This window comes from Pseudomonas sp. Irchel s3a12 (genome assembly GCF_900187485.1).
Classification (GTDB): domain Bacteria; phylum Pseudomonadota; class Gammaproteobacteria; order Pseudomonadales; family Pseudomonadaceae; genus Aquipseudomonas; species Aquipseudomonas neuropathica.
Genome location: NZ_FYDN01000003.1, coordinates 342596 through 397531, shown reverse-complemented (window position 1 = coordinate 397531; position 54936 = coordinate 342596). Strand labels below are relative to the sequence as shown.

Annotated in this window: 60 protein-coding genes (2 of these 60 only partly in view); 37 read left to right on the top strand and 23 right to left on the bottom strand. The window is 59.2% G+C overall.

The features are described 5' to 3' along the window. Both CKW14_RS08050 and CKW14_RS08045 read right to left on the bottom strand, forming a co-directional pair. Positions 1–220, bottom strand: the 5' portion of a protein-coding gene (locus tag CKW14_RS08050) for a CaiB/BaiF CoA-transferase family protein (protein ID WP_095049507.1). Its footprint begins 1001 nt before the window's first position; the window shows 220 of its 1221 coding nt (coding positions 1–220); its start codon is at positions 218–220; the stop codon falls past the left edge of the window. 13 nt (positions 221–233) lie between these two features. Next, a complete protein-coding gene (locus tag CKW14_RS08045; protein WP_095049508.1) occupies positions 234–1415 on the bottom strand; it encodes an acyl-CoA dehydrogenase in 1182 nt (393 codons plus the stop codon). A gap of 157 nt (positions 1416–1572) precedes the next feature. Between CKW14_RS08045 and CKW14_RS08040 the strand changes: the two genes are divergently transcribed. The 11 genes from CKW14_RS08040 (at position 1573) to CKW14_RS07990 (ending at position 11710) form a co-directional block, all read left to right on the top strand. Beyond that, positions 1573–2472, top strand: a complete 900-nt coding sequence (locus tag CKW14_RS08040; protein WP_093429466.1) for a LysR family transcriptional regulator — start codon at positions 1573–1575, stop codon at positions 2470–2472. A 433-nt stretch (positions 2473–2905) separates the two neighbouring features. Next, a complete protein-coding gene (locus CKW14_RS08035) occupies positions 2906–4027 on the top strand; it encodes a Re/Si-specific NAD(P)(+) transhydrogenase subunit alpha (protein WP_095125109.1) in 1122 nt (373 codons plus the stop codon). A 15-nt stretch (positions 4028–4042) separates the two neighbouring features. Then, positions 4043–4363, top strand: coding sequence for an NAD(P) transhydrogenase subunit alpha (locus CKW14_RS08030; RefSeq protein WP_003187417.1), 321 nt, complete (start codon positions 4043–4045; stop codon positions 4361–4363). Continuing rightward, positions 4363–5796 carry an NAD(P)(+) transhydrogenase (Re/Si-specific) subunit beta gene (locus tag CKW14_RS08025; protein WP_007911651.1) on the top strand — a complete coding sequence of 478 codons (1434 nt, stop codon included), beginning with the start codon at positions 4363–4365 and terminating at the stop codon, positions 5794–5796. The genes CKW14_RS08030 and CKW14_RS08025 overlap by 1 nt, the downstream gene beginning before the upstream one ends. A 214-nt stretch (positions 5797–6010) precedes the next feature. Next, positions 6011–7504, top strand: a complete 1494-nt coding sequence (locus tag CKW14_RS08020; protein ID WP_095049509.1) for an acetyl-CoA hydrolase/transferase family protein — start codon at positions 6011–6013, stop codon at positions 7502–7504. A 321-nt stretch (positions 7505–7825) separates the two neighbouring features. Next, positions 7826–8041 carry a DUF1127 domain-containing protein gene (locus CKW14_RS08015; RefSeq protein WP_007911656.1) on the top strand — a complete coding sequence of 72 codons (216 nt, stop codon included), beginning with the start codon at positions 7826–7828 and terminating at the stop codon, positions 8039–8041. A gap of 319 nt (positions 8042–8360) precedes the next feature. Next, positions 8361–8510, top strand: coding sequence for a DUF1127 domain-containing protein (locus CKW14_RS08010; RefSeq protein ID WP_095125115.1), 150 nt, complete (start codon positions 8361–8363; stop codon positions 8508–8510). Positions 8511–8645: 135 nt separating this feature from the next. Continuing rightward, positions 8646–8963: a DUF2388 domain-containing protein gene (locus CKW14_RS08005; protein WP_007911658.1), complete on the top strand. Its 318-nt coding sequence runs from the start codon at positions 8646–8648 to the stop codon at positions 8961–8963. A gap of 107 nt (positions 8964–9070) precedes the next feature. Next, complete coding sequence (locus CKW14_RS08000; RefSeq protein ID WP_093429472.1) at positions 9071–9388, top strand: DUF2388 domain-containing protein; 318 nt, start codon at positions 9071–9073, stop codon at positions 9386–9388. Positions 9389–9431: 43 nt separating this feature from the next. Continuing rightward, a complete protein-coding gene (locus CKW14_RS07995) occupies positions 9432–9752 on the top strand; it encodes a DUF2388 domain-containing protein (RefSeq protein ID WP_007911662.1) in 321 nt (106 codons plus the stop codon). Further along, on the top strand, positions 9749–11710 hold the full coding sequence (locus CKW14_RS07990; RefSeq protein ID WP_095125108.1) for a DUF4105 domain-containing protein: 1962 nt from the start codon (positions 9749–9751) through the stop codon (positions 11708–11710). The genes CKW14_RS07995 and CKW14_RS07990 overlap by 4 nt, the downstream gene beginning before the upstream one ends. Positions 11711–11757: 47 nt before the next feature. Here the strand turns inward: CKW14_RS07990 and CKW14_RS07985 are convergent, their stop codons facing one another. The 3 genes from CKW14_RS07985 to trpB form a co-directional block, all read right to left on the bottom strand. Further along, complete coding sequence (locus CKW14_RS07985; protein ID WP_095125107.1) at positions 11758–12213, bottom strand: anti-virulence regulator CigR family protein; 456 nt, start codon at positions 12211–12213, stop codon at positions 11758–11760. 122 nt (positions 12214–12335) lie between these two features. Continuing rightward, positions 12336–13148 carry a tryptophan synthase subunit alpha gene (trpA, locus tag CKW14_RS07980; protein WP_095049513.1) on the bottom strand — a complete coding sequence of 271 codons (813 nt, stop codon included), beginning with the start codon at positions 13146–13148 and terminating at the stop codon, positions 12336–12338. Next, on the bottom strand, positions 13148–14380 hold the full coding sequence (gene trpB, locus CKW14_RS07975; RefSeq protein ID WP_095049514.1) for a tryptophan synthase subunit beta: 1233 nt from the start codon (positions 14378–14380) through the stop codon (positions 13148–13150). Before trpB ends, trpA begins: the two co-directional genes overlap by 1 nt. 114 nt (positions 14381–14494) lie before the next feature. Between trpB and CKW14_RS07970 the strand changes: the two genes are divergently transcribed. Continuing rightward, entirely contained in the window at positions 14495–15412 is a 918-nt protein-coding gene (locus CKW14_RS07970) for a LysR family transcriptional regulator (protein WP_095049515.1), read from the top strand. Here CKW14_RS07970 and CKW14_RS07965 read toward each other — a convergent pair. Further along, positions 15385–15711, bottom strand: a complete 327-nt coding sequence (locus CKW14_RS07965) for a YqjD family protein (RefSeq protein ID WP_007911686.1) — start codon at positions 15709–15711, stop codon at positions 15385–15387. The two genes, CKW14_RS07970 and CKW14_RS07965, sit on opposite strands and share 28 nt — an antisense overlap. A 157-nt stretch (positions 15712–15868) precedes the next feature. Here CKW14_RS07965 and CKW14_RS07960 point away from each other — a divergent pair, with 157 nt between their 5' ends. Both CKW14_RS07960 and CKW14_RS07955 read left to right on the top strand, forming a co-directional pair. After that, on the top strand, positions 15869–16084 hold the full coding sequence (locus CKW14_RS07960) for a dodecin (protein WP_007911688.1): 216 nt from the start codon (positions 15869–15871) through the stop codon (positions 16082–16084). Between the two features lie 127 nt (positions 16085–16211). Then, positions 16212–16436, top strand: a complete 225-nt coding sequence (locus CKW14_RS07955) for a DUF1161 domain-containing protein (protein ID WP_007911690.1) — start codon at positions 16212–16214, stop codon at positions 16434–16436. Between the two features lie 252 nt (positions 16437–16688). Here the strand turns inward: CKW14_RS07955 and CKW14_RS07950 are convergent, their stop codons facing one another. Continuing rightward, positions 16689–17690, bottom strand: a complete 1002-nt coding sequence (locus CKW14_RS07950; RefSeq protein ID WP_034152274.1) for an LLM class flavin-dependent oxidoreductase — start codon at positions 17688–17690, stop codon at positions 16689–16691. 241 nt (positions 17691–17931) lie between these two features. On the opposite strand from CKW14_RS07950, the gene CKW14_RS07945 reads away from it, so the two are divergent. Next, the gene (locus tag CKW14_RS07945) at positions 17932–18363 is read left to right on the top strand and encodes an OsmC family protein (RefSeq protein ID WP_034152273.1); all 432 of its coding nucleotides are present in this window, start codon (positions 17932–17934) and stop codon (positions 18361–18363) included. A 259-nt stretch (positions 18364–18622) separates the two neighbouring features. Further along, positions 18623–18862, top strand: a complete 240-nt coding sequence (locus tag CKW14_RS07940; RefSeq protein ID WP_093429479.1) for a DUF1161 domain-containing protein — start codon at positions 18623–18625, stop codon at positions 18860–18862. Between the two features lie 6 nt (positions 18863–18868). Here CKW14_RS07940 and CKW14_RS07935 read toward each other — a convergent pair whose 3' ends face one another. Together CKW14_RS07935 and CKW14_RS07930 are read right to left on the bottom strand one after the other, a co-directional pair. Further along, on the bottom strand, positions 18869–19288 hold the full coding sequence (locus tag CKW14_RS07935) for a hypothetical protein (RefSeq protein ID WP_095049516.1): 420 nt from the start codon (positions 19286–19288) through the stop codon (positions 18869–18871). Between the two features lie 40 nt (positions 19289–19328). After that, positions 19329–19751, bottom strand: coding sequence for a hypothetical protein (locus CKW14_RS07930; protein WP_034152270.1), 423 nt, complete (start codon positions 19749–19751; stop codon positions 19329–19331). 59 nt (positions 19752–19810) lie between these two features. Between CKW14_RS07930 and CKW14_RS07925 the strand changes: the two genes are divergently transcribed. After that, complete coding sequence (locus tag CKW14_RS07925) at positions 19811–20947, top strand: aminopeptidase (RefSeq protein WP_095125106.1); 1137 nt, start codon at positions 19811–19813, stop codon at positions 20945–20947. A 54-nt stretch (positions 20948–21001) separates the two neighbouring features. On the opposite strand, the gene CKW14_RS07920 is transcribed toward CKW14_RS07925, so the two are convergent. Continuing rightward, positions 21002–21652, bottom strand: coding sequence for an HAD family hydrolase (locus tag CKW14_RS07920; protein ID WP_095125105.1), 651 nt, complete (start codon positions 21650–21652; stop codon positions 21002–21004). Positions 21653–21680: 28 nt separating this feature from the next. Beyond that, positions 21681–22226 (bottom strand): gamma carbonic anhydrase family protein, encoded by a 546-nt coding sequence (locus CKW14_RS07915; protein WP_095125104.1) that lies wholly within the window; start codon positions 22224–22226, stop codon positions 21681–21683. A gap of 88 nt (positions 22227–22314) precedes the next feature. On the opposite strand from CKW14_RS07915, the gene prlC reads away from it, so the two are divergent. The 3 genes from prlC (at position 22315) to CKW14_RS07900 (ending at position 26793) form a co-directional block, all read left to right on the top strand. Further along, positions 22315–24366 (top strand): oligopeptidase A, encoded by a 2052-nt coding sequence (prlC, locus tag CKW14_RS07910; protein ID WP_095125103.1) that lies wholly within the window; start codon positions 22315–22317, stop codon positions 24364–24366. After that, positions 24363–24656 (top strand): YheV family putative zinc ribbon protein, encoded by a 294-nt coding sequence (locus tag CKW14_RS07905; RefSeq protein ID WP_095049521.1) that lies wholly within the window; start codon positions 24363–24365, stop codon positions 24654–24656. The genes prlC and CKW14_RS07905 overlap by 4 nt, the downstream gene beginning before the upstream one ends. 112 nt (positions 24657–24768) lie before the next feature. Continuing rightward, positions 24769–26793 (top strand): M3 family metallopeptidase, encoded by a 2025-nt coding sequence (locus CKW14_RS07900; protein ID WP_095125102.1) that lies wholly within the window; start codon positions 24769–24771, stop codon positions 26791–26793. 8 nt (positions 26794–26801) lie between these two features. Here the strand turns inward: CKW14_RS07900 and CKW14_RS07895 are convergent, their stop codons facing one another. Further along, entirely contained in the window at positions 26802–27443 is a 642-nt protein-coding gene (locus CKW14_RS07895) for a tyrosine-protein phosphatase (protein WP_095125114.1), read from the bottom strand. 305 nt (positions 27444–27748) lie between these two features. Here CKW14_RS07895 and CKW14_RS07890 point away from each other — a divergent pair, with 305 nt between their 5' ends. Genes CKW14_RS07890 through CKW14_RS07880 form a run of 3 tightly spaced genes read left to right on the top strand, consistent with a single transcriptional unit; the run spans position 27749 to position 31596 of the window. Beyond that, positions 27749–28495, top strand: coding sequence for a gluconate 2-dehydrogenase subunit 3 family protein (locus tag CKW14_RS07890; protein WP_095049524.1), 747 nt, complete (start codon positions 27749–27751; stop codon positions 28493–28495). A gap of 2 nt (positions 28496–28497) precedes the next feature. Beyond that, a complete protein-coding gene (locus CKW14_RS07885; RefSeq protein ID WP_095125101.1) occupies positions 28498–30282 on the top strand; it encodes a GMC family oxidoreductase in 1785 nt (594 codons plus the stop codon). A gap of 12 nt (positions 30283–30294) precedes the next feature. Continuing rightward, the gene (locus CKW14_RS07880; protein ID WP_095125100.1) at positions 30295–31596 is read left to right on the top strand and encodes a cytochrome c; all 1302 of its coding nucleotides are present in this window, start codon (positions 30295–30297) and stop codon (positions 31594–31596) included. 59 nt (positions 31597–31655) lie between these two features. Here the strand turns inward: CKW14_RS07880 and CKW14_RS07875 are convergent, their stop codons facing one another. After that, entirely contained in the window at positions 31656–31931 is a 276-nt protein-coding gene (locus CKW14_RS07875; protein WP_095049527.1) for a hypothetical protein, read from the bottom strand. Positions 31932–32138: 207 nt separating this feature from the next. Beyond that, complete coding sequence (locus CKW14_RS07870; protein ID WP_095049528.1) at positions 32139–32441, bottom strand: hypothetical protein; 303 nt, start codon at positions 32439–32441, stop codon at positions 32139–32141. 227 nt (positions 32442–32668) lie between these two features. Here CKW14_RS07870 and CKW14_RS07865 point away from each other — a divergent pair, with 227 nt between their 5' ends. From CKW14_RS07865 to CKW14_RS07855, 3 genes are all read left to right on the top strand, one after another. Further along, entirely contained in the window at positions 32669–33727 is a 1059-nt protein-coding gene (locus CKW14_RS07865; protein WP_093429491.1) for a PA0069 family radical SAM protein, read from the top strand. A 238-nt stretch (positions 33728–33965) separates the two neighbouring features. Beyond that, entirely contained in the window at positions 33966–34694 is a 729-nt protein-coding gene (locus CKW14_RS07860; RefSeq protein ID WP_064116616.1) for a carbonic anhydrase, read from the top strand. A gap of 90 nt (positions 34695–34784) precedes the next feature. Then, complete coding sequence (locus CKW14_RS07855) at positions 34785–36311, top strand: SulP family inorganic anion transporter (protein WP_095049529.1); 1527 nt, start codon at positions 34785–34787, stop codon at positions 36309–36311. A gap of 123 nt (positions 36312–36434) precedes the next feature. Here CKW14_RS07855 and CKW14_RS07850 read toward each other — a convergent pair whose 3' ends face one another. After that, positions 36435–37085, bottom strand: coding sequence for a hypothetical protein (locus CKW14_RS07850; protein WP_095049530.1), 651 nt, complete (start codon positions 37083–37085; stop codon positions 36435–36437). Positions 37086–37454: 369 nt separating this feature from the next. Here CKW14_RS07850 and coxB point away from each other — a divergent pair, with 369 nt between their 5' ends. The 4 genes from coxB (at position 37455) to CKW14_RS07830 (ending at position 41842) form a co-directional block, all read left to right on the top strand. Then, positions 37455–38582: a cytochrome c oxidase subunit II gene (gene coxB, locus CKW14_RS07845; RefSeq protein ID WP_095049531.1), complete on the top strand. Its 1128-nt coding sequence runs from the start codon at positions 37455–37457 to the stop codon at positions 38580–38582. A gap of 82 nt (positions 38583–38664) precedes the next feature. Then, positions 38665–40251: a cytochrome c oxidase subunit I gene (gene ctaD, locus CKW14_RS07840; RefSeq protein ID WP_007911725.1), complete on the top strand. Its 1587-nt coding sequence runs from the start codon at positions 38665–38667 to the stop codon at positions 40249–40251. A 126-nt stretch (positions 40252–40377) separates the two neighbouring features. Beyond that, on the top strand, positions 40378–40929 hold the full coding sequence (locus CKW14_RS07835; RefSeq protein WP_053125438.1) for a cytochrome c oxidase assembly protein: 552 nt from the start codon (positions 40378–40380) through the stop codon (positions 40927–40929). Between the two features lie 25 nt (positions 40930–40954). Then, positions 40955–41842, top strand: coding sequence for a cytochrome c oxidase subunit 3 (locus CKW14_RS07830; protein ID WP_095049532.1), 888 nt, complete (start codon positions 40955–40957; stop codon positions 41840–41842). Positions 41843–41851: 9 nt separating this feature from the next. On the opposite strand, the gene CKW14_RS07825 is transcribed toward CKW14_RS07830, so the two are convergent. Further along, a complete protein-coding gene (locus CKW14_RS07825; protein WP_095125099.1) occupies positions 41852–42055 on the bottom strand; it encodes a twin transmembrane helix small protein in 204 nt (67 codons plus the stop codon). A gap of 71 nt (positions 42056–42126) precedes the next feature. On the opposite strand from CKW14_RS07825, the gene CKW14_RS07820 reads away from it, so the two are divergent. Genes CKW14_RS07820 through CKW14_RS07800 form a run of 5 tightly spaced genes read left to right on the top strand, consistent with a single transcriptional unit; the run spans position 42127 to position 46035 of the window. Then, positions 42127–42867, top strand: coding sequence for an SURF1 family protein (locus tag CKW14_RS07820; protein ID WP_095125098.1), 741 nt, complete (start codon positions 42127–42129; stop codon positions 42865–42867). Continuing rightward, positions 42833–43426 carry a hypothetical protein gene (locus CKW14_RS07815; protein ID WP_095125097.1) on the top strand — a complete coding sequence of 198 codons (594 nt, stop codon included), beginning with the start codon at positions 42833–42835 and terminating at the stop codon, positions 43424–43426. The genes CKW14_RS07820 and CKW14_RS07815 overlap by 35 nt, the downstream gene beginning before the upstream one ends. Positions 43427–43436: 10 nt before the next feature. After that, positions 43437–44516, top strand: coding sequence for a heme A synthase (locus tag CKW14_RS07810; protein WP_095113101.1), 1080 nt, complete (start codon positions 43437–43439; stop codon positions 44514–44516). Continuing rightward, positions 44504–45403 carry a heme o synthase gene (gene cyoE / locus CKW14_RS07805; RefSeq protein WP_077575206.1) on the top strand — a complete coding sequence of 300 codons (900 nt, stop codon included), beginning with the start codon at positions 44504–44506 and terminating at the stop codon, positions 45401–45403. The genes CKW14_RS07810 and cyoE overlap by 13 nt, the downstream gene beginning before the upstream one ends. Continuing rightward, entirely contained in the window at positions 45400–46035 is a 636-nt protein-coding gene (locus tag CKW14_RS07800) for an SCO family protein (protein ID WP_008081211.1), read from the top strand. Before cyoE ends, CKW14_RS07800 begins: the two co-directional genes overlap by 4 nt. A gap of 251 nt (positions 46036–46286) precedes the next feature. Here the strand turns inward: CKW14_RS07800 and CKW14_RS07795 are convergent, their stop codons facing one another. From CKW14_RS07795 to CKW14_RS07785, 3 genes are all read right to left on the bottom strand, one after another. Next, complete coding sequence (locus tag CKW14_RS07795) at positions 46287–47057, bottom strand: MetQ/NlpA family ABC transporter substrate-binding protein (RefSeq protein ID WP_095125096.1); 771 nt, start codon at positions 47055–47057, stop codon at positions 46287–46289. 76 nt (positions 47058–47133) lie between these two features. Further along, positions 47134–47808, bottom strand: a complete 675-nt coding sequence (locus CKW14_RS07790; RefSeq protein WP_016986455.1) for a methionine ABC transporter permease — start codon at positions 47806–47808, stop codon at positions 47134–47136. Then, positions 47808–48815 carry a methionine ABC transporter ATP-binding protein gene (locus CKW14_RS07785; RefSeq protein WP_095049536.1) on the bottom strand — a complete coding sequence of 336 codons (1008 nt, stop codon included), beginning with the start codon at positions 48813–48815 and terminating at the stop codon, positions 47808–47810. The genes CKW14_RS07790 and CKW14_RS07785 overlap by 1 nt, the downstream gene beginning before the upstream one ends. Positions 48816–49075: 260 nt before the next feature. Here CKW14_RS07785 and katE point away from each other — a divergent pair, with 260 nt between their 5' ends. Continuing rightward, the gene (gene katE / locus CKW14_RS07780; protein ID WP_095125113.1) at positions 49076–51217 is read left to right on the top strand and encodes a catalase HPII; all 2142 of its coding nucleotides are present in this window, start codon (positions 49076–49078) and stop codon (positions 51215–51217) included. Positions 51218–51339: 122 nt separating this feature from the next. Here the strand turns inward: katE and CKW14_RS07775 are convergent, their stop codons facing one another. Genes CKW14_RS07775 through CKW14_RS07760 form a run of 4 tightly spaced genes read right to left on the bottom strand, consistent with a single transcriptional unit; the run spans position 51340 to position 54139 of the window. Continuing rightward, a complete protein-coding gene (locus CKW14_RS07775) occupies positions 51340–52053 on the bottom strand; it encodes a PA5502 family lipoprotein (protein WP_095049537.1) in 714 nt (237 codons plus the stop codon). 37 nt (positions 52054–52090) lie between these two features. Then, positions 52091–52879: a zinc ABC transporter permease subunit ZnuB gene (gene znuB / locus CKW14_RS07770; RefSeq protein ID WP_007911758.1), complete on the bottom strand. Its 789-nt coding sequence runs from the start codon at positions 52877–52879 to the stop codon at positions 52091–52093. After that, the gene (gene znuC, locus CKW14_RS07765; protein WP_007911759.1) at positions 52872–53657 is read right to left on the bottom strand and encodes a zinc ABC transporter ATP-binding protein ZnuC; all 786 of its coding nucleotides are present in this window, start codon (positions 53655–53657) and stop codon (positions 52872–52874) included. Before znuC ends, znuB begins: the two co-directional genes overlap by 8 nt. After that, positions 53657–54139, bottom strand: a complete 483-nt coding sequence (locus tag CKW14_RS07760; RefSeq protein WP_007911760.1) for a Fur family transcriptional regulator — start codon at positions 54137–54139, stop codon at positions 53657–53659. The genes znuC and CKW14_RS07760 overlap by 1 nt, the downstream gene beginning before the upstream one ends. A gap of 66 nt (positions 54140–54205) precedes the next feature. Between CKW14_RS07760 and CKW14_RS07755 the strand changes: the two genes are divergently transcribed. Continuing rightward, on the top strand, positions 54206–54936 hold the 5' portion of the coding sequence (locus CKW14_RS07755; protein WP_095049677.1) for a zinc ABC transporter substrate-binding protein ZnuA. Its footprint extends 190 nt past the window's final position; only the first 731 of its 921 coding nucleotides appear in the window; its start codon is at positions 54206–54208; its stop codon lies beyond the right edge, outside the window.

Genomic DNA, 54936 nt, shown 5'->3' with positions numbered 1-54936 from the left:
GCTTGTTGCGGTTGGCCGACAGGTAATAAGCCGCCTCAGACGTATTCTCGCCATAAGCGTCTTTAAGGAAGGGCGGCCCCCAGGCGCGCGTATCATCACCATTGCCCGGGCGCTCGACCTTGATCACTTCGGCGCCAAGGTCGGCAAGGATCTGCCCGGCCCACGGTCCGGCCAATACTCGCGATAAATCCAGTACCCGCAGATGCGACAGCGCGCCCATGGTCGCTCTCCTATTAATAGAACGCCTGCAGACCGGTTTGCGCACGCCCGAGGATCAGCGCGTGAACGTCGTGAGTCCCTTCATAGGTATTCACCACTTCCAGGTTGACCAGATGACGGGCCACGCCGAATTCGTCGGAGATGCCGTTACCACCCAACATGTCGCGAGCCATACGGGCGATATCCAGGGACTTGCCGCACGAGTTGCGCTTCATGATCGAAGTGATCTCGACCGCAGCAGTGCCTTCATCTTTCATACGCCCCAACCGCAGGCAGCCTTGCAGGGCCAAGGTGATTTCGGTCTGCATGTCTGCCAGTTTTTTCTGGATCAACTGAGTGGCAGCCAATGGGCGACCGAACTGCTGACGATCGAGGGTGTATTGGCGAGCGGTGTGCCAGCAGAACTCGGCAGCGCCCAGTGCGCCCCAAGAGATGCCATAACGCGCGGAGTTGAGGCAGGTAAACGGACCTTTCAGGCCACGCACGTCCGGGAAGATGTTCTCTTCCGGTACAAACACGTTATCCATAACGATTTCACCAGTGATCGACGCACGCAGGCCGACCTTGCCGTGAATCGCCGGAGCGCTCAGGCCTTTCCAGCCTTTTTCCAGGACGAAGCCACGAATGTCACCGGCGTCGTCTTTGGCCCAGACCACGAACACATCGGCGATCGGGCTGTTGGTGATCCACATTTTCGCGCCGGTCAGGCTGTAGCCGCCGTCGACCTTACGTGCACGAGTGATCATCGCGCCCGGGTCGGAACCGTGGTTGGGTTCGGTCAGACCGAAGCAGCCGATCCATTCGCCGGAAGCCAGCTTCGGCAGGTACTTCTGCTTTTGCGCTTCGGTGCCGAATTCGTTGATCGGCACCATCACCAGCGACGACTGTACGCTCATCATCGAGCGGTAGCCGGAGTCGACACGCTCGACTTCACGGGCAATCAGACCGTAGCTGACATAGTTCAGGCCGCTGCCGCCGTACTGTTCAGGGATGGTCGCGCCCAACAGACCGACTTCGCCCATCTCGCGGAAGATCGCCGGGTCGGTTTTCTCATGACGGAAGGCTTCAAGAACGCGTGGCGCGAGCTTCTGCTGAGCGAACTGCTCGGCGGTGTCGCGGATCATGCGCTCTTCTTCAGTGAGCTGTTGATCCAGCAGCAGGGGATCGATCCAATTGAAGCTAGCTTTACCGCCCATGAGTCTGTCCTCGCAAATCGGTGAATTAACGTGGCATTGATCCTAGGCGCGGTTCGCCGTCGCGGCAAACGAGGATTTCGCATTCTGTTGTGCTAATTTCTCACTCCGAAACGTCGCGAAATGCCTTTTATGCGGCGCATTAGTGAGGTTGACGTACATGCGCAGGAAGATCCCCAGCACCACCGCCCTGATCAGTTTCGAAGCTGCCGCGCGCCACGAGAGCTTTACCCGCGCTGCCGAAGAACTTTCCCTGACTCAAGGCGCCATTTGCCGACAAATAGCCAGCCTTGAGGAGTTCCTCAGTGTGGAACTGTTCCGACGCTCGCGACGCGGAGTGAAGCTGACCGAGGCGGGGCTTTCCTACAGCCGCCGAGTCGCGACGCAACTGGATGCAGTCGAACGCGACACGCTGTCAGTGATGGGCCAGCAAGGCACCAACGTAATTGAACTGGCGGTGGTGCCGACCTTCGGCACGCAATGGCTGCTGCCACGTCTGAAAGATTTCCAGCTCAAGCATCCGGAAGTCACGGTCAACCTGACCAACCGCACCCGGCCCTTTCTGTTTGCCGATACCGAATTCGATGCAGCGATCTACTTCGGTGATGCCGATTGGTCCGGCACTGAATCCCACAGGCTGATGGGCGAGAATCCGATGCCGGTGTGCAGCCCCGCCCTACTCGGCAACAAGACGCTTCTGACAGCCGCAGCCATCGCCGAACTGCCGCTGCTGCAGCAGACCACCCGACCTTACGCCTGGCGCCAGTGGTTCAACTCGCAACAGCTGAATATCCCCCGCGACATGACAGGCCCGCGCTACGAGCTATTCTCCATGCTCGCCCAAGCGGCCATGCACGACATGGGCATTGCGCTGATTCCACCGTTCCTGATTCAGCGCGAGCTGGCCGAGAAACGCTTGGTGATTGCAAACCCGCAGGCGCTTTCCAGCATCAAGGCCTACTACCTGATGATTCCTGAGCGAAAGGTCGAATCAGCGTCATTAAAGGCATTTCGTGACTGGCTGGTAACTCAGGCACAGAGCTACAGCCTAGAAGGGTAAAGGCTTACAACGTTACCTAACCCCGTAGTCAGGAAAACAAAAGCCCTACAGATATAAGTATTTGTCGCAATTCAACAGACTGTATCCGAAAGTCGTACAGACGTCCCACAAGCGCCTATCGACGTGGCTTTGAGCCTTCATCGGCGACTCATTACTGCCTATTCACGCCACCGATGAGAAATTTTTCCATATTCAGCCAGAATCCTTACAGGGCACGGCCTGCAAGGGGTTGCGCCGGCCACTGCGACATTCGGTCACGGGATGACTTGTAGTTAATTTTCCGTCACCCGTCATAATCCCTTGAAGGGCATAAAGTTCGCCTGCAAAATGCCGCGCCCCGCCCTGATTTGGCGGGATCGTGCTGATCGGCCGCCCCAGTCGCACCATCCGTAGTGCATGGGTTTACTCAATAAGATCACGCAGGAGATTTGACGTGCACATTGGTGTTCCTCTCGAAACCCAGACCGGTGAAACACGGGTTGCTGCAACCCCGGAAACCATAAAAAAGCTGATCAGCCAAGGTCATAAGGTCACTGTGCAAACCGGCGCCGGCGTTAAAGCCAGCGTTGTTGACAGTGCCTATGAAGCGGCAGGCGCAACCATTGGCAGTGCCAATGACGCGTTTGGCGCCGAGCTGATTCTCAAAGTGGTCGCCCCAAGCGATGCCGAACTGACGCTGATCAAGCGCGGTACGGTGCTGGTGGGCATGCTCAACCCGTTCAACAACGAAACCATCGCGAAGATGGCCGAGTGCGGCATTACCGCGTTCGCCCTCGAAGCGGCGCCGCGCACCTCACGCGCGCAGAGTCTCGATGTGTTGTCGTCGCAGGCGAACATTGCCGGCTATAAGGCTGTGTTGTTGGCCGCTCACTACTATCCTCGCTTCATGCCGATGCTGATGACCGCTGCGGGCACCGTGAAAGCGGCGCGCGTGCTGATTCTTGGTGCCGGTGTGGCCGGGTTGCAGGCGATCGCCACGGCGAAACGTCTGGGTGCGGTGATCGAAGCTTCTGACGTGCGTCCGGCGGTAAAAGAGCAAATTGAATCCCTCGGTGCCAAATTCGTCGACGTGCCGTACGAGACCGATGAAGAGCGTGAATGCGCCGTCGGTGTCGGCGGTTACGCGCGACCAATGCCGGCGAGCTGGATGCAGCGTCAGGCCCAGGCTGTGCACGAACGCGCCAAGCAGGCTGACATCGTCATCACCACCGCGCTGATTCCGGGCCGCAAGGCACCGACGCTATTGAGCGCGGAAACCCTGGCGCAGATGAAACCGGGTTCGGTGGTCATCGATCTCGCGGCGGCTCAGGGCGGCAACTGCCCGTTGACCGTGGCCGATCAGGTCGTGGTCGAAAATGGCGTGACCATTTGCGGCCCAACCAATCTGGCCGGTGAAGTCGCAGCAGACGCCTCGGCACTTTACGCGCGCAACCTGCTGGACTTCCTCAAGCTGGTATTCACCAAAGAAGGCCAGTTCGACGTCAACCTCGAAGACGACATCGTCGCCGCGTGCCTGATGTGCCGCGACGGCCAAGTCATCCGCAAAAACGCCTAAGCAGGGATTCAGACGATGGAAGAGCTTATCTCCCCCGGTATCTACAACCTGATCATCTTCGTGCTGGCGATTTATGTCGGTTACCACGTGGTCTGGAACGTTACACCTGCGCTGCACACGCCTTTGATGGCAGTAACCAACGCCATCTCGGCGATCGTGATCGTCGGCGCCATGCTCGCGGCCGCACTAACCGTTACGCCGCTGGGCAAAACCATGGGCACCCTCGCCGTGGCACTGGCTGCGGTCAACGTGTTCGGTGGCTTCCTGGTCACCCGCCGCATGCTTGAGATGTTCAAGAAGAAAGCCCCGAAAGTAAAAGAAGAGGCGCCGAAGTAATGAGCATGAATCTCGTCACGACGCTCTACCTGATCGCGTCGATCTGCTTTATCCAGGCCCTCAAAGGCTTGTCGCACCCGACTACCTCGCGGCGCGGCAACCTGTTCGGCATGCTCGGCATGGCGTTGGCCATCCTGACCACCGTCGGCCTTATCTATAAGTTGGGCGCTGAGCTGGCCACGGCCGGTATCGGTTACGTGATCGTTGGCCTGCTGGTCGGCGGCACCGCCGGTTCGATCATGGCCAAGCGCGTTGAAATGACCAAGATGCCGGAATTGGTCGCCTTCATGCACAGCATGATCGGCCTTGCGGCAGTGTTCATTGCCATCGCCGCTGTGGTGGAGCCGCAATCGCTGGGCATCGTCAAGCAACTGGGCGACTCGATTCCGGCGGGCAACCGTCTGGAGCTGTTCCTCGGCGCTGCGATCGGTGCGATCACCTTCTCCGGTTCGGTGATTGCGTTCGGCAAGCTGTCGGGCAAGTACAAGTTCCGTCTGTTCCAGGGCGCCCCGGTACAGTTCGCTGGTCAGCACAAGCTCAATGCCGTGCTGGGTCTGGCGACGCTGGCACTGGGTCTGACCTTCATGTTCACCGGCAACCTCACCGCATTCGCGCTGATGTTGGCGCTGGCGTTCGTGATGGGCGTGTTGATCATCATCCCGATTGGCGGCGCCGACATGCCGGTCGTGGTGTCGATGCTCAACAGCTACTCGGGCTGGGCGGCGGCGGGAATTGGCTTCTCGCTGAACAACTCGATGCTGATCATCGCCGGTTCGCTGGTGGGTTCGAGCGGCGCGATCCTCTCGTACATCATGTGCAAAGCGATGAACCGTTCCTTCTTTAATGTACTGCTCGGCGGTTTCGGCAACACGGCAGACGCAGGTCCTGCCGGTGCGAAAGAAGCACGTCCGGTGAAATCCGGTTCGGCTGACGACGCGACCTTCCTGCTGACCAACGCCGACACCGTGATCATCGTCCCGGGCTACGGTCTGGCAGTGGCACGTGCGCAACATGCGCTGAAAGAGCTGACCGAGAAGCTGACCCACCGTGGCGTGACTGTGAAGTACGCGATCCACCCCGTGGCGGGCCGTATGCCGGGGCACATGAACGTTCTGCTCGCCGAGGCCGAAGTGCCTTACGACCAGGTGTTTGAGATGGAGGACATCAACTCCGAGTTCGGTCAGGCCGACGTGGTGCTGGTGCTCGGCGCGAACGATGTGGTCAACCCGGCCGCAAAGAACGATCCCAAATCGCCGATTGCCGGCATGCCGATTCTCGAAGCGTTCAAAGCCAAGACCATCATCGTCAACAAGCGCTCGATGGCCAGCGGCTATGCCGGTCTGGACAACGAATTGTTCTACCTGGACAAAACCATGATGGTGTTCGGCGACGCGAAGAAAGTCATCGAAGACATGGTCAAAGCGGTCGAATAATTCCCCGCTGCAATAGCGAACGCCCCGACTTGTCGGGGCGTTTTTGTTTGCGCAAACAGTCGGACAATTTGCCGCGTTGTTGCAGATCCGGTAACGGTGTTTTACTTCAAACCCGCTAAATAGACGCCTCGTTTGCGACCTTGGTAGCGGGACAGGCGCTCGTCAAATTCACTAGACTGCGCATCCTGCTACTCGCTTCCCGAGATAATAATCCATGTACCGTGACCGTATTCGCCTGCCTTCGTTGTTGGATAAAGTGATGAGCGCCGCCGACGCAGCCGCTTTGATTGAGGACGGCATGACCGTCGGCATGAGCGGTTTCACCCGCGCCGGCGAAGCCAAAGCAGTCCCTCACGCACTGGCCGAGCGGGCCAAGGTCACGCCGCTGAAGATCAGCCTGATGACCGGCGCCAGCCTGGGCAACGACCTCGACAAGCAACTGACCGAAGCCGGCGTGCTGTCGCGTCGCATGCCGTTCCAGGTCGACAGCACCCTGCGCAAGGCGATCAATGCCGGCCAGGTTATGTTTATCGACCAGCATCTGTCAGAAACCGTCGAGCAACTGCGCAACCAACAACTGAAGCTGCCGGACATCGCGGTCATCGAAGCCGTGGCCATCACCGAGCAAGGCCACATCGTGCCGACCACCTCGGTGGGCAACTCGGCGAGCTTCGCGATTTTCGCCAAACAGGTAATCGTCGAAATCAATATGGCGCACAACGCCAACCTCGAAGGCCTGCATGACATCTATATCCCGACTTACCGCCCGACGCGCACGCCGATCCCGCTGGTAAAAGTCGATGATCGCATCGGCAGCACCGCGATTCCGATTCCGCCGGAGAAGATTGTCGCCATCGTCATCACTCAGCAGGCCGATTCGCCGTCTACCGTGTCGTCGCCGGACGTCGACACCAACGCCATTGCCGATCACCTGATCACCTTCTTCAAGCAGGAAGTCGACGCCGGGCGCATGACCAACAAGCTCGGCCCGTTGCAGGCGGGGATCGGCAACATTGCCAACGCGGTGATGTGCGGTCTGATCGATTCGCCGTTTGAAGACCTGACGATGTACTCCGAAGTGCTGCAGGATTCGACCTTCGATCTGATCGACGCCGGCAAGCTGAGCTTTGCGTCGGGCAGCTCGATCACCCTGTCGGAACGCCGCAACAGCGACGTGTTCGGCAATCTGGAGAAGTACAAGGAAAAACTGGTGCTGCGTCCGCAGGAAATCTCCAACCACCCGGAAGTGGTGCGCCGCCTAGGCATCATCGGGATCAACACGGCGCTGGAGTTCGACATCTACGGCAACGTCAACTCCACCCACGTTTGCGGCACGCGGATGATGAACGGCATCGGCGGTTCCGGCGACTTCGCGCGTAACGCGCATCTGGCGGTGTTCGTGACCAAGTCGATCGCCAAGGGCGGCGCGATTTCCAGCGTGGTGCCGATGGTCAGCCACGTTGACCACACCGAGCACGATGTCGACATTCTGGTGACCGAAGTTGGGCTGGCTGACTTGCGCGGCCTGGCGCCACGGGAACGGGCGCGGGTGATCATCGATAACTGTGTGCACCCGGACTTCCGTCAAGCGCTGGATGATTACTTCACGAAGGCCTGTGCAATTGGTGGCCATACCCCACACATTCTGCGTGAAGCGTTGAGCTGGCATGTGAACCTGGAAGAAACCGGGCGCATGCTTGCGGTGTAATTCACACAGATAAACCGTTGGCGCAAACACAGTTTGCGTCAGCGGATTGTTGTAATCTTCAAAGCTGACAAAAACTGTACTGCTGTACTGGTCTTTTCCTACAGCTTTTGCCTACCTTTTTCCTCGAATCGAGCAATAACGCACCACTTAAGTGCGGACAGGTACAGTTTGCTCGTTTTTGACCCGTACACCCCCTATAAACAGTTAACTGGTCACTCACAATACAGTTGAACTGTATCTAGAGAGACTTGGCAAACGAGAGGATCATGGGCACCAGTCAAACCACTACCTGATCCCGCCACAAGCGGAAGGATGTCAACCATGGAACGTACACTCAGTTCCGAACTGTTCTTCGAAGACAAAGCTGTAAACACCCAGGCTTCCCTGCCTCTGCGCGTTATCGCCAACCTGATGTTGTGGCAGCGCCGCATCTCCAGCCGCCATCAACTGGCTCGCCTGGATTCGCGTTTGCTGGCTGACGCCGGTATCAGCGAAGCACAACGCTACGAAGAGCTGAGCAAGCCGTTCTGGCGCTAAGTAGCGTCGCTGGCTCTGGTCGTTAGACCCACCGCCAGCAACCCGAATTGAACAAACGAAACCCGTCGTGGGAAACCACGACGGGTTTCGTCGTTTTGGGGGGGGTTTAAGTCTCTATACAGCTGGCTTTATCACCGACAGGTACAGTTTATTTGAATCGCTACCTGAACCAGTACAATTTGCCTCTTCTGTATCTGCCTATTCCTCTGTCGCAGGCTCAACATGACCTTCCGCCTTCACCGGCAATAAGGAATACGTCATGAATGACTTACAGGATGTTTCAGAAAGCTTCAGCTAACCCTACCCTCGCCCAAACGCTCTGCGTCGCCTGTTTCTCGGACTTCGGGACAGCCTGGCACGCGCCAAAACGCGGCAACTGCTGGCTCAACTGGATGGCCGTGACCTCGCCGATCTTGGCCTCAGCCACGCCGATCGCCTGCATGAACTGGATAAACCCTTCTGGCGCTAGCATTCTGCCCACTGTGCGAATCCCGCAAAGCAGGCCTAATATCCACACAGAACGTGGCGAATGTTGTGTCACTGGCGTCTGACTCCTCAGATACCGAGCCACCTCTCAATACGGTTTATCCATAGGAGTTACACCATGTCCCGTCTTCGTCTGCTCAGCGCTGCCGCCCTGTTGGCCGTGGCTGCCAACGCCAGCGCCACCAGTTTCATCGTCACCACCGACGCCGTTGTCGGTGCACTGAAGTCCTCGTCCGACGCGACTTCCGACGTCACCTCCTCCTTCCGTGACGACAAGATCGTGCTCGCCGCCCGTGACGATGCCGCCAGCTTCGTCGCCAGCGAAGGTGAAATCCGTGGGGTGAAACTGGAAAGCGCGCTGGATCACATCCGTCACCAGGCGCCACAGCTGCAAGCCACTGACGCACAACTGGCTCAAGCTATTCTGACGATCTAAACGATCGCAGCCATGCGGGACACGCCAGGCGTGTCCCGATGTTTCGGCGCTGGCTCTGGCCCGGGCATTGCGCTAGCCTTTGGGCTCACCAAAAATTACCGAGTCCGATGCGCTTTCTTCCAAATCTACTGATTCCCTCCGTATTGTTCACCGCCTGCTGGGCGACATCGGTCGATGCCTTTGATGCTTTCAATGCGTCGACGCAAGGCACCGTCGTCAGTGGTTACGCCACCAGCATGGTGTCTTCCGCACCGTTCGACCGTAAACTGCTGCTCGCGGCCCACGATGATGCCGCAGCTTTTGTTGCCAGTGACGGTGAATGGCGAGGTGCTCGACTGGAATCCGCGCTGCATTACCTGCGCAAAACCCGGCCGAAACTTCATGTCAGCGACCTTGAACTGGCAGAGGCAATTCTCGTCCAATAGTTATCCTGTACCCCTGTTATCCTTGCCCTTCCGGAGTCGTTCCATGCGTAGCCCGCTGATTGCTGCCGCCCTTGGCCTGTTTTTGTTGGCCGACGTGGCCCAGGCGCACACCCTGGTAGCCACCAGTAACATCATCGTTCGTGCCTCCCAGCGCACTATCGATTTCACTTCCGACACCACCACGTCGATCCGCGATTCGAAAATCATCCGCGAAGCACACGATGATGCCGCCAGTTTCGTCGCCACTAACGGTGATATCCGTGGCGCGCATCTGGAAGCCGCGCTCAACACCCTGCGCACCCGTGTGCCGGAAGCGCGCGACGCCAGCGATCAGGTTCTCGCCGAAGCCATCCTCGCACTGTGAAGTCACTCGGCACCTGGCTGCTGGTCGGGGCGTTGTTGCTGCTTGGCAACAGCGCCCACGCCGGCCTGCAATTGCGGCTCAAGACCGACGGTCTGAGCCCTGCCCAACAACAGGCCAGCCAGGCGCTGATCGATGAGGCGATGCAAAAGCTGCCGCCGAGCTTTATCGAGCGGCTGGATCGGCGCATCGATGTCGGCTGGACCGACGACATGCCCGCCAACGCCTACGGCCAGGCAACGCTCGTTGCCGAACTCGATTTGAATCGCAAACTGCTGGCCAGCCTCACTGACGGCAGTGCAGCCAAAGAAAAAACCAATCGCCCCCACGGCACTGTGCGCCAGGAATTGCTCGCCACGGTGTTGCACGAAATTACCCACATTTACGATCGCGCGCGCTTGTGGCCGGACGCCGAGCGCACGCGAATCCAGCGCTGCACCCGCCGCTTCAACAGCGCCGGGCTGATCGGCATTCCCGATGAGTGTCGCGGGCAGAACGGCCGGCGTTTCACCCTCAGTGATGACCCGCGCCTGCTCGATCTCGCCGGTTGGCAGCAATACGTCGGTCGTCGGGGTGAGCGTGAACAGCACAACCGCCAGATCGCCCGCAGCCCGGACCTGTACGAAATCTCCAGCCCGAAGGAGTTTGTCGCGGTCAACATGGAGTATTTCCTCCTCGACCCGAGCTATGCCTGCCGTCGCCCGGCGCTGTATCGCTATTACCAGGAGCACTTCGGCTGGGCACCGCCGGCCAAGGACACCTGCAGCAAGACCTTCTCCTTTTTGAATGCCGGTAACGACTTCGCCAAGCAACCCTTGGGGCAAGTTGATCCGGAACGGGTTTACGCCGTCGATTACCTGTTGGCCGAAGCCAATCAGAACTGGGTCAGCCGCTGGGGCCACAGCATGTTGCGTCTGGTGATTTGCGCGCCGGGCCGCCCGCGTGGGCCGGATTGCCGGCTCGATCTGGATCAGCATCTGGTGCTGTCCTACCGCGCCTTTGTCGGCGATGTGCAGCTGTCGAGCTGGGACGGACTGGTCGGCAAATACCCATCGCGATTGTTCGTGCTGCCGCTCGCGCAGGTCATCGACGAATACACCAAGACCGAATTGCGCAGCCTTGCTTCCGTGCCGCTGAACCTGTCACGGGACGAGATCGAAGGCGTGGTCGAGCACGCGGCCGAAATGCATTGGAGCTACGACGGCAACTACTTCTTCCTCTCCAACAACTGCGCGGTGGAAGGTCTGAAGCTGTTGCGCAGCGGCAGTAACAACAACCAGTTCGTGGGTCTGGACAGCATCATGCCCAACGGTTTGCTGGAAGTGATGAAGGGCCGTGGTCTGGCGGACACCAGTGTGCTGGATGATCCGAAAGAAGCCCTGCGCCTGGGTTACCGCTTCGACTCGTTCCGCGATCGCTATCAGGCGATGTTCGATGTGCTGAAGAAGCAATTGCCGATCAAGCAGAATACCGTTGAGGAATGGCTTTCACTGACAGCCGAAGAACGCCGCGAGTGGTTCGAACGCGCCGACTTGCGTACCAGCGCCGCGCTGCTGTTGCTGGAGCAAGCCAGCTATCGCCGCCAATTGCTGCTGGCGCAGGATGAGGTGAAGCAGCGTTACCTCGGCGCGCGGGAACTGGAAAACGGCGGGATGGATAAAGCCAACGCGACCTTGCAGGAAATTCTCGCCAACAGCGGGTTCCTCAGTCGTCCGGCGGAATTGCTCGATTCCAAGGGTTACGGACTGCCCCAGCCGACCGAGTTCAGTCGACTCGAAGCGGAGAGCAGTCAGCGGCAGAAGAAGCTGCTGGCACTGTCCGGAGATCTGGATGCAGAAGTGCGTAAGTTACTGGAGCCCAAGCGGGCTGCGGAAATTGCGGCCAGTGAGGAGAACGTGAAGCAGATCGGCGCGCATTTACGAAAATTGCACAAGGCCTCGGGCGGACTGGAATTGCCCTGAAAAAAAGATCGCAGCCCTTGGCTGCGATCTTTTTTATTGCCTGCAGATCAATACAAAACGCCATCGAGAATTTCGTAGACGATCCCGGTGCCCACCGCGATCAGCACGATATCACCCCCCGCCCGGCGCCATTCGTAACCCGGGTACACCGGCAGACGACCTAACGCCCGATTATCCAGACGCTCGCCATAATAGCCGTGCGGCAACGGCCGGCCACGCTCCAGATGGATCCCCGGAGGCGGCGGCGCACCGCGTACAAAGTAGCCATGATTGTCACGAATGGTCTGGCGCACCGGGCCAAAATCGCGCGGGGGCGGGCCACCACGGTGGTCGTTCTGTGGGCCACGGTGGTCGTCACCGTGATTATCGCCGCGGTTATCGTGCTGGCCCTGTTGCGGGCCGCCGTGATCATGATCGTCGCGCGGATCGGCGCTGGCCAGCAGCGGTGTCGCGCTGATCATCAGCACGCCCAGTCCGGCCATCAGACGTTTCGGCATTTTCATCGGGTCTTTCCTCACGGCACAAACAGCAAAAAGGGACTCAGAACCTGGTTCTGAATCCCTCGGTCTTGCTGGATTAGTCTGTGCCGCGAGGTGCTAATTCCTCTGTATCAGGAACTTTACCTTTAGCTGACGCGGGCCTTACGCACGCCTTCGGAGAGAGCCGAGCACAGGCTCAGCACGCCGTCGATGGCCTGGTCGGGTGTGGTCGCGTTGGCGATGTGATCGATCAATGCCGAACCCACCACCACACCGTCGGCCAAACGCGCGATGGACGCCGCCTGCTCCGGCGTACGGATGCCGAAACCGATGCTGATCGGCAGATCGGTATGACGACGCAGACGGGTCAGCGCCTCTTCAACGTGTTCCAGCGTTGCGGCGCCAGCACCGGTCACACCGGCGACCGACACGTAGTAAACGAAACCGGAACTGCCGTTGAGCACCTTCGGCAGACGCGCGTCGTCAGTGGTCGGCGTGGTCAGGCGGATGAAGTCCAGACCCGCAGCCTGCGCCGGGTCGCACAGCTCGGCGTTATGCTCAGGCGGCATGTCGACCACGATCAGACCATCGACGCCGGCCTCTTTCGCATCGGCGATGAAGCGCTCAACGCCATACATATGGATCGGGTTGAAGTAGCCCATCAGCACCAGCGGCGTATCGCTGTTGCCTTCACGGAACTCGCGAACCATTTGCAGGGTTTTCGCCAGGTTCTGTTTGGCGCCCAAGGCACGGATGTTCGCCAGTTGAATCGCCGGGCCGTCGGCCATCGGGTCGGTGAACGGCATGCCCAACTCGATCACGTCGGCGCCGGCGCCCGGCAAGCCTTTGAGGATCGCCAGCGAGGTGTCGTAGTCCGGATCGCCGGCGGTGACGAAGGTCACCAGCGCGGCGCGGTTCTGTTCTTTGAGATCGGCAAAACGGGTTTGCAGGCGGCTCATCAGTGTTTCTCCTGCTTCGACTGTTCCATATGGTGCATGACGGTCTGCATGTCTTTGTCGCCACGGCCCGACAGGTTGACCACCATCAGGTGATCCTTCGGTAGCTTCGGTGCACGTTTGAACACTTCAGCCAGGGCGTGGGCGCTTTCCAGGGCAGGAATGATCCCCTCCAGGCGGCAGCATTTGTGGAACGCATCCAGCGCTTCGTCGTCAGTCACCGAGGTGTATTGAACGCGGCCGATGTCATGCAACCAGGCGTGCTCCGGACCGATGCCCGGATAGTCGAGGCCAGCGGAAATCGAGTGGGCGTCGATGATCTGGCCGTCGTCGTCCTGCAGCAGGAAGGTACGGTTGCCGTGCAGCACACCCGGAACACCGCCATTCAAGCTCGCCGCATGCTTGCCGGTTTCAATGCCGTAACCGGCGGCTTCAACACCGATGATTTCAACGCTCTTGTCGTCGAGGAACGGGTGGAACAGGCCCATGGCGTTTGAACCGCCGCCGATGCACGCCACCAGGCTGTCCGGCAGGCGACCTTCCTGAGCCTGCAACTGATCGCGGGTTTCCTTGCCGATCACGGCCTGGAAGTCGCGAACCATCGCTGGGTATGGATGTGGGCCGGCCACGGTGCCGATCAGGTAAAAGGTGTTGTCGACGTTGGTCACCCAGTCACGCAGGGCTTCATTCATCGCATCTTTCAGGGTGCCGGTGCCAGCCACCACCGGGATCACTTCAGCGCCCAGCAACTTCATGCGGAACACGTTGGCCTGCTGACGTTCGATGTCAGTGGTGCCCATGTAGATCACGCAATCCAGACCGAAACGTGCGGCGACGGTGGCAGTGGCCACGCCGTGCATGCCGGCGCCGGTCTCCGCGATGATGCGTTTCTTGCCCATGCGCCGTGCCAGCAGGATCTGGCCGATGCAGTTGTTAATCTTGTGCGCGCCGGTGTGGTTCAGCTCTTCGCGCTTGAGATAAATCTTTGCGCCGCCGCAGAACTCGGTCAGGCGTTCAGCGAAATACAGCGGACTCGGACGGCCGACGTAATCACGCTGGAAGTAGGCCAATTCTTCTTTGAACGCCGGATCTTCCTTGGCCGCTTCGTATTCGCGGGCCAGATCGAGGATCAACGGCATCAGGGTTTCCGCCACGTAGCGGCCACCGAACGAGCCGAACAGGCCGTTGGCGTCAGGGCCGTTACGCAGATCAGAGGTGTTCGAAGTCTGGGTCATGAGTCGCTCCAGGTGAATTCGGGTCAAAAGACAATGACGACCACTCTACCCCTGACCTTCTACGCTGAAAACCGATAAGATCGCCACAACCTGTCAGGAAAACTCACAGATACCATGAGCCACGACCTTCCCCCGCTGAACGCCTTGCGTGCGTTCGAAGCCACCGCCCGGCTGAACAGCGTCAGTCAGGCTGCCGAACAGCTGCACGTCACCCATGGCGCGGTCAGTCGTCAGCTCAAGGTGTTGGAAGAACACCTTGGCGTCAGTCTGTTCGTCAAAGATGGGCGCGGCTTGAAACTCACAGATGCCGGCATGCGGTTACGCGATGCAAGTGGCGAGGCGTTTGACCGCTTGCGCAGTGTTTGCGCCGAGCTGACGCAGAGCACCGCCGATGCACCGTTCGTCTTGGGTTGCTCTGGAAGTCTGTTAGCGCGCTGGTTTATTCCGCGTTTGGGGCGATTGAATGCCGATCTGCCGGATTTGCGGCTGCACCTGTCGGCGGGCGAAGGCGATCTCGATCCACGACGCCCGGGGCTGGATGCTTTGCTGCTGTTCGCCGAACCACCGTGGCCGGCGGACATGCAAGTCTATGAACTGGCCGCAGAACGTATCGGCCCGGTGATAAGTCCGCTGTTCAGCGGCTATCAACGTCTGCAAACCGCGCCAGCCTCGGCACTGCTAAACGAACCGTTGCTGCACACCACTTCGCGCCCGCAAGCCTGGCCGAGTTGGGCGCAGCAGAACGCACTCGACGCAAAAGCATTGAAGCTGGGGCAAGGTTTCGAGCATTTGTATTATTTGCTGGAGGCAGCAGTTGCTGGGCTTGGCGTGGCCATCGCGCCGGAGCCGCTAGTGACGGAAGATTTGAAGGCCGGTCGCCTGGTTGCGCCATGGGGCTTTTGTGAAACCCCGGCGCAACTGGCGTTGTGGCTACCCAAGCGCGCCGCAGACGGGCGCGCTCGGCAACTGGCGCAGTGGCTCAAGAACGAACTGCGCCAGACGGATCACTCGCCGCGCTTGAACAGCAAGTAAGCCGCCAGCAGACCGATCGCACCGACGGCCACACCGGCCGTCGTCCATGGATGTTCCTGGGCGTAATCACGGGTGGCGATCCCGGTTTCGCGGGTTTTCACTTTGACTTCTTCATAGGCATCGCTGAGCAGATGGCGCGAGTGCTTCAGCGCACTTTCGGCATTGCTTTTCAGCGCCTTGAGGGTCTTGCGCGACTCGTCCGAAGCGTCGTCTTTCAAGCTTTCCAACGATTTGAGCAGACTCTCGATCTCGGCTTCCATGCTTTGCAACGAGGCTTTACGTAAAGAGGTGTTGGCCATGGTGGCTCTCCTGCATTGGTGATGAGTGGCGTGTGTTGGTTGGGACTTCAGCGGTTTGAGAAAGTGCAGAAAATCTGAACTTCGCCTGCGCGATGCCGCCGAAATCAACAGCGCAGATTCACTGCTAGTCTCAATTCCACACGCCAAGGAGATCGCCATGAGTGACCATCACACGTACAAGAAAGTCGAGCTGGTCGGTTCGTCCGCCAGCAGCATCGAAGACGCCATCAACAACGCGCTGGCCGAAGCCAACAAGAGCATCAAGCATCTTGAGTGGTTTGAAGTGGTCGACACCCGTGGCCACATCAAGGACGGCAAGGCGGCGCACTTTCAGGTGACGCTGAAAGTCGGCTTCCGCATTGCCAGCAGCTGAGTTTGGTCTAGTCTTCTGAACTTGCGCGCTGGCCGAGTGCCATAGGAATGGCAAAGCGCTACAGGGTGAGTGCATCGGGTCAACGCTCGATGCCCGCCTCTTTTAATCCGACCAGGGAGTGCGACCGATGAAGAAGTTCATGTTGGCAGTAGGTTTGTTGAGCCTTGCGGGTGGTGCGTTTGCTGCCGGCAAGCCATGTGAAGAGCTGAAAAGCGAGATTGCGGCGAAGCTGGATGCCAAGGGCGTTTCCGGGTATTCGCTGGAGATTGTCGATAAGGGCGCAGCGGCTGGCGGCGACGTCGTCGGTACCTGCGAAGGTGGCACCAAGGAAATCGTCTACAAGCGCGGTTGAGTGCGCCTGAAATGCAAAAGCCGACGTGAAGGCGTCGGCTTTTTTGTGTTCAGGATTTGGGATTTTTAGTGGATTTGAAATCGAACCCCCTCACCCCAGCCCTCTCCCCCAAAGGGGGCGAGGGGGAAAGGGAGCAGATCGGGGGGCTGTTCAAAACCTGAGTTCGACTCGATTTTTCAGGTCGATGTCGAGCGCGAGAACACCTCAATCAGTCCCCTCTCCCTCCGGGAGAGGGTTAGGGTGAGGGGCTTTTCAGCCCTTCATCACCTGCGCCAACAACTCGTACGAATGCACGCGATCGGCGTGTTCGTAGAGATCACTGGTAAAAATCAGCTCATCCGCCTGGGTCTGCTCAACCAGCACCTCCAGCTTCGCGCGAATCTTCTGCGGGCTACCAACCATCGCCAGACCGAGGAAATCACCCACCGCCTCACGCTCATGGGGCAACCACAAGCCATCCATGGTTTTCACCGGCGGACGCTGCACCAGGCTCTGCCCACGCATCAACGCGAGAATGCGCTGGTACACCGAAGTCGCCAGGTAATCGGCTTGCTCATCAGTATCGGCGGCCACCAGCGGCACGCCGAGCATCACGTACGGCTTGTCGAGCACCGCCGAGGGTTTGAAGTGATTGCGATAAACGCGAATCGCCTCGTGCATGAAACGCGGGGCGAAGTGCGAGGCGAAGGCGTAAGGCAAGCCGCGCTCACCGGCCAGTTGCGCACTGAACAGGCTGGAACCGAGCAGCCAGATCGGCACATTGGTGCCGGTGCCCGGCATCGCGATCACGCGCTGATCCGGCGTGCGCGGGCCGAGGTAGCGCACCAGTTCGGCGACGTCTTCGGGGAAATCATCAGCGCTGCCGGAGCGTTCACGGCGCAACGCCCGAGCAGTCATTTGATCGGAGCCGGGCGCGCGGCCCAGGCCGAGATCGATCCGTCCCGGATAGAGACTTTCGAGGGTGCCGAACTGCTCGGCGATCACCAGCGGCGCATGGTTGGGCAGCATCACGCCGCCGGAGCCAACGCGGATGGTCGACGTTCCGCCCGCCAGATAACCCAGCAGCACCGACGTTGCCGAACTGGCAATGCCGTCCATGTTGTGGTGTTCGGCCACCCAGAACCGCGTGTAGCCAAATTTCTCGACGTGCTGCGCCAAATCCAGCGAGTTGCGCAGCGATTGCGCCGGGCTGCCGTTCTCGCGCACCGGCACCAGATCGAGGGTGGAAAATTTTACGTCGGACAGTTGCTTCATAAACCTGCGTCTCCGAGTGAGGAGGCAGGTTCTTCTTGCAAACGAAAACCTGCCGAATCCATAAGCGTGTTTTGTGCAATGAGGGCATATACCCGAGTTTCAATAGCAGTGATGAAATTTCCTACTAAAAAAGTCAACGATTCAGCCGGGCTGAACTTTGCTGCGGCGTCTATCCTCAGAGCCTTGCAAGCAAAAACCACGACGACGCGGCGTTTCCGCGTCAGATCTTGAGGAGGCAGACATGGCTATCGTGAAGAAAGCATCCGCACATTGGGCAGGCGATCTGAAAACCGGCATCGGCTCGATCTCCACTGAAACCGGTGTCCTCAGAGAAGCGCCCTACGGTTTCAAGGCGCGCTTTGAGGGCGGCAAAGGTACCAACCCGGAGGAGCTGATCGGCGCGGCGCATGCCGGCTGCTTCTCCATGGCGTTTTCGATGATTCTGGGCGATGCGGGCCTGAAGGCCGACAGCATTGATACCCAGGCTGAAGTGACTCTCGATCAGGTGGATGGCGGGTTCGCGATCACCGCGGTGAAGCTGATCCTCAAGGCGAAAATCCCTGGGGCGACGCAGGCGCAGTTTGAAGAGCTGAGCAACAAGGCCAAGGAAGGGTGCCCGGTCTCGAAAGTGCTGAATGCGAAGATTACGCTTGAGGCTTCGCTGGTCAGTTGATTCGACTCTGACTGGTCTGTCGCTATCGCGAGCAGGCTCACTCCTACAGTTGATCTCCAGCGAACACAATTATTGTGGGCGTCGAAGATCCCCTGTAGGAGTGAGCCTGCTCGCGATAGCCATCTGCAGATCACCCAAGGTTTGAAACCTTCAGCACAAGTTGTGAGCGAAGTCAGAACCCTCGCTGTAAAAGTATGGTCGAATAAATGACAGCAGCTTCAGCGCACGCCCGTGCGCGCTGCCTCAGGGAGCTTCACTCATGAAACGTATTGGCTTGGCGATTCTCTGCAGTGCACTGGCCACTTCTGTCATTGCGGCACCCAAAGACTGTGAAGAACTGAAAAAAGAAATCGAAGTAAAGATTCAGGCCAAAGCCGTGCCCTCCTACACGCTGGAAATCGTCAGCAAGAAAGAGGCTGCAAAACACGATATCGCCATGGTTGTCGGCACTTGCGATTATGGCCGCAAGAAAATCATCTATCAGAAGAACGACAGCTGAGTCACCTCAGATAATGCAGTTGTAGTCGTAATCCTCGGCGACGATTTCACGCTTGGCGTTATACAGCCGGGCGCTCGGTGTGAACCCCAGCGAACGCCCTTCCAGCACATAACGCTGCCCGGCCTCGAAATGGTCGTAGCGGATGTACAGGTAGCACAGCCGCTCTACGGGGCCAGTCATCAGGGCGCCACCACCGCCAAACACTTCGAAATCAAACCGCACGCGCAATTCGTGGCTGCCCGGGGTGACCTGAAAGTAGCGCCCGTCATTCAGTCGCTGTTTGTCGAGGCGCTCGGCCATCAGCACTTTACCGCCGGGTGTCGGCGTCGAAAAATCGACCCAGGCCATCTGCGGATCGACCGGGGGCAATGGCGTCTGACAACCGGCCACAAGAGTAGCAACGAGCAACAACAGCAACTGGCGCATGACGAATATCCACTGATCTGAATACTCAGCATAGCGCCGTTCAGGTGCGCTGACAGCCTGCCGGCGTGCCCTGGCCTACCACTTTGCGCTGCTCGTCATAGAGCTTGGCCCAAGGCCGGAAACCAATACTGCCGGCCTGCAACTGATAACGCTGGCCGGCGTTGAAGTCCTTGAATTTCACGCTCAACTGGCAATCGCGCCACAGCGGCTCAGCGTCAGGACCGATGTTGGTCGCCTCGACCGGGAATTGATAACGCACCTTCAACTCATGGCTGCCGGGCTGTACTTCGAAGTAGCGTTTGTCGGCAGTCGCTTGGGTATCGACCTGCAGCGCTTGCAGCGCCGTGTCCTGCTGCCGGGCATCAAGATCGATCCAGGCTTGCGAAGGGTCAGGATCGGGCATTCCGAATCCGGCACAACCGGCCAGCGTCAGCAGGCCTCCTGACAGCATCAACATGCGCATAGCGGTGCTCCTTAAGGCGGGATAGTCTTGCGGGCAGACTCTCCGGGGGATTTCTTATTTTGAGCAGGCCGTTTCCAAGCCTTGGGTTACTTGATCGCGTTTTTCGGATTTTGTTTCCGGGTGTGATGTTTTTGTTGCTCAACGGTTGCGCCAGCGTCAGCTATTACACGCAGTTGGCCAGCGGCCAACTGCAATTGCTGCGGGCGCGCGAGCCTGTGGAAAAGGTGATCAACGATCCGAGCCGCGACGCCACTCTGCGCACCCACTTGGCGCAGTCGCAAAAGGCCCGTACCTTTGCCAGCGAGCATCTGCATTTGCCGGATAACCAGAGCTATCGCCTGTACGCCGACATCCATCGCCCGTACGTGGTGTGGAATGTGTTCGCCACTCAAGAGTTCTCCCTGACACCGCAGAACCATTGCTTCCCGATTGCCGGCTGCGTGGCCTATCGCGGTTATTACAGCCAGAGCGCGGCGCGCGGTGAAGCGGCGATCCAGCGATTGCAGGGCATGGACGTATCGATTGGCGGCGTCGAGGCCTATTCGACGCTCGGCTGGTTCAATGACCCGATTCTTAATTCGATGATGGGCTGGGGCGACGAGCGCCTGGCCACGCTGATCTTTCATGAGCTGGCGCATCAGCGCTTTTATGTGAAAGACGACACCGAATTCAACGAATCCTTCGCCACGTTTGTCGAGCAGGAAGGCACGCGGCAGTGGCGAGCATTTCGCGGGTTGCCGGTGGATACCGATTCGCGGCTCAAACAACGCGATCAGTTTATTGAGTTGGTGCTCGAAACCCGCTCACGGCTGGAGAAGTTGTATGCGCAGCCATTACCGGCGGAGCAGATGCGCGAACGCAAAGCGGCAGAGTTCGAACGGTTTCGCCGGGATTATCGGCTGATGAAAGACAGCCAGTGGGCCGGGGACAAGCGTTATGACGCTTGGGTGAATGCGCCGTTGAACAATGCGCGGTTGTTGCCGTTTGGGCTGTATGACCAGTGGGTGCCGGCGTTTTCGGCGGTGTTCAGTCAGGTCGGGGGAGATTGGCTGAGATTTTATGCTGAGGTAGAGCGGTTGGGTGGGTTACCGGTGACTGAGCGTAAAGCGGCACTGAAAGCATTGGCAGATGATGAGATATCAGTGGCTGATCTGGCCTCATCGCTGGCAAGCCAGCTCCCACAGGGACAGCGGTGAGCCTGAGCACATCGCTCACCTGTGGGAGCTGGCTTGCCAGCGAAGGCGTACTGATCAGCGCTGCAGAAACGCCTGATGCAACTCGTCCAGCGTTTCAAAGTGATAAGCCGGCGCCTCGGCACTCAACTCTTCAAAACTGCCAAACCCATACCCCACTGCCGCCGCATCCAGCCCATTGCTGCGCGCCCCGATCAGATCATGTTTACGGTCACCGATCATCAACGTATTCGCCGGGTCCAGCCCTTCTTCCTTGATCAGATGCGCAATCAACTCAACCTTGTTGGTCCGTGTGCCATCCAGCTCACTGCCGTAAATCACCTTGAAGTGCCGGGCAAAATCAAAATGCCGGGCAATCTCGCGGGCAAATTCCCACGGCTTCGAGGTGGCGATATACAGCTGCCGGCCTTGGCCACTGAGGGTTTCCAGCAACGGCGTGACGCCATCGAACACACGGTTCTCGTACAGGCCCGTCACTTTGAAGCGCTCGCGATAGAAATTCACCGCCTGCCATGCCTTGGCCTCATCGAATCCGTAAAACTGCATGAACGCCTGCAATAACGGCGGGCCGATGAAGTGTTCCAGCTTGGTCAAGTCCGGCTCATCGATGCCGAGCTTGGCGAGGGCGAACTGGATGGAACGGGTGATGCCCTCACGCGGGTCGGTCAGGGTGCCATCGAGGTCGAACAGTACGGTCTGGTAATGCATGAGAAATCCTGAGCAGTTGTAAGGCAATTCAGAGCTGGTCGTAACCTTCGGCAAGATGCAGGTCCTTGAGCTTCACGTAGTTCGCCGCGCTGTAAGTGAAGAAGGCTTTTTCCTTGTCGGTGAGTTCTCGCACCTGTTTCACCGGGCTACCCACATAGAGGAAGCCGCTTTGCAGACGCTTGCCCGGTGGCACCAGGCTGCCAGCGCCAATGATCACATCGTCCTCGACCACCGCGCCGTCCATGACAATGCTGCCCATGCCGATCAACACGCGGCTGCCAACACTGCAGCCATGCAGCATGACTTTGTGGGCGATGGTGACGTCATCGCCGATCAGCAGCGGGAAGCCGTCGGGATTGAACGGGCCGGCGTGGGTGATGTGCAGCACGCAACCGTCCTGGACGCTGGTGCGCGCACCTATACGAATGCGGTGCATGTCGCCACGGATCACGGTCAGCGGCCAGACAGAGCTGTCTTCACCGATTTCGACGTCGCCGATGACCACCGCCGAGCCGTCGACAAACGCGCCTTTGCAAAGGCTTGGGGTGTGATTCTGGTACTTGCGAACGGACACGATAATTTCTCTCTCTGTCGCCGATAGCTGCGGTGAATGTCGATTGTAATTAAGATGGGGCAATGTTTCCCCAGCCAAGGTGCCAACCGTGAGCGTGAACAACCCTCTGCTGCAGTCCTACGACCTGCCACCGTTCTCCACGATCCGTGCCGAACACGTCCTGCCCGCCATCGAAACGATCCTGGCCGACAACCGCGCCGCCATTGCCGAAATCCTCAAGACTCAGGTTCAGCACCCGACTTGGTCCGGCCTGGTACTGGCGATGGACGAACTTAATGATCGCCTCGGTGCTGCCTGGAGCCCGGTCAGCCACCTCAACGCCGTGTGCAACAGCGCCGAACTGCGCGAAGCCTACGAGTCGTGCCTGCCAGCCCTGAGCGCCTACTCCACCGAGATGGGCCAGAACCGCGAGCTGTTCCAGGCTTATGAAGCGCTGGCCAACAGTCCGGAAGCCGCCGGTTTCGACGTGGCGCAAAAGACTATTCTGGAACACGCCCTACGTGATTTCCGTCTGTCGGGTATCGACCTTCCGGAAGCCGAGCAGAAACGCTACGCCGAAGTGCAGAGCAAACTGTCCGAGCTGGGCAGCCGTTTCTCCAATCAACTGCTCGACGCCACTCAGGCGTGGACCAAGCACGTCACCGACGAAGCCGCCCTCGCCGGCCTGACCGATTCGGCCAAGGCGCAAATGGCTGCTGCCGCACAAGCCAAAGGCCTCGACGGCTGGCTGATCACCCTGGAATTCCCGAGCTACTACGCGGTGATGACCTACGCGCAAGACCGCGCCCTGCGTGAAGAAGTCTACGCCGCCTACTGCACCCGCGCCTCGGATCAAGGCCCGAACGCCGGTCAGCACGACAACGGCCCGGTGATGGAAGAGATCCTCGACCTGCGCCAGGAGCTAGCCAAACTCTTGGGCTTCGCCAGTTTCTCCGAGCTGAGCCTGGCCACCAAAATGGCTGAATCCAGCGATCAGGTGCTGAGCTTCCTGCGCGATCTGGCCAAGCGCAGCAAGCCGTTCGCTGCGCAGGATCTGCAACAGCTGCGCGCCTACGCCGCCGAACAGGGCTGCACCGACCTGCAAAGCTGGGACAGCGGCTTCTACGGTGAAAAGCTGCGTGAACAACGTTACAGCGTTGCTCAGGAAACGCTGCGCGCCTACTTCCCGATCGACAAAGTGCTAAGCGGCCTGTTCGCCATCGTTCAGCGTCTATACGGCATCGAAATCGCTGAACAGAAAGGTTTCGACACCTGGCATCCGGACGTGCGCCTGTTCGAAATCAAGGAAAACGGCCAGCACGTCGGCCGCTTCTTCTTCGACCTCTATGCCCGCGCCAACAAGCGTGGCGGTGCGTGGATGGACGGCGCCCGCGACCGTCGCCGCACGGTTGATGGCGTACTGCAAAGCCCGGTGGCCAACTTGGTGTGCAACTTCACCCCGGCCGACAGCGGCAAGCCTGCGCTGCTGACCCACGATGAAGTGACCACGCTGTTCCACGAATTCGGCCATGGCCTGCATCACCTGCTGACCCGCGTGGATCACGCTGGTGTTTCCGGGATCAACGGCGTGGCGTGGGATGCGGTCGAGCTGCCGAGCCAATTCATGGAAAACTGGTGCTGGGAACCGGAAGGCCTCGCACTGATTTCCGGTCACTACGAAAGCGGCGAGCCGCTGCCCCAGGACCTGCTGGAAAAAATGCTCGCGGCGAAGAATTTCCAGTCGGGCCTGATGATGGTCCGCCAACTCGAGTTCTCGCTGTTCGACTTCGAACTGCATGCCACCCACGGCGACGGCCGTAGCGTGCTGCAAGTGCTCGAAGGCGTGCGTGACGAGGTATCGGTGATGCGTCCGCCGGCCTACAACCGCTTCCCGAACAGCTTCGCGCACATCTTCGCCGGTGGCTACGCGGCGGGTTATTACAGCTACAAGTGGGCTGAAGTACTGTCGGCGGATGCCTTCTCCAAGTTTGAAGAGGACGGCGTGCTCAACGCTGAAACCGGCCGGGCTTTCCGCGAAGCGATTCTGGCGCGCGGCGGTTCGCAGGCACCGATGGTGCTGTTCGTCGACTTCCGTGGCCGTGAGCCATCGATTGACGCACTCTTGCGCCACAGCGGCCTGAGTGAGGACGCGGCAGCATGAGTGAGGCACCTGTGATTACCAAGAAACGCTTTATCGCCGGGGCGGTCTGCCCGGCGTGCAGCGAGCCGGACAAGTTGATGATGTGGAACGAAGACAGCGTGCCGCACCGTGAGTGTGTGGCCTGCGGTTACTCGGACACGCTCAACGAGCAAGGGCTGTCGGTACCGAAAGAGCTGGGCACGCGGGTCAACACCAGCGCGCTGAACAAACCTGCGCCGGACAAGACCGTGCAGGCGGTGCAGTTTTTTCCCAACCCGAAACTGAAAAAGAAACCTGACCAGCCCAATTGAGCTGTGGCTACTTCGCACCGAATCAACGGTGCGAGGTGGTATCTATGTAATGCCTTGCCCTTGCGCTTTCTCCGTAGGCTGATTTTTTCAGCCTACGGTCAAGGAAGACGCGATGCCCCCTACCAATCCCCTGCTACAACGCTGGCAACTGCCGGCCTGGTCCGACGTAAAGGCCGAGCACCTGGCACCCGCCATCAATGCCATCGTGGCCGATAACCAGCGGATCATCGCCGAAGTGATCGCCACCCAGACCGACCACCCCAACTGGGATGATCTGGTGATAGCCGTCGCCGAAGCCGACGCACGGCTCGCTGAAACCATGGTTCTCATCGACGTGCTCTCGACGGTCAAAAGTGCTGATGTCGACTGGGTAGAGCAGAGCGCCCTGTGCAGTATTACTGCGGCACGCTATCGGGTGCAGAAGTCTGCCAACCTGGAGCTCTATCACACCTATCAACGTCTGCAGCAGAGTTCGATCGCCGACAGCTTCGATGACTTTCGCAAAGCGTCGTTAGCCAAGACCCTGCGCTCTTTTCGTCTGTCGGGCATCGAATTGCCCGCCGAACAGCGCCAGCGGTTAACCTCGATAAACCTCGACATCGAGCTTCAGGAGCAATTGTTCCAAATCAATCTGGAGCGCAGCAATGCCGCCTGGAGCAAGCAGATTGACCAATCGGCGACGCTCGACGGCCTGTCAGCCGCGTTCAAGGATCGGCTGGCGCTCAATGCGCGTCGAACGGGAAAAAGCGGCTGGTTGCTGACGCTGGATCGCAACACTTACGAATACATCATGAAAAATGCGCGAGACCGGAGTTTGCGCGAAGAGTATTTCCGCGCTTATTGCACCCGGGCCTCGGATCAAGGACCGCATGCTCTTCAGTTCGACAACGGTCCGGTTTTGCAAAAGTTACTCGGGTTACGCCATGAAAAAGCCAGGTTGCTGGGTTTCGAGAGCTTCGCCCAACTGCGGCTTGCAAATCACATGGCCACCTCACCCACTCAGGTCGAACATTTTTTAAAGCAACAGATCGAGCAAAATCGTGCCGCACTGGATCAGGACATGCAGGCGCTGCAAGCATTCGCCGCAACGCAGGGCGTCGCAGAACTGCAGGCCTGGGATTTCGAGTTTTTTGCTGAGCAATTACGCCAGCTACGCTCGGCGAGCACACTGAAAGGACTTCGCGAGTATTTCCCGCTAGATGAAACGCTACGCCGGTTCTGCCAGTTCAATGAATACCTGTTCGGTATCAAATTGGCCGAGCAACAAGACCTAAGCAATTGGCACGAGGAGGTGCGGCTGTTTGAAGTCAGCGAATACGATCAGGTGATGGGGTACATCTACTTTGATCCGTTTCATCGTGAGGACGGCCCCGACTTTGCCTTGACCAATACCGTGCGCAACCGACGAATCAATGCCGAGGGCCGGCCGGCCCTGCCGATTGCCATCCTTCACTGCAACTTCCCGCCCGCGACCAGCGAGTATCCCTGCCTGCTTTCACACAAGAACCTGCGCGTGCTATTCCACGAGTTCGGGCATTGCCTGCAACAGGTGCTGACCCGCTCGCCCCACCACAACCTGTCGGGGATCTCGCAACTGGCGCGCGATACAGGTGAGTTCGCCGGGCAACTGTTCGAGCAATTGAGCCTTTCAGAGGAACTGCTTCAGTGGCTGTCAGCACATTACAAAACCCGCGCGCCGCTAAGCCGCACACGGCTAACGTCAGCACTGGCCGCGATCGCGACGCACACCAGTCGCGATACCGCCACGCTGCTGCTTGAGTCTTTACTCGATCTTGAATTGCACCGTAGCGAGGAAAATGGCCGAAACGCGCAATCGTGCTTCGAAGCGGTGCTGCAAAAAATTCCGCAGCTGCAATTACCCGCCTATTGCCGCTTTGCCAACAGTTTCGATTATCTGGTGACCGGTTACGAAGCCTCGGTCTACGCCTACAAGTGGTCAGGCGTATTGGCCAGCAAAGCGTTCAAGCGCTTTGGGCGTGATGGGATATTCAATACGCAAACCGGCCGGGAACTGCGTGAAGCGTTCTTCTCCGGTGATTCGACTTCGCTGCTCAGCGCGCTGGAGACCTTTATGGGTCAGCCGGTGGCTGCTGATCTGGCAGCGCAACCGGACTGACGCGCCGATCACTCAATGTGGGCGGACTTGAACCAGCTTTTCATTGAACAGGTGGCGAAAGCACTGGTACTGCAATCGCCATTGACCAACGCCGTGCGCAATTTTTCGACATCCACCTGCGTCATGTAACGCACACCATCCTTGAAATGAATACTGTCGCCAAAACCGCCTTGGGTCATCTCGCTCAAGGCATCCTCTTTGCTCCACCCCTGAATCACCACTCGATACATCGCCGCCATCAGTCCGGTGCGGTCGGAACCGTGCTTGCAATGCATCAGCACCGGGCCATTGGCTTCGGCAGCCTGAATAGCCCGCAGGGTCTTGAGTACATCGGCGTCGTCAACGTGATTGGTGCGATAGGGAAGTTGCACCTGATGAATGTCGGGGTCAGACAACCAGTCGTCCGCTTCTGGCAGAAAGTTGATCACCGTGGCGACCTTGAGACTTTTCAGCAGCGGCACCGCGCCGTCATCCGGCAAGGCGCTGCGATAGAGCAATGGCGACAGCTGGAACAGGTTGTATTGCACTTCGACCGGTTGCGCCCACTCAGTCGGACGAACCGTCGATGCCGTCGCCGCCTGGGCCGGTATCCAGGGCAACAGTGCTAAAAAAGCTATACACAAAGCAGGAAAAAAACGCACTCGGAACATGCTGGTTTTACCGTGTCGGGATTCATCGATGAGGGGGAAACGCAGCTTCGGCGTTGCGCGGTCAAAGCCCTGTGAGGCGCCTGTCAAAGAAACGTGAATCCGCATGCTTTCCAGCACTGCCGTAAAGAAAACCGGTGTTTTTTCCGCTGAATCGGTTTATCCGGAAGCTTAGCCTGCTACCATTTGTCACATCATGTTGCAGACGCATCCCCTTTTTCCGGGTCAGACCGGATCCGTCGCGACGAAAAATCCTCAAGCCGCTCGCAGAAGCGGCTGTCCTCTAATGCCTGATGAGGTGCACCCCAATGTCTGATGAAGATCGAGACAACCCGCGGCGTGAGTTTTTGCGCAAATCCCTGACCCTGATCCCGGTTGTCACCCTGGCCGGCACCGGTCTGGGCAGCAGCGTCCTGCAAGCAGCGCCTGAAGCGGCGCCGGCTGCGCCCGCGCCGCAACCGGTTCACGCTGATGCCAGCGTCTACCAACCGAGTTATTTCACCGCCGAAGAGTGGGCGTTCATCAATGCCGCCGTTGCTCAACTGATCCCCAACGATACTCAAGGACCGGGCGCGCTCGAAGCCGGTGTGCCGGAATACATCGACCGCCAGATGAACACGCCGTACGCCGCCGGTGCGCTTTGGTACATGCAAGGCCCGTTCAATGCCGACGCCGCTCCGGAAATGGGTTGGCAGAGCAAACTGGTGCCCAAAGAGATCTATCGACTCGGCATCGCCGCCACGGATCAGTGGGCAAAATCCCTCAACGGTAAAGTATTTGCTGAGCAAGACAGCGCTACCCGAGACGATTTGCTCAAGCAACTCGAAGCTGGCAAGCCGCAATTCGATGCGGTTCCGGCAAAGATTTTCTTCAATCTGCTGCTGCAAAACACCAAGGAAGGGTTCTTCTGCGACCCGATCCACGGTGGCAACAAAGGCATGGTCGGCTGGACCATGATCGGCTTCCCCGGCGCCCGCGCCGATTTCATGGATTGGGTGGAACGTAACGAGCAATACCCCTTCCCGGCAGTTTCGATTCGCGGCGAGAGGGCGTAAGCATGGCAACGGTAATGAAGAAGGTTGACGCAGTGATCGTGGGTTTCGGCTGGACCGGCGCGATCATGGCCAAGGAACTGACCGAAGCGGGTCTCAACGTGCTGGCGCTGGAGCGCGGGCCGATGCAGGACACCTACCCGGAGGGCAACTATCCGCAGGTGATCGACGAACTCACCTACAGCGTGCGCAAAAAACTCTTTCAGGACATCTCCAAAGAGACCGTCACCATTCGTCATAGCGTCAACGACATCGCCCTGCCGAACCGCCAGTTGGGCGCGTTCCTGCCAGGCAATGGTGTTGGCGGCGCCGGACTGCACTGGTCGGGCGTGCACTTCCGGGTCGATCCGATCGAGTTGCGCATGCGCAGCCACTACGAAGAGCGCTACGGCAAAAGCTTTATCCCCAAGGACATGACCATCCAGGACTTCGGCGTCAGCTATGAAGAGCTGGAGCCGTTCTTCGATTTCGCCGAAAAAGTCTTCGGCACCTCGGGCCAGGCCTGGACGGTGAAAGGCCAATTGGTCGGTCAGGGCAAGGGCGGCAACCCGTACGCGCCGGATCGCTCCAATCCGTTCCCGCTGGAAGCGCAGAAAAACACAGTCTCCGCACAGCTGTTCGGCAAAGCAGCGACTGAAGTCGGTTACAAGCCCTACAACTTGCCTTCGGCAAACACCTCGGGGCCTTACACCAACCCTTACGGCGCACAGATGGGCCCGTGCAACTTCTGCGGTTTCTGTAGCGGTTACGTGTGCTACATGTACTCCAAGGCGTCGCCGAACGTGAACATTCTGCCGGCGCTCAAGCCGCTGCCGAATTTCGAGCTGCGGCCTAACTCGCATGTGTTGCGGGTCAATCTCGACAGCAGCAAATCCAAAGCCACCGGCGTGACCTACATCGACGGTCAGGGTCGCGAGATCGAGCAACCGGCGGATCTGGTGATTCTCGGCGCGTTCCAGTTGCACAACGTGCGTCTGATGCTGCTGTCCGGCATCGGCAAGCCATACGACCCGATCAGCGGCGAAGGCGTGGTCGGGCGTAACTTTGCCTACCAGAACATGGCGACCATCAAGGCGTTCTTTGACAAGGACACCCACACCAACAACTTCATTGGCGCCGGCGGTAACGGCGTGGCGCTGGATGACTTCAACGCCGATAACTTCGACCACGGCCCGCACGGCTTCGTCGGCGGCTCGCCGATGTGGGTCAACCAGGCCGGCAGCCGGCCGATTGCCGGCACTTCGAACCCGCCGGGCACACCTGCGTGGGGCAGTGCCTGGAAACGCGCGACCGCCGATTACTACACCCACCAGGTGTCGATGGACGCCCACGGCGCGCATCAGTCCTACCGTGGCAACTACCTCGATCTCGATCCGGTGTACCGCGATGCCTACGGTCTGCCGCTGCTGCGGATGACCTTCGACTGGCAGGAAAACGACATCAAGATGAACCGCTTCATGGTCGAGAAAATGGGCAAGGTCGCCGAAGCGATGGGCCCGAAAGCCATTGCGGTGATCGGCAAGAAAGTCGGCGACCACTTCAACACCGCGTCTTACCAGACCACGCACCTCAACGGTGGCGCGATCATGGGTACCGATCCGAAGAAGAGCGCGTTGAACCGCTACCTGCAGAGCTGGGACGTGCACAACGTCTTCGTTCCGGGCGCCTCGGCGTTCCCGCAGGGCCTGGGTTACAACCCGACCGGGCTGGTTGCCGCACTGACCTACTGGTCGGCGAAGGCGATCCGCGAGCAGTACCTGAAAAACCCCGGCCCGCTGGTTCAGGCTTAAGGAGCGATGACCATGAAAAATCTCGTTATCGCGACTCTGGCGCTGCTCGGCAGCGCCGCAATCCATGCGGCTGAAGTTGATCAAAGTTTGATCAAACAGGGCGAATACCTCGCCCGCGCCGGTGACTGCGTAGCCTGCCACACCGCCAAGGGCGGCAAACCGTTCGCCGGTGGCCTGCCAATGGAAACGCCGATCGGCACGATCTACTCGACCAACATCACCCCGGATAAAACCGGCGTCGGTGAATACAGCTTCGAAGACTTCGATCAGGCCGTACGCCATGGCGTCGCCAAAAACGGCAGTACGTTGTACCCGGCGATGCCGTATCCGTCCTACGCGCGTGTCAGCGAAACCGACATGCAAGCGCTGTACGCGTATTTCATGCACGGCGTAGAACCGGTGGCACAGGAAAACAAGGGCAGTGATATTCCATGGCCGTTGAGCATGCGCTGGCCGCTGATGGGCTGGCGCTGGATGTTTGCGCCGAAGGTCGAGGACTACAAGCCAGTCGGTGACGACGCCGTCATCAGTCGTGGCGCGTATCTGGTCGAAGGCCTCGGCCACTGCGGTGCCTGCCATACACCACGCGCGCTGACCATGCAGGAAAAATCCCTGAGTGCGGCTGACGGTACAACCTTCCTCGCCGGCAGTGCGCCGCTGGAAGGCTGGATCGCCAAAAGCCTGCGCGGCGATCACAAGGATGGCCTCGGCGGCTGGAGCGAAGAGCAACTGGTGCAGTTTCTCAAGACCGGGCGCAGCGATCGCAGCGCGGTGTTCGGCGGCATGAGCGACGTGGTCACCCACAGCATGCAATACATGACCGATGCCGACCTGACCGCGATTGCCCGCTACCTCAAATCACTGCCGGCCACTGATCCGAACGATCAACCGCATCAGTACGATGAGAAAGCCGCCAAAGCACTGTGGAACGGTGACGACAGTCAGCGTGGTGCTGCGGTGTACATCGACAACTGCGCGGCGTGCCACCGCACCGATGGTCACGGCTACACCCGGGTGTTCCCGGCGCTGGCGGGCAATCCGGTGCTGCAATCGGAAGACCCGACTTCGTTGATTCACATTGTGCTCAAGGGCGGTACGTTGCCGGCGACGCACACGGCACCGTCGACGTTCACCATGCCGGGCTTTGCCTGGCGCCTGTCGGACCAGGAAGTGGCGGATGTGGTGAGTTTCATTCGTGGCAGTTGGGGCAACAAAGGCGCGCCAGTTGACGCTGAAGATGTAGCCAATCTACGCAAGAACGATATGCAAACGACTTCCGGGGATGATTTGGGGCAAGTCACTACGCATAACTGACGGATGTGATTGATACGCCGTTGGCACGGTTCGACTTTTCGTGCGGTGTCAGCGGCCGATCAACGCTTGGGCTGAAAGCCTTTAAACTGCGCAAATGCATCGGCCAGCTGCAGATAAAGCTTCTCGTCGTATTTGTCGATGTCGCCATCGCCGTCAGTATCGACGGCGTCTTCGCAGATCACGTCATAACGACCATTGGCCTGCGACGACGAAGCAAAAAGCGAATAGTCGTAATCCATCATTTCGGTCGCGTCCTCGCTGTAGTGATAAAAAGCGATTTCCGGACTTGCATCCCGATCCATATCCGCGATTTCCAGCAGTATTCTGATAGCCATGGATGAAACCCTGCAGATTGATTGCGTGCTTGAGATTAGGTTTGGCGAGAATTCCGGTCTACTGTCAAAGCTGACAGGGTGTATGCCCAGCCAGTCCTTTACCGGCCACCTGCCATTTACCGTCTCTTCTTCTAAAACAATAAAGCCCTGCATGAGTCGTCATGCAGGGCTTTATTTTTATTTGCTGTGAGATTCTTACATTTTCAATTACGGATTAACGATACTTACATAAGCCTTGGCCAGTGCAATCAACTTCGCTTTGTCGTCGTTATCAATATCGCCATCACCGTCCACATCTTTCTTGTTGGTGCGAACAGTGAACGTTTTGCCACGGTCGCTGGACACCGCCACTACGTAGATCGAGTCGACCAGCGCCTCGGTAGGCAGTTCCTGTTCGGCGTTCCAGCCCAGTTCCTTTCGTGCCAGTTGCATCGAAACAATGGTGTTGGGTTCCGATGCATTGGGTTGCATCATTTGCACAAAGACACCGCGTTGATTGAGGTAAGACATGAATTAAATCCTTTTAATTTAGTTATCGGACAAGTGCCACTCGGAGTAGCCAAGGCTATCTTTGATAACTTGTCGCGACAATCAAACATATGTATCTCGGGTTGTACTTCGGCTCTGCACCTATATATAAATTTTGGAACTCAACAAGTATCCCATCGCTGAACGGTACTGGATCACAGCGGGCTTGCTCATGTACTGTATGCATATACAGATCTGGAGCCTGCCCAATGATCAACCCTCTCCCCCAGCGCGGTCGCGGCACCGCCAGCAACCCGCACAACCGCTTCGCGCCGAACCGTTCGGTGGCCGAGGATGACGGCTGGTATCAGGAGGTGCCGCTGACCCAAGGCACCGAGGTGATGATCGAAACCGCGAAAACCATCATTACCCGCAATACCTCTCCGGATCTGCCCTTCGACCGCTCGATCAATCCCTACCGTGGCTGCGAGCATGGCTGCATCTATTGCTACGCACGGCCCAGCCACGCTTATTGGGACATGTCGCCAGGGCTGGACTTCGAAACCAGGCTGATCGCCAAGACCAACGCCGCCCAAGTGCTGGAGGAACAGCTCGGGAAAAAAGGCTATCAATGTGCGCCGATCAACCTGGGCTCCAACACCGATCCGTATCAGCCGATCGAGCGCGAACACAAAATCACCCGGCAGACCCTCGAAGTGCTTCTGCGCTATCGACATCCCGTGACCATCGTCACCAAAGGCTCGCTGATTCTGCGCGATCTCGACCTGCTGACCGAGTTGGCCGAGCAACGCCTGGTCGCGGTGATGATCAGCCTGACCACGCTCGATGACGAGCTCAAACGCATCCTCGAACCGCGCGCTGCTGCACCCAAAGCGCGATTGCGCGCCATTCGGGTCATGCGCGAAGCAGGCATACCGGTCGGCGTGCTGTGTTCACCGATGATTCCGATGATCAACGACAGCGAGATCGAAAACCTGCTTAACGAAGCCCACGCGGCCGGAGCACAAAGCGCTGCCTATATGATGCTGCGTCTGCCGCTGGAAGTGGCGCCGCTGTTCGAAGAATGGCTTCAGGCGCACTATCCGCAACGCGCCGCGCATGTGCTGAGCCTGATCCGCCAGAGCCGTGGCGGCGAGCTCTACGACAGTCGTTTCGGCGCACGCATGCGCGGCGAAGGGGTGTTCGCCGACCTGCTCGCGCAACGATTTGCCAAAGCCATCAAGCGTCTGGGCATCAATCACCGCGAAAGCTACAACCTCGATTGCACTGCCTTCTGTCCGCCGGGTCGCCAGATGTCGTTGATTTAGCGACAATTGGCCTATGGTTGAGGGGTTGGAATCCTTCCGCCGAAATCACTCAGTCACGTTTTTTGTGACCTGGAACACACGTGCTAGAGCGTTTGATTCAGTTTGAGTTAAGTTTCGGCGGCTACCTTGTTCATCGAGTGACTGACGGGTCGGGATGACCCGGATGTTTTAAACAGCCACTGGCTTCATACCGGAATACATGGGAACGACTCCCCTAATCCGCCAAAGAGGATGAATCATGAGTGACAAGGATAAACAGCCGTTGGCTGCGTCGGCGCAAACCCCTGAAGCGGAATCCGCCGATGCAGCGCTGCGACAGATCGTAGACGGCTTTTTGCATTTTCATCATGAGGTCTTTCCCCAGCAGGAAGAACTCTTCAAGAAACTCGCCACGGCCCAAGCGCCAAAGGCGATGTTCATCACCTGCGCCGACTCGCGCATCGTCCCTGAGCTGATCACCCAGAGCTCGCCGGGCGATCTGTTCGTGACCCGTAACGTCGGCAACGTTGTCCCGCCTTACGGCCAGATGAACGGCGGCGTATCCACCGCTATCGAATACGCGGTACTGGCGCTTGGCGTGCAGCACATCATCATCTGCGGCCACTCCGATTGCGGCGCCATGCGTGCGGTGCTCAATCCGGACAGCCTGGAAAAGATGCCGACAGTCAAAGCCTGGCTGCGCCACGCTGAAGTCGCGAAAACCATGGTGCACGACAACTGTCACTGCGCCGACGAAAAAGAAAGCATGCCGATCCTCACCGAGGAAAACGTCATCGCCCAATTGCAGCACTTGCGTACCCATCCTTCGGTAGCCTCGCGCATGGCGAACGGTCATCTGTTCATCCATGGCTGGGTCTACAACATCGAAACCAGCGAAATTAAAGCTTACGACGCGGATCAGGGACGTTTCCTGCCGCTCGATGGTAGCCATCCGATTCCGGTGGCGACGCCCAAAGCGCGCTTCTAAATCTTCCTAAACATCTGTGTGGTTTGACGCCGGCCGCTGTTTCAGCGGTTCGGCGAAGCCATGCCTGAAGAAAACTTCGGGAGAATCGCCATGCGTGCGGCTCAATTGAAAGCGGTGTTGCCACGGGAGTTGCTCGCTTCAGTGGTTGTGTTTCTGGTCGCGTTGCCGCTGTGCATGGGTATCGCGATTGCGTCAGGATTGCCACCGGCCAAAGGTCTGATCACCGGGATCATCGGCGGTCTGGTGGTTGGCTGGCTGGCGGGTTCGCCTTTGCAGGTCAGCGGGCCGGCGGCGGGTCTGGCGGTGTTGGTGTTTGAACTGGTGCGCCAGCACGGCATTGAAATGCTAGGGCCGATTCTGCTGCTCGCCGGTTTCCTGCAACTGGTGGCCGGGCGCTTGAAACTCGGTTGCTGGTTTCGGGTTACGGCGCCAGCGGTGGTTTACGGGATGCTGGCGGGGATTGGCGTATTGATCGTGCTGTCGCAGGTGCATGTGATGCTCGATGCCTCACCAAAACCGTCTGGACTGGACAACCTCACGGCATTCCCGGCAGCCGTGGCGCAAGCCTTGCCGTCGTTCGGCTGGCAGGCCGGACTCCTCGGGCTGTCGACGATTGCGGTGATGTGGCTATGGGAAAAATTTCGCCCGCATTCGCTACGTTTCGTGCCCGGTGCATTGCTCGGCGTGGGTCTGGCGACAGCTGCCAGTCTGCTGCTGGCGTTGCAGGTCAAACGTGTTGAAGTACCGGCGAATCTGGCCGAAGCCATTGATTGGCTGAAACCGGCGGACCTGCTCAGCCTGGCCGATCCTACGCTGCTGATCGCCGCGTTCGCCGTGGCGTTTATCGCCAGCGCCGAAACCCTGTTGTCCGCCGCTGCGGTGGATCGTATGCACAGCGGCGTGCGTTCGGACTTCGACCGTGAGCTGTCGGCGCAAGGTGTCGGCAACATGCTCTGCGGTCTGCTCGGGGCACTGCCGATGACCGGGGTGATCGTGCGCAGTTCGGCCAACGTACAGGCTGGTGCGACCACGCGTTACTCGACGATCTTCCATGGTCTGTGGCTGCTGGCGTTCGTGCTGTTGCTGTCGAGTGTGCTGCAAAGCATTCCGGTGGCGAGTCTGGCGGGTGTGCTGGTGTACACCGGGTTCAAACTGGTCGATCTCAAAGCGTTTCGAGGTCTGGGTCGTTATGGGCGGATGCCGATGTTCACCTATGCGGCGACGGCGCTGTCGATAATCTTCACTGACCTGCTGACCGGGGTGTTGATCGGTTTCGGTCTGACGATGTTGAAACTGGCGTTCAAGGCTTCGCGATTGAAGATCAGCCTGATCGATCTGCCGCAGGACGGCGAGATGGAGTTGCGTCTGGTCGGCGCGGCGACATTCCTCAAAGTGCCGGCGTTGACGCAAGTACTGGGCAGTATTCCGCAGGGGACGACGGTGCATGTGCCGCTCAATAACCTGAGCTACATCGACCATTCGTGTCTGGAGTTGCTGGAGGAGTGGGGCCGGGCGAATGCGGCGAAGGGCTCGAAGCTGTTGATTGAGTCGCGCGGGTTGAAGCGCAGGCTTGAGGGACGGATTCGCACAACTACCGGAATCGGCGCTGCCGGCTAAATTTGCTGGTTGAACTCAACCCCTGTAGGAGCTGCCGCAGGCTGCGATCTTTTGATGTTGTTTTTAACAATCAAGATCAAAAGATCGCAGCCTGCGGCAGCTCCTACATTGGATCGTGTGAACTCAAGCAGCAGGCTGGTCCAGTTCCAGGCCCACACCCAGGCGTCGGCTCATGCATGGCCAGCGTTTCCACGCGGCGCCGGTGTCCGGGCTGCTGAGTTTGCCGCGGTAGGCTTCTACCGACTCCAAGGCAAAACTCTCGTCGTTGAGCATCTCGTCGATGGCGTGATGCACCGCTTCGTCCAGTTGGTTGGCAAATTCCTCACCGATCAATTGGTGAGCAATCAAGTTAGCGACCGTCATGTCCAAGGGGATCAGTGGCTGGCCGAAATGCTTGATGTACAGGTCGTTGACCTCTTCAACAAAACGGTGCGCCAGATAGGCTTCGTCGAGCAGGCTATCCAGGCCAACGTGCCCGGCCATGATGGCTGGCGGCTGGAGGAAATACTGCTCGGCGATTTTCAGCACCGGTTTGATCTGCGATTCGATTCCCGCTTCCCTGGCAACTTCATTGGCTGCATCCAGCAGGTCTGGCACTTCATCAATGTAGGCGGCGACAAAACGCGTCAGCACACCGTTGGCGTCGGCTTCCGGCAATTGGATCGCCGGGTGTAAATGAGGCAGCTTGCTTTCCAGCTGACGGGTCAGCAGGCCGGTTTCTTTTTCGTGTTGTTGGGCTTTTTGGATCTGCTCGCGCAATGCGGCGGTGTTCATGAAAACTCCAGGAAACAAGGCAATGAAATAGGGAAGACATAACTTAGCTGGCTTACGAAAAATGCTAAGACGCATTTGTCATAATTATTTCATCCTTGATGCACCTGCGTTATATCGGTTTGCCACCACTCGTCTGCATCCTTCTCCATTCGTGCCCTTGAACGCAAGTGCCAGCTGTTTCAGCTGATTTACGTGCGCACATTGCAATTTCCCGTCGCTGTCTATACTCGCCATTGAATGGAGTTAGCTGATGACGCCCGACTGCACCCGCAGCAAGGCCCGGCGATTCAAGTTCGTAGTCTGATGCAGCCGCTCCCTTGCCGCAGGCGAAAGCCGGCGGGATAACAAGAACGATAAGGGGAACCCGCAATGATGCGACATCCACACGTCTGGATGGGCCTCCTGTTGTGGTCGATTTTCAGTCCGGCACACGCTGCCTGGACTGTGAATATGGCGCCTGGAGCGACTGAAATCAGTCACGCAGTATTCGACCTGCACATGACCATTTTCTGGATCTGTGTGGTGATCGGGATCATCGTCTTCGGCGCCATGTTCTGGTCGATGATGGTGCACCGCCGTTCTACCGGGCAGGTCGCCGCAAAATTCCACGAAAGCACTACCGTCGAAATTCTCTGGACCGTCGTACCGTTCCTGATTCTGGTGGCGATGGCCGTACCGGCGACCGCCACCTTGATCAAGATGTACGACACCAGTGAGCCGGATATCGATATCCAGATCACCGGTTATCAGTGGAAGTGGCACTACAAATACCTGGGCCAGGACGTCGAGTTCTTCAGCAACCTGGCCACCCCCGCCGAGCAGATCCACAACAAGGAAACCAAGAGCGAGCATTACTTGCTCGAGGTCGACAAGCCGTTGGTGCTGCCGACCGGCGCCAAAGTGCGCTTCCTCGTGACTTCCGCCGACGTCATTCACTCCTGGTGGGTGCCGGCCTTCGCGGTGAAACGCGATGCGATCCCGGGATTCGTCAACGAGGCGTGGACGCGCATCGACAAGCCCGGCATTTACCGTGGCCAGTGCGCCGAACTGTGCGGCAAGGATCACGGCTTCATGCCGATCGTGGTCGAGGTCAAGGACAAGGCCGACTACGACAAGTGGCTCGCCGAGCGCAAAGCCGAGGCCGCGCAGCTTAAAGAGCTGACCAGCAAGGAATGGACCCTCGACGAACTCAAGGAGCGCGGCGACAAGGTCTACCACACCACCTGCGTTGCCTGTCACCAGGCCGAAGGCCAAGGCCTGCCGCCGATGTTCCCGGCGCTCAAGGGCTCGAAAATTGCCACCGGCCCGATCAAGGATCACTTGAGCATTGTCTTCCACGGCAAACCCGGCACCGCCATGGCGGCGTTCGGCAAGCAGCTGTCGGAAGTCGATATCGCAGCGGTCGTGACCTACGAACGTAACGCCTGGGGCAACAACAAGGGCGACATGGTCACGCCAAAAGAAGTGCTGGAGCTGAAACAGGCGGAAAGCAAATGAGCCGGTCTATCGCGTACCTCGTGAACCGGCCGGGGCAGCGCGCCCCGGCCCGCCCCACCCACTCACGTAAAGGAGACCGGCCATGAGCGCTGTCATCGATGACCACGGTCATGCCGACCACGCCCACGGCCCCGCCAAAGGCCTGATGCGCTGGGTGCTGACCACCAACCACAAGGACATCGGCACGCTGTACCTGTGGTTTGCGTTCTCCATGTTCCTGCTCGGCGGTACGTTCGCGATGGTGATTCGCGCCGAACTGTTCCAGCCAGGGCTGCAGATCGTCGAACCGGCGTTCTTCAACCAGATGACCACCATGCATGGTCTGGTGATGGTCTTCGGTGCGGTGATGCCGGCCTTCGTCGGCCTCGCCAACTGGATGATCCCGTTGATGATCGGCGCGCCGGACATGGCCCTGCCACGGATGAACAACTTCAGCTTCTGGCTGCTGCCGGCGGCGTTCCTGATCCTGGTGTCGACCCTGTTCACCCCGGGTGGCGGGCCGAACTTCGGCTGGACGTTCTATGCGCCGCTGTCGACGACTTATGCACCGGAAAGCGTGACCTTCTTCATCTTCGCCATCCACTTGATGGGGATCAGTTCGATCATGGGCGCGATCAACGTGGTCGCGACCATCCTCAACCTGCGCGCTCCCGGCATGACGCTGATGAAAATGCCGCTGTTCGTCTGGACCTGGCTGATCACCGCGTTCCTGCTGATCGCGGTGATGCCGGTGCTGGCCGGGTGCGTGACGATGATGCTGATGGACATCCACTTCGGAACCAGTTTCTTCAGTGCTGCCGGTGGCGGTGACCCGGTGTTGTTCCAGCATGTGTTCTGGTTCTTCGGGCATCCCGAGGTGTACATCATGATCCTGCCGGCCTTCGGCGCCGTCAGCTCGATCATCCCGACCTTCTCGCGCAAGCCGCTGTTCGGCTACACCTCGATGGTCTACGCGACGGCGAGCATCGCCTTCCTGTCGTTCATCGTCTGGGCGCACCACATGTTCGTGGTCGGCATTCCGTTGGTGGGCGAGCTGTTCTTCATGTACGCCACGCTGCTGATCGCGGTGCCGACCGGGGTGAAGGTGTTCAACTGGGCCAGCACCATGTGGCAAGGCTCGCTGACCTTCGAAACGCCGATGCTGTTCGCGGTGGCGTTCGTGATCCTGTTTTCCATCGGCGGTTTCTCCGGACTGATGCTGGCCATCGCCCCGGCAGACTTCCAGTACCAGGACACCTACTTTGTGGTCGCGCACTTCCACTACGTGCTGGTGCCGGGGGCGATCTTCGGGATCTTCGCCTCGACTTACTACTGGCTGCCGAAATGGACCGGCCACATGTACGACGAAACCCTCGGCAAGCTGCATTTCTGGCTGTCGTTCGTCGGCATGAACCTGACCTTCTTCCCGATGCACTTCGTCGGGCTTGCGGGAATGCCGCGACGGATTCCGGACTACAACCTGCAGTTCGCCGACTTCAACATGGTCTCCTCGATTGGCGCGTTCATGTTCGGCGCGACGCAGATATTCTTCCTGTTCATCGTCATCAAGACCATTCGCGGCGGCCCGCCAGCACCGGCCAAGCCTTGGGATGGTGCGGAAGGTCTGGAGTGGAGCGTGCCGTCACCGGCGCCGTATCACACCTTCACCACACCGCCGGAAGTGAAATGAACACAGATCTCCCTGTGGGAGCGAGCCTGCTCGCGAAGAACGATGACGCGGTTCATCTGATGCACCGAGTTGTCTGCTTCGCGAGCAGGCTCGCTCCCACAAGGGATCTGATGAGAGGCATGAACCATGGCTGATTCGATCTCGATGAAAAAACTCGTCACCCGCCTGCTCGGCGTGGTGGTGGCGATGTTTGTGTTCGGTTTTGCCCTGGTGCCGATCTACGACGTGATGTGCAAAGCCTTCGGCATCAATGGCAAGACCGGTGGGCAGTACGAGGGTGAGCAGGTGGTCGACACTTCCCGCCAGGTCCGTGTGCAGTTTCTGTCGACCAATAACGTCGACATGCCGTGGGATTTCTACCCCAAGCATGACGAACTCACCGCCAATCCCGGCGCGGTCAACGAGATGATCTTTATCGCACGCAATCCCACTGACAAACCGATGAGTGCGCAAGCCGTACCGAGCATCGCGCCGAGCAACGCGGCGGCGTATTTCCACAAGACCGAATGCTTTTGCTTTACCCAGCAGGTGCTGCAGCCCGGTCAGCAGATCGAGATGCCAGTGCGCTTCATTGTTGACCGCGACATGCCCAAGGATGTGAAGCACCTGACGCTGTCCTACACGCTGTTCGATATCACCGCCCGACATCCGCCGGTGGCTGTAAACACTGGCGGTTGAGCGTGCCCGATAAGGAGAACAATAAATGGCAACTCATGAGCATTATTACGTTCCGCCCCAAAGCAAATGGCCGATCATTGCCACCTTCGGCATGGCCATCACCGTTTATGGTCTGGCCGTCTGGTTCAACGATCTGAAGGCGACGCGCCCGGAATCCCACGGCCCGTACATCTTTTTCGTCGGCAGCCTGTTGCTGGCGTACATGCTGTTCGGCTGGTTTGGGGCGGTGATCAAGGAAAGCCGCGCGGGGCTTTACAGCGCGCAGCTGGATCGCTCGTTTCGCTGGGGCATGAGTTGGTTCATCTTCTCCGAGGTGATGTTCTTCGCTGCCTTCTTCGGCGCGCTGTTTTATGTGCGGCACGTTTCCGGACCAGCACTCGGCGGTGAAGGCACCAAAGGCATCGCGCACATGCTCTGGCCGAACTTCCAGTTCACCTGGCCGCTGCTGCACACGCCGGATCCGAAACTGTTCCCGCCGCCCAAGGACGTCATCAGCCCGTGGGGCCTGCCGCTGATCAACACGATCCTGCTGGTCAGCTCCAGTGTGACCATCACCATCGCTCACCATGCCTTGAAGAAGGGCCATCGCGGCGCACTGAAAATCTGGCTGGCGATCACCGTGCTGCTCGGCTGCGCGTTTCTCGGTTTCCAGGCTGAGGAATACATTCACGCCTATCACGAACTGGGCCTGACCCTCGGTTCGGGCATTTATGGCGCGACGTTCTTCATGCTCACCGGTTTCCACGGCGCCCACGTGACCATCGGCACGATCATTCTGTTTGTGATGCTGATGCGCATCATGAAGGGCCACTTCGACAACGAGCACCAGTTCGGTTTCGAAGCGGCGAGCTGGTATTGGCACTTCGTCGACGTGGTGTGGATCGGGCTCTTTATCTTCGTTTACGTGCTCTGAGGACCAGAGCTACCAAGGCGCATGCGACACCAGTTGGCCGCTGTAAAAGCCCCAGGCGATCAAGCCGACGGTGGCGGCGGCCAATGCCACCCGAACACTCAAGGCGATGACCAGGTGATTGGAACTGCTGTCGTCCTTGACCAGGAAAAACAGGCCGCTGAACAGGCTGATCACCGTGGCAATCAGCATCAGGACGATGGCTGTTTTGAGCATGGGAAGAACTCCGGGGGACAGGCGATGCAGTTGAGTATAGCGATCGCAACGACTGACTTTGTGGCGCAGCCATGAAGCGCTTTCGCCCAGGCGTGATACCGACCGTGGTGGTGGCGTTGTTGCTGCCGCTGCTGGTTTCGCTAGGCTTATGGCAATTGAGTCGGGGTGCCGAGAAAACCGCCCTGCTCGCCAGTTACGCGGAACGCCGCGCTGCCGAACCGATGGCCAGCAGCGAACTGCTCAATAGCGCTGATCCGGCTTATCGCCGCGTGCATCTGCACGGCCAGTTCGATGCTGCGCACAGTTTGCTGCTGGATAACCGCCAGCGTAACGGCAAGGTCGGCGTCGAGTTGCTGCAACCCTTTCAGGATCAACGCACCGGATTGTGGCTGCTGGTCAATCGCGGCTGGCTGCCGTGGCCGGATCGCCGCGTGCCGCCACAATTCACTACGCCCAGTGAAGCGTTGAATGTCGATGCCTGGGTCTACGTCGCCCCTGGCGCCACTTTTCAGTTGCACGCCGACCCGGTCAGCAGCACCTGGCCGCAAACCATCACTGCCGTCGAACCCGTCAAGCTGTGGAAAACCCTTGAGCGCGACGGCTTCACCTACGAATTACGCGCCGAACCCGGCCCGGCCAGCTACGAGGCCGATTGGCCGGTGGTCGCCATGGGCCCGGAAAAACACCTCGGTTACGCCGTGCAGTGGTTCGCCATGGCCACCGCCCTGCTCGGCCTCTACGTCTATTTGGGCTTGCACAACGCAAAGGAGAACCACCATGGGAACGGCCATGAATCCACCCAGCATGTCTGAGGCGAAGCCTGCCGCCACCCGTCGTCGCGGGCGCATTCAGTTATTGCTGATTGTGCTTGGCGTGATCGGGCCGATGGTGCTCGCCACCGGCATGTACAAATTGCAGTTCTGGGTGCCAGAAGGTCGCAGCTATCACGGCGAACTGATCGGCAACGGCCAGACCCGCGCCGACCTCGGCGTGCAAGCGGAGGAAGAGCGCTGGCAGATACTGGTCACCGCACCGAAAGACTGCGCGGTGGACTGCCAGCAACTGGTGTATCTGGCGCGGCAGATCCAGATCGGCCTCGGTCGCGATGCCGGCCGCGCAAGCCACGCCCTTGCTGCTGCGCAACCGGTGAGCGCTGATTACGACGCCAAGCTGACCCGCGAATATCCGCAACTGCAACGCTACCCGCTGGACGCCGGTGTGTTCAGCAAGACAACCGGCGACAAAGCCACGCCGCAACTGTGGATCATCGACCCTCACGGCAATCTCGTACTGCGTTACGAGCCGAATGTAAAAGGCAAGGATCTGCTCAACGACCTGCGGCACCTGCTGAAACTGTCGAACATCGGATAAGGGCATCGTCATGGCCAAACCTGGATTTCGCCTCGCGCTGTTTGCCACCCTGCTGGCACTTATTGTGGTGCTGCTCGGCGCCTACACGCGCCTGACCCACGCAGGCTTAGGCTGTCCGGACTGGCCGGGCTGCTACGGGTTTATCAGCGTGCCGAAAAGCGAAGCCCAACTGGCCCATGCCGAACTGCATTACCCCGACTCGCCAGTGGAGGCGCACAAGGGCTGGAACGAGATGATCCACCGCTATTTCGCCGGCACCCTCGGCCTGCTTATTTCGATTCTGGCCGGACGCGCGTGGGTTAACCGTCGTCATCCGGGGCAGCCGTTGAAGTTGCCGCTGTTCCTGCTGGCCGTAGTGTTCGCGCAAGCGGCGTTCGGCATGTGGACGGTGACGCTCAAGCTCTGGCCGCAGGTGGTCACCGGGCATTTGCTCGGCGGCTTTGCGACGCTGAGTCTGCTGTTTTTACTGACGTTGCGATTGTCCGGTGTGCTGCCGGCGCTGACCGTGCCCAAGCGTTTGCAGTATTGGGCGACGGCGGGATTGTTGTTGGTGATCGGCCAGATTGCGCTGGGTGGCTGGGTCAGTTCCAACTACGCGGCGGTGGCCTGCATTGATTTCCCGACCTGCCACGGGCAATGGTTGCCACCGGCGGATTTCGCCAACGGTTTTCACCTGACCCAGCACATCGGCCCGAATTATCTGGGTGGGCAACTCGACAGCGATGCACGCACGGCGATTCACCTGACTCATCGTATCGGCGCGCTGCTGGTGACGCTGGTGCTGCTCGGTCTCGCTTGGCAATTGAAAGTGGTTGGCATGACGCGGCTGGCCGGCCTCGTGCTGATCGCCCTCGCCGCACAGATCACCCTCGGCATCAGCAACGTGTTGTTCCATCTGCCGCTGCCGGTGGCGGTCGCGCATAACGCTGGCGGTGCGGCGCTGTTGCTGACCATGGTGCTGGTCAATTACCACGCGCGCACCAGCCTGGTCCGGGTCAAACAACCGGTGCTCGCGCGCTGGCGCCTGAGCCCGCGCAAACACGCGGCCGCGCCCATCACCATAAAAGGAGAAACACCGTGGCGATTCTGATTGGCGAGCGCCCGCATCAGGCGATCTGGCGTGATTATCTGGAGCTGACCAAACCGAAAGTCGTAGTGCTGATGCTGATCACCTCGCTGGTCGGCATGTTCCTCGCGACCCGCGCCGGGGTGCCGTGGACGGTACTGGTGTTCGGTAATCTGGGCATTGCGTTGTGTGCCGGTGGCGCGGCGGCGGTCAACCATGTGGTCGATCGGCGCATCGATGCGGTGATGGCGCGCACACACAAACGGCCATTGGCGGAAGGCCGGGTGTCGCCCGCGGCGGCGCTGACCTTTGCACTGGTGCTGGCGCTGCTCGGGCAGGCCTTGTTGCTGACCTTCACCAACCCGCTGACGGCTTGGCTGACCCTGGCTTCGCTGCTCGGTTACGCAGTGATCTACACCGGTTTCCTCAAACGCGCGACGCCACAGAACATCGTTATCGGTGGCCTCGCCGGCGCCGCGCCACCGCTGCTCGGCTGGACGGCTGCCACCGGCCACGTCAGTGCCGAACCGTTGTTGCTGGTGCTGATCATCTTCGCCTGGACGCCGCCGCACTTCTGGGCGCTGGCGATCCATCGCAAAGAGGAATACGCCAAGGCCGACATCCCGATGCTGCCGGTCACCCACGGCGAGCACTACACCAAAGTACACATTCTGCTGTACACCTTTGCGCTGCTGGCGGTAAGTCTGCTGCCTTACGTGATTCACATGAGCGGCATGCTCTACCTGATTTGCGCCCTCGCCCTCGGCGCAAGGTTTCTGCAATGGGCCGTGGTGCTGTACCGTGGCACTCGGCCGCACGCGGCGATCAACACCTTCAAGTACTCTATTTGGTACTTGTTTCTGCTGTTCATTGCCCTGCTCGTAGACCACTACTTACTGTTGAACCTATGACTCGAACCCAGAAAACCGTCTTCATCCTCGTCGCCGTGATCGCGCTGATCCTGGGACTTACCGTCAACAAAGTACTGAGCGGCAAGGGCCAGGGCGACCCGACTGCGCTGATCGACGCCGGCATTATCCTGCTGCCGCAGAGCCGCAATCTGCCGGATGTGACGATGACCGATCAGGACGGCAAACCGGTGGCGATCAACGAGTTGAAAGGCAAGTGGAGCCTGCTGTTCTTCGGCTACACGTTCTGCCCGGACATCTGCCCGACAACGTTGGCGCAGCTGCGGCAGATCAAGAGTGAGCTGCCGAAAGACGCTGTGGATAAGTTGCAGATCGTGCTGGTCAGCGTTGATCCGAACCGCGATAACCCCAAGCAGTTGAAGCAGTACCTAGGCTATTTTGATCCCCAGTTCATTGGCCTGACGCCGACTTCGATCGAAGAGCTGCAGAAGGTGGCGAACGCGGTGAGTATTCCGTTTATTCCGGCGGATACCAGTAAGCCGAATTACACGGTGGATCACAGCGGTAATCTCGCGGTGATCGGCCCGGACGGGACGCAGCGGGGGTTTATTCGGGCGCCGTTGAATAATGCCAAACTGGTTGCGCAGCTGCCGGTGATGCTTAACCGCAAATAAAAGCTGAAGAGCGAAAAGCCCCTCACCCTAGCCCTCTCCCAGAGGGAGAGGGCTAGGGTGAGGTGTTTGTTCGAGTTGCGCCGACCTGCAATTGTGAGTCGAACTCAGGCTCGAAAAGCTTGAAGATCGGCCCCCTCTCCCTCGGGAGAGGGCTGGGGTGAGGGGAAGCTTCACAGCAGGTCCAAAGCCAAGCACAAGACACAAAAAAGGGGACGCGCATGGCGTCCCCTTTTCGTTGCAGCATTCCTGAATCAGAACGCCGGCAACACCGCGCCTTTGTACTTCTCGGTAATGAATTTCTTCACTTCCGGGCTGTGCAGCGCAGCAGCGAGTTTCTTCATCGCGTCGCTGTCCTTATTGTCCGCGCGGGACACGAGGATGTTCACGTACGGCGAGTCGTTGCCTTCGATTACCAGCGCATCCTTGGACGGATCGAGCTTGGCTTCCAGCGCGTAGTTGGTGTTGATCAGCGCCAGATCGACCTGGGTCAGCACGCGCGGGATGGTCGCGGCTTCCAGTTCACGGATTTTCAGGTCTTTCGGGTTTGTCGCAATGTCTTTGACGGTCGACAGGATGTTGGTCGGATCCTTCAAAGTGATCACGCCAGCCTTGGCCAGCAGCAACAGCGCGCGGCCGCCGTTGGTGGCGTCGTTCGGGATCACCACGTTGGCGCCGCTTGGCAGATCCTTCAGGTCCTTGAGCTTGCTCGAGTAAGCGCCCAGCGGCTCCAGGTGCACACCGGTCACGGCAACCAGACTAGTGCCCTTGGCCTTGTTGAACTCATCGAGATACGGCTGGTGCTGGAAGAAGTTGGCGTCCAGACGCTTTTCCGCGACCTGTACGTTCGGCTGAATGTAGTCGGTAAAGACCTTGACCTTCAGCTCCACGCCTTCTTTGGCTAGCGCCGGCTTCACGAACTCGAGGATTTCTGCGTGCGGCACCGGAGTGGCGGCAACGGTCAGGGTTTCGGCGTGGGCCGAGAATGCTGCAACGGCAGCAAAAGCAGCGATCAGTTTTTTCATTCAGCTAACTCCTTATGAGGCGCCCGTCTGGCGCCTGCCAGCGAATGGCCGGCTCATCTGTTCAATACAAAACTGCTTATTTGCGCGAGAAATGCACGACCAGTCGATCACCGACCATCTGCAGCACTTGCACCAGAATCAACAGCAACACCACGGTGACGATCATCACGTCTGTCTGGAAACGCTGGTAACCGAAACGGATCGCCAGGTCGCCGAGACCACCGGCACCGACCACACCGGCCATTGCCGTGTAGGACACCAGTGTAATCGCCGTCACCGTAATCGCCGCGAAGATGCCCGGGCGGGCTTCCGGCAGCAAAGCGTTCATGATGATCTGCCGCGTGGTCGCGCCCATCGACTGGGTCGCTTCGATGATCCCGCGATCGACTTCACGCAGCGCGGTTTCCACCAGACGTGCGAAGAACGGTGTGGCACCGACCACCAGTGGCGGAATCGCACCGGCCACGCCCAGCGACGTGCCGGTGATCAGCACGGTGAACGGGATCATAACGATCAACAGAATGATGAACGGCAGCGAACGCAGGATGTTCACCGCCAGCGACATGAACGCGTAGAGGCCACGGTTTTCCAGCAACTGACGCGGGCTGCACAGAAACAGCAACACGCCCAGCGGCAGGCCGAGCAATACGGTGAACAGCAGCGAACCACCGAGCATCAGCATCGTATCGCCGGTTGCCAGCCAGATTTCGTACCAGTCGATATTGGTGAAGAAACTGATCAGGTCTTCCATTAGCGCAATACCTCCATGTGAACGTCAGCGGCGGTGAAGCGGGCGAACGCCGCTTCCATGTCGCCACCGGTGACGGCGAGGGTCAATTGCCCGTACGGAATGTCTTTGATGCGGTCGATACGACCGGCGAGGATGCTGTAGTCGACGCCGGTTTCCCGGGCGACGGTGCCAAGCAACGGCGCGTAGGTCGCTTCGCCCTGGAAGGTCAGACGCACGATGCGGCCCGGCACGTGAGCGAAGTCATCACGCTGCTCGCTTTCGTCGATCTGCTCGCTTTCCTGCACAAAACGCTTGGTGGTCGGGTGTTTTGGATGCAGGAACACATCGGCCACCGAACCTTGCTCGACGATCACGCCAGCGTCCATCACCGCCACTTGATCGCAGACGCGACGTATCACGTCCATCTCGTGGGTGATCAGGACGATGGTCAGTTTCAGTTCGCGGTTGATCTCGGCCAGCAGTTGCAGGACCGACGCGGTGGTCTGCGGGTCGAGGGCACTGGTGGCCTCGTCGCACAGCAGAATCTTCGGCTTGGTCGCCAGGGCGCGGGCGATGCCGACGCGCTGCTTCTGACCGCCGGACAATTGCGCCGGGTACTTCTTGGCGTGGTCGGACAGACCGACGCGCGCCAGCAATTCGGCAACACGCTTGTCGATTTCGCTGCCCGACAGTTCGCCGGCCAGGGTCAGCGGCAACGCAACGTTGTCGGCCACGGTCTTGGAGGCAAGCAGGTTGAAGTGCTGGAAGATCATCCCGACTTGCTGGCGGAAACGGCGCAGGCCTTTGGCGTCGAGCGCGGTGACTTCTTCGCCGTCGACGATGATCTTGCCGCCACTGGAGTTCTCCAGGCGATTGATCAGACGCAGCAGGGTACTTTTGCCCGCGCCGGAATGGCCGATGAGGCCGAACACCTGCCCGTTCTCGATAGAGAGACTGGTCGGGTGCAGCGCGGGAATGTCCTTACCGGCGACGCGGTAAGTCTTGTGGACGTTTTGAAACTCGATCACGTAGCGAACCTTGTGGGGCGCGTTAGAAAAGGATCAGCGGTTAGCCGGGCGCGCATTTTAGCCTGTCCGTATAGAGGTTCTTAGCATTTATTTCGCAATTAACCTTCGATTTGGCAATAACAAGATCAAAGGTCATAAAAAAGGAACGTCCAAAGCAGCCCATCAGTCACTAAGTAAGCGACTTGAAAACCCTGGGTGCCGTGCCCGGGAACCACTCAAGAGTCCCCGGCCAGCATCGGGGTCAACCGAGGAGTTTACGACTGATGAGCAAGAAGCCTACGACCGATAAAAGCCAGATGGCCGGAACCGATGCCCCGGATCGCGCCAACACCAACGCCAAACTCGACAGCCTGGAAAAGTTTCGCTCCGACGCCACCGGCCAGGCCCTGCGCACCAACCAAGGTGTGAAGATCGCTGACAACCAGAACACCCTCAAGGCCGGCCCTCGTGGGCCGTCGCTGCTTGAAGACTTCATCATGCGGGAAAAGATCACGCATTTTGACCATGAGCGGATCCCGGAACGCATCGTCCATGCGCGCGGCACCGGCGCGCATGGTTTCTTTCAGGCCTACGAGAACCATTCGACGCTGACCAAGGCCGGTTTCCTACAAGATCCGGGTAAGAAGACTCCAGTGTTCGTGCGCTTTTCCACGGTTCAGGGCCCACGCGGTTCCGGCGACACCGTGCGTGACGTACGCGGTTTCGCGGTGAAGTTCTTCACCGATGAAGGCAACTTCGACTTGGTCGGCAACAACATGCCGGTGTTCTTTATTCAGGACGCGATCAAGTTTCCCGACTTCGTCCACGCGGTCAAACCCGAACCGCACAATGAAATCCCAACCGGTGGCTCAGCTCACGATACCTTCTGGGATTTCGTTTCGCTGGTGCCGGAATCGGCGCACATGGTCATCTGGGCGATGTCTGACCGGGCGATCCCGAAAAGCCTGCGCAGCATGCAGGGCTTCGGCGTGCACACCTTCCGTCTGATCAACGCGGAGGGCAAATCGCGCTTCGTCAAATTCCACTGGCGCCCTACCGCCGGCACTTGTTCGCTGGTGTGGGACGAGGCGCAGAAGCTTGCCGGTAAAGACACCGACTACCACCGTCGCGACCTCTGGGAAGCGATCGAAATGGGCGATTACCCGGAATGGGAACTCGGCGTACAGATCATCGAGGAGGAAAACGAGCACGACTTCGACTTCGATATCCTCGACCCGACCAAGCTGATCCCCGAAGAAATCGTGCCGATCACGCCGCTGGGCAAGATGACGCTGAACCGCAACCCGGACAACTTCTTTGCCGAGACCGAGCAGGTCGCGTTCTGCCCTGGCCACATCGTGCCGGGCATCGACTTCTCCAATGACCCGCTGCTGCAAGGTCGGCTGTTTTCCTACACCGACACGCAAATCAGCCGACTCGGTGGGCCGAATTTTCACGAGTTGCCGATCAACCGGCCGGTTGCGCCGTTCCACAATGGCCAGCGTGATGCGCAGCACCGCACGGTGATCGACAAGGGCCGCGCCTCGTATGAGCCGAACTCGATTGATGGCGGCTGGCCGAAAGAAACCCCGCCGGCCGCGCAAGACGGCGGTTTCGAAAGCTATCCAGAGCGCATCGATGCGAACAAGATCCGCCAGCGCAGCGAGTCGTTCAGCGATCACTTCTCCCAGGCGACGCTATTCTTCAACAGCATGAGCGATCACGAGAAGGAGCACATCATTGCCGCTTACAGCTTCGAGCTGGGCAAGGTTGAGCGCGAGTTCATCCGTGTGCGGGAAGTGAACGAGATTCTGGCCAACATTGACCTCGAACTGGCCAAGCGCGTTGCGGCCAATCTAGGTCTGCCGGCACCAGGCAAAGGCACGGTCGAGGCTCGTAAAACCTCTTTCGATCATTCGCCGTCATTGAGTCAGGCCAACCTGTTGCCGGAAAACATCAAGACGCGAAAAGTGGCGATTCTTGCCGCGAATGGCGTCGATGGTGCAGCGATTGATGCGATTAAGAAGGCTTTGGCGGCTGAAGGTGCGCATGCCAAGTTACTCGGCCCAACTTCAGCGCCGGTGAAGACCGCTGACGGCAAAATGTTGCCAGTAGATGCTTCGATGGAAGGCATGCCGTCGGTGATTTTTGACGCGGTGTTCGTGCCGGGTGGCGCGGCGTCGGTGAAGGCGTTGAGCGGTGATGGCGTGGCGCTGCACTACCTGCTGGAGGCGTACAAGCATCTGAAGGCGATTGCGTTGCACGGCGAGGCCAAGCAATTGCAGGATCTGCTGAAACTGGAGGCGGATGACGGATTGCTGCAGGGCAAGGATGTGCCAGCGTTGACCAAGCCGTTCTTTGCGGCGATCGGGCAGCATCGGGTTTGGGCGCGGGAGCCTAAGGCGAAAGCCATTCCGGCTTAAGATCTTCGGGAATAGAAAGACCGCTTTCGCGAGCAGGCTCGCTCCCACAAGGGTTCTCCTTTAAACACGAATTTTGTGTTCTCTGGAGATCCCTGTGGGAGCGAGCCTGCTCGCGAAGCTTCTTAGGGTTTACGCGGGCTCAGAACCATCTGCGCCGGCACTGTGCGCACGGTCTGTTTCACGATCTTCAGATCAAAATCCGGGTTCAACTTCTTCACCCGCTTGGTCAGCAGAGTCGCCAGCCACGGATAGTCATCGGTGCGCGGTGCCTGAATGGTCACCCCACACTCGTAATTCACCACATCAGCGGCGATCGCGTCGAGTTGACGACGAAGTTTGCGGCTATCGGTGATGTTCAGCGCAACCGTAGTGCTCTCAGCGGTCGGATCAATCACTTTAGCTTTCGGCTTGGCCTCGGCGGCCAGCAATGCAGCCTCAGCCTTTTCCAGCTCAGCCTTGCGCGCTTCAGTAATGGCACCGTTGACGCCACCGGTCAGCGCCGGCGCTTTCGGCATCAACGCGCGAGCACGGCTTAACGCCGTAGCGGCAGCATTCACATCGCCCTTCTGCAGCACGATCTGGCTGCGACGCAGATACGCTTCGGCCAATTGCCGCTGGTATTGCTCAAGGGATTGATCGTTTGGGGTTTCTTTCTGCAAAGCGGCCAACTGATCTTCGGCAGTGGCCAGTTCGCTGCTGGCCAGGCTTTGCTCCAGCTGTGCGATGGCCGTAGCTCGCGCATCGGGGACTTCGGCCACCGGCGGCGTGCTTTGGCAGGCGCCCAGTAGCACTGAAAATGCGACAAGGAGCAGATAACGGGAGGCGAACGGCTTCATTCCTGCGACTCTCTATTTGCGCAAAAAGCGGCCAAGTCTACACCCCACGACGGGGCAGAACAAAACTCAACAGAAACAGTGCGGCCGCCGTCACAACGATTGACGGGCCGGCCGGGGTGTCCTTGAACCACGACAACGCCAGCCCGCCACACACGGCGAGCATGCCCAGCAGGCTCGCGCCCAGCGCCATCTGCTCCGGCGAGCGGGCGTGACGCTGTGCCGCAGCCGCCGGGATGATCAGCAGTGAGGTAATCAGCAACACGCCGACAATTTTCATCGCCACCGCGATCACCACCGCAATCAACAACATCAGCGCCATGCGCAGACCTGCAACCGGCAGGCCTTCGACCTTGGCCAACTCTTCGTGCACGGTAATCGCCAGCAACGGCCGCCACAGCGTCACCAGCAACACCAGCACCGCCGCACTGCCGCCGAGGATCCACGCCAGATCGGTTGGACTGATCGCCAGCAGGTCGCCGAACAGATAGGCCATCAGGTCGATCCGCACTTCATGCATGAAGCTTAGTACCACCAGGCCGAGAGAGAGCGTGCTCGGTGCGAGAATTCCCAAAAGCGTGTCAGACGCCAGCGGTTGGCGCTGTTGCAGCGTGACCAGCAGCACCGCCAGCAGCAGACAGCCTACGGTCACCGCAACGGTTGGGCTGACATCCAGCAGAAAGCCCAACGCCACACCGAGCAAGGCAGCGTGGGACAAGGTGTCGCCGAAATACGCCATGCGCCGCCAGACCACGAACGAACCCAGCGGACCTGCAACGATCGCCAACGCCAGACCTGCAAGCAGGGCATACAACAGAAAATCAGCCATGCTTGCAGTTGTCTCCGTGAACGTGAGGTTGGCCAATAACCGGCCCTTTGACCACCGAACCGTGCAGGTCGTGAGCGTGGTCGTGATGGTGGTGATAAACCGCCAGGCTCTGCGCGTTCTTGCCGAACAGCTCGACGAACGCCGGATCGCCACTGACCTGCTCGGGATGCCCGGAGCAGCAGACGTGACGGTTGAGGCAGACCACCTGATCGGTGGTGCTCATCACCAAATGCAAATCGTGGGACACCATCAACACGCCGCAGCCATGGCGGTCGCGCAGACGGGTGATCAGGCTGTACAACTCGGCTTGGCCCGCGACATCGACGCCCTGCACCGGCTCGTCGAGTACCAGCAATTCCGGCTCGCGCAGCAATGCCCGCGCCAGCAGCACACGCTGCATTTCACCACCGGAAACGCTTTGCACCGGGCTGTCGATGACGTGTTCGGCGCCAACTTCTTTCAGCGCAGCCAGCGCACGCGGGCGGTCAACGCCCGGTACCAAGCGCAGAAAACGCAACACCGAAAGCGGCAAGGTCGGATCGACGTGAAGTTTTTGCGGCATGTAGCCGACGCGCAGTTTCGGCTTGCGCCAGACACTGCCGCTGTCCGGCTTCAACAAACCAAGCACGGCGCGCACCAGCGTAGTCTTGCCGGCGCCGTTGGGGCCGATCAGGGTAACGATCTGCCCGGGCTCGACGCTCAGCTCGATGTTGTCCAGCACAGCCTGCCCGGCAAATGTGACGGCGACCTGTTCCAGACGGATCAGCGCATTGCTCATCAAGCCCCCTGGCAACCAGAGCACAGGCCGACGACTTCGACGGTCTGCGCTTCGACGATGAAACCAACGTCTTTGGCGCTGTTGATGATCGCGTCACTGATCACTTTTTGCTCAAGCTCGATGGCAGCGTGGCAATCGCGGCAGATCAGGAACTGGCCCTGATGCGCGTGTTCCGGGTGCACGCAGCCGACGAAGGCGTTCAGCGAAGAAATGCGATGCACCAGGCCGTTTTCCAGGAGGAAATCCAGCGCGCGGTACACCGTCGGCGGTGCGGCGCGGCGGCCATCCTGCTCGCTCAGCACCGCAAGAATGTCGTAGGCGCCCAGCGGCTTGTGGCTCTGCCACACCAGTTCCAGCACCCGGCGGCGCAACGCGGTCAGGCGCAAGCCTTTCTGGGCGCACAAGGTATCGGCCTCGGACAAAGCGCTGTGCACGCAATGAGAGTGGTCGTGGGGACGGCTGGCAATCGGTGTAATAGGCATGGGCGGCGACGAGTTTTGATAGAGACGTTATTATGTTACCCGTTCTCGCCTCCTTGAGTGGTCATCGTGTCCCGACTTTTTTCTGTTTTTGTGGCTTTTGTCGCCAGTTTTCTGCTGATCGGTTCGGCTCAGGCCGAGGTCAAAGTCCTCACCAGCATCAAACCGTTGCAGCTGATTGCAGCGGCCGTGCAGGACGGCGTAGCGATTCCCGAAGTGCTGCTGCCGCCGGGTGCTTCGCCACACAATTACGCGCTGCGGCCATCCGACGTACGGAAGGTGCAATCGGTGGATCTGCTCTACTGGATCGGCCCGGACATGGAAGGCTTTCTGCCGCGCGTGTTGAACGGTCGAACGCTGCCGAGCGTCGCGGTGCAGGATCTGCCAGGGATGAAACTGCGGCGTTTCGCTGAGGACAGCCACTCCCACGCCGAAGAGGCTGACGAGCATGATCACGATCACCGTCCTGGCACGCTCGATGCGCACTTGTGGTTATCACCGGTCAATGCGCGGGTAATTGCCGACAAAATGGCCGCGGACTTGAGCGCCGTTGATCCGGCCAATGCCGAGCGCTATCAGAAAAACGCCAAGGCATTTGACGAACGTCTGGACGCACTGGATCAGCGTTTGAAGAAGCGTCTGGCCAGCGTTGAAGGCAAGCCGTACTTCGTCTTTCACGAGGCGTTTGATTACTTTGAAGAGGCTTATGGCCTGAAGCATGCCGGCGTGTTCAGCGTGGCCGCCGAAGTGCAGCCCGGTGCGCAGCATGTTGCGGCGATGCGCAAGCGTTTGCAGGAAGT

Excerpts from the sequence above, each read along its gene's own strand:
- CKW14_RS08045 (WP_095049508.1), bottom strand. The coding sequence starts at position 1,415 with ATGGGCGGTAAAGCTAGCTTCAATTGGATCGATCCCCTGCTGCTGGAT.
- CKW14_RS08040 (WP_093429466.1), top strand. The coding sequence starts at position 1,573 with ATGCGCAGGAAGATCCCCAGCACCACCGCCCTGATCAGTTTCGAAGCT.
- CKW14_RS08030 (WP_003187417.1), top strand. The coding sequence starts at position 4,043 with ATGGAAGAGCTTATCTCCCCCGGTATCTACAACCTGATCATCTTCGTG.
- CKW14_RS08025 (WP_007911651.1), top strand. The coding sequence starts at position 4,363 with ATGAGCATGAATCTCGTCACGACGCTCTACCTGATCGCGTCGATCTGC.
- CKW14_RS08020 (WP_095049509.1), top strand. The coding sequence starts at position 6,011 with ATGTACCGTGACCGTATTCGCCTGCCTTCGTTGTTGGATAAAGTGATG.
- CKW14_RS08015 (WP_007911656.1), top strand. The coding sequence starts at position 7,826 with ATGGAACGTACACTCAGTTCCGAACTGTTCTTCGAAGACAAAGCTGTA.
- CKW14_RS08005 (WP_007911658.1), top strand. The coding sequence starts at position 8,646 with ATGTCCCGTCTTCGTCTGCTCAGCGCTGCCGCCCTGTTGGCCGTGGCT.
- CKW14_RS08000 (WP_093429472.1), top strand. The coding sequence starts at position 9,071 with ATGCGCTTTCTTCCAAATCTACTGATTCCCTCCGTATTGTTCACCGCC.
- CKW14_RS07995 (WP_007911662.1), top strand. The coding sequence starts at position 9,432 with ATGCGTAGCCCGCTGATTGCTGCCGCCCTTGGCCTGTTTTTGTTGGCC.
- CKW14_RS07985 (WP_095125107.1), bottom strand. The coding sequence starts at position 12,213 with ATGAAAATGCCGAAACGTCTGATGGCCGGACTGGGCGTGCTGATGATC.
- trpA (WP_095049513.1), bottom strand. The coding sequence starts at position 13,148 with ATGAGCCGCCTGCAAACCCGTTTTGCCGATCTCAAAGAACAGAACCGC.
- trpB (WP_095049514.1), bottom strand. The coding sequence starts at position 14,380 with ATGACCCAGACTTCGAACACCTCTGATCTGCGTAACGGCCCTGACGCC.
- CKW14_RS07970 (WP_095049515.1), top strand. The coding sequence starts at position 14,495 with ATGAGCCACGACCTTCCCCCGCTGAACGCCTTGCGTGCGTTCGAAGCC.
- CKW14_RS07965 (WP_007911686.1), bottom strand. The coding sequence starts at position 15,711 with ATGGCCAACACCTCTTTACGTAAAGCCTCGTTGCAAAGCATGGAAGCC.
- CKW14_RS07960 (WP_007911688.1), top strand. The coding sequence starts at position 15,869 with ATGAGTGACCATCACACGTACAAGAAAGTCGAGCTGGTCGGTTCGTCC.
- CKW14_RS07955 (WP_007911690.1), top strand. The coding sequence starts at position 16,212 with ATGAAGAAGTTCATGTTGGCAGTAGGTTTGTTGAGCCTTGCGGGTGGT.
- CKW14_RS07950 (WP_034152274.1), bottom strand. The coding sequence starts at position 17,690 with ATGAAGCAACTGTCCGACGTAAAATTTTCCACCCTCGATCTGGTGCCG.
- CKW14_RS07945 (WP_034152273.1), top strand. The coding sequence starts at position 17,932 with ATGGCTATCGTGAAGAAAGCATCCGCACATTGGGCAGGCGATCTGAAA.
- CKW14_RS07940 (WP_093429479.1), top strand. The coding sequence starts at position 18,623 with ATGAAACGTATTGGCTTGGCGATTCTCTGCAGTGCACTGGCCACTTCT.
- CKW14_RS07935 (WP_095049516.1), bottom strand. The coding sequence starts at position 19,288 with ATGCGCCAGTTGCTGTTGTTGCTCGTTGCTACTCTTGTGGCCGGTTGT.
- CKW14_RS07930 (WP_034152270.1), bottom strand. The coding sequence starts at position 19,751 with ATGCGCATGTTGATGCTGTCAGGAGGCCTGCTGACGCTGGCCGGTTGT.
- CKW14_RS07920 (WP_095125105.1), bottom strand. The coding sequence starts at position 21,652 with ATGCATTACCAGACCGTACTGTTCGACCTCGATGGCACCCTGACCGAC.
- CKW14_RS07905 (WP_095049521.1), top strand. The coding sequence starts at position 24,363 with ATGAGTGAGGCACCTGTGATTACCAAGAAACGCTTTATCGCCGGGGCG.
- CKW14_RS07900 (WP_095125102.1), top strand. The coding sequence starts at position 24,769 with ATGCCCCCTACCAATCCCCTGCTACAACGCTGGCAACTGCCGGCCTGG.
- CKW14_RS07895 (WP_095125114.1), bottom strand. The coding sequence starts at position 27,443 with ATGTTCCGAGTGCGTTTTTTTCCTGCTTTGTGTATAGCTTTTTTAGCA.
- CKW14_RS07890 (WP_095049524.1), top strand. The coding sequence starts at position 27,749 with ATGTCTGATGAAGATCGAGACAACCCGCGGCGTGAGTTTTTGCGCAAA.
- CKW14_RS07885 (WP_095125101.1), top strand. The coding sequence starts at position 28,498 with ATGGCAACGGTAATGAAGAAGGTTGACGCAGTGATCGTGGGTTTCGGC.
- CKW14_RS07880 (WP_095125100.1), top strand. The coding sequence starts at position 30,295 with ATGAAAAATCTCGTTATCGCGACTCTGGCGCTGCTCGGCAGCGCCGCA.
- CKW14_RS07875 (WP_095049527.1), bottom strand. The coding sequence starts at position 31,931 with ATGGCTATCAGAATACTGCTGGAAATCGCGGATATGGATCGGGATGCA.
- CKW14_RS07870 (WP_095049528.1), bottom strand. The coding sequence starts at position 32,441 with ATGTCTTACCTCAATCAACGCGGTGTCTTTGTGCAAATGATGCAACCC.
- CKW14_RS07865 (WP_093429491.1), top strand. The coding sequence starts at position 32,669 with ATGATCAACCCTCTCCCCCAGCGCGGTCGCGGCACCGCCAGCAACCCG.
- CKW14_RS07860 (WP_064116616.1), top strand. The coding sequence starts at position 33,966 with ATGAGTGACAAGGATAAACAGCCGTTGGCTGCGTCGGCGCAAACCCCT.
- CKW14_RS07855 (WP_095049529.1), top strand. The coding sequence starts at position 34,785 with ATGCGTGCGGCTCAATTGAAAGCGGTGTTGCCACGGGAGTTGCTCGCT.
- CKW14_RS07850 (WP_095049530.1), bottom strand. The coding sequence starts at position 37,085 with ATGAACACCGCCGCATTGCGCGAGCAGATCCAAAAAGCCCAACAACAC.
- coxB (WP_095049531.1), top strand. The coding sequence starts at position 37,455 with ATGATGCGACATCCACACGTCTGGATGGGCCTCCTGTTGTGGTCGATT.
- ctaD (WP_007911725.1), top strand. The coding sequence starts at position 38,665 with ATGAGCGCTGTCATCGATGACCACGGTCATGCCGACCACGCCCACGGC.
- CKW14_RS07835 (WP_053125438.1), top strand. The coding sequence starts at position 40,378 with ATGGCTGATTCGATCTCGATGAAAAAACTCGTCACCCGCCTGCTCGGC.
- CKW14_RS07830 (WP_095049532.1), top strand. The coding sequence starts at position 40,955 with ATGGCAACTCATGAGCATTATTACGTTCCGCCCCAAAGCAAATGGCCG.
- CKW14_RS07825 (WP_095125099.1), bottom strand. The coding sequence starts at position 42,055 with ATGCTCAAAACAGCCATCGTCCTGATGCTGATTGCCACGGTGATCAGC.
- CKW14_RS07820 (WP_095125098.1), top strand. The coding sequence starts at position 42,127 with ATGAAGCGCTTTCGCCCAGGCGTGATACCGACCGTGGTGGTGGCGTTG.
- CKW14_RS07815 (WP_095125097.1), top strand. The coding sequence starts at position 42,833 with ATGGGAACGGCCATGAATCCACCCAGCATGTCTGAGGCGAAGCCTGCC.
- CKW14_RS07810 (WP_095113101.1), top strand. The coding sequence starts at position 43,437 with ATGGCCAAACCTGGATTTCGCCTCGCGCTGTTTGCCACCCTGCTGGCA.
- CKW14_RS07800 (WP_008081211.1), top strand. The coding sequence starts at position 45,400 with ATGACTCGAACCCAGAAAACCGTCTTCATCCTCGTCGCCGTGATCGCG.
- CKW14_RS07795 (WP_095125096.1), bottom strand. The coding sequence starts at position 47,057 with ATGAAAAAACTGATCGCTGCTTTTGCTGCCGTTGCAGCATTCTCGGCC.
- CKW14_RS07790 (WP_016986455.1), bottom strand. The coding sequence starts at position 47,808 with ATGGAAGACCTGATCAGTTTCTTCACCAATATCGACTGGTACGAAATC.
- CKW14_RS07775 (WP_095049537.1), bottom strand. The coding sequence starts at position 52,053 with ATGAAGCCGTTCGCCTCCCGTTATCTGCTCCTTGTCGCATTTTCAGTG.
- znuB (WP_007911758.1), bottom strand. The coding sequence starts at position 52,879 with ATGGCTGATTTTCTGTTGTATGCCCTGCTTGCAGGTCTGGCGTTGGCG.
- znuC (WP_007911759.1), bottom strand. The coding sequence starts at position 53,657 with ATGAGCAATGCGCTGATCCGTCTGGAACAGGTCGCCGTCACATTTGCC.
- CKW14_RS07760 (WP_007911760.1), bottom strand. The coding sequence starts at position 54,139 with ATGCCTATTACACCGATTGCCAGCCGTCCCCACGACCACTCTCATTGC.